48 protein-coding genes are annotated in these 57,671 nt (G+C 43.1%); 30 read left to right on the forward strand and 18 right to left on the reverse strand.

All coding sequences use genetic code 11. From position 1 onward, the window contains the following. The first annotated feature begins 1,132 nt into the window (after window positions 1–1,132). A complete protein-coding gene (locus tag LYNGBM3L_RS20430) occupies window positions 1,133–5,542 on the forward strand; it encodes an nSTAND1 domain-containing NTPase (RefSeq protein WP_008187324.1) in 4,410 nt (1,469 codons plus the stop codon). Between the two features lie 209 nt (window positions 5,543–5,751). On the opposite strand, the gene LYNGBM3L_RS20435 is transcribed toward LYNGBM3L_RS20430, so the two are convergent. From LYNGBM3L_RS20435 to LYNGBM3L_RS20445, 3 genes are all read right to left on the reverse strand, one after another. Then, window positions 5,752–6,588: an Rpn family recombination-promoting nuclease/putative transposase gene (locus tag LYNGBM3L_RS20435; protein ID WP_008187325.1), complete on the reverse strand. Its 837-nt coding sequence runs from the start codon at window positions 6,586–6,588 to the stop codon at window positions 5,752–5,754. Between the two features lie 126 nt (window positions 6,589–6,714). Next, window positions 6,715–7,692, reverse strand: a complete 978-nt coding sequence (locus LYNGBM3L_RS20440) for an ABC transporter ATP-binding protein (RefSeq protein ID WP_008187326.1) — start codon at window positions 7,690–7,692, stop codon at window positions 6,715–6,717. A gap of 138 nt (window positions 7,693–7,830) precedes the next feature. Then, window positions 7,831–10,209: a lytic transglycosylase domain-containing protein gene (locus tag LYNGBM3L_RS20445; protein ID WP_008187327.1), complete on the reverse strand. Its 2,379-nt coding sequence runs from the start codon at window positions 10,207–10,209 to the stop codon at window positions 7,831–7,833. 276 nt (window positions 10,210–10,485) lie between these two features. Between LYNGBM3L_RS20445 and LYNGBM3L_RS20450 the strand changes: the two genes are divergently transcribed. Then, window positions 10,486–10,677: a hypothetical protein gene (locus tag LYNGBM3L_RS20450; RefSeq protein ID WP_008187328.1), complete on the forward strand. Its 192-nt coding sequence runs from the start codon at window positions 10,486–10,488 to the stop codon at window positions 10,675–10,677. 125 nt (window positions 10,678–10,802) lie between these two features. Here LYNGBM3L_RS20450 and LYNGBM3L_RS20455 read toward each other — a convergent pair whose 3' ends face one another. Then, window positions 10,803–11,786, reverse strand: a complete 984-nt coding sequence (locus tag LYNGBM3L_RS20455; protein WP_008187336.1) for a 3'(2'),5'-bisphosphate nucleotidase — start codon at window positions 11,784–11,786, stop codon at window positions 10,803–10,805. 341 nt (window positions 11,787–12,127) lie between these two features. On the opposite strand from LYNGBM3L_RS20455, the gene LYNGBM3L_RS50475 reads away from it, so the two are divergent. The 14 genes from LYNGBM3L_RS50475 to LYNGBM3L_RS20525 all read left to right on the forward strand — a co-directional run bounded on the left by LYNGBM3L_RS50475 (window position 12,128) and on the right by LYNGBM3L_RS20525 (window position 24,914). After that, the gene (locus LYNGBM3L_RS50475) at window positions 12,128–12,334 is read left to right on the forward strand and encodes a YqaE/Pmp3 family membrane protein (RefSeq protein WP_008187337.1); all 207 of its coding nucleotides are present in this window, start codon (window positions 12,128–12,130) and stop codon (window positions 12,332–12,334) included. Between the two features lie 163 nt (window positions 12,335–12,497). Beyond that, window positions 12,498–12,656, forward strand: coding sequence for a YqaE/Pmp3 family membrane protein (locus LYNGBM3L_RS36860; protein WP_008187338.1), 159 nt, complete (start codon window positions 12,498–12,500; stop codon window positions 12,654–12,656). 24 nt (window positions 12,657–12,680) lie between these two features. Then, window positions 12,681–13,181: a hypothetical protein gene (locus LYNGBM3L_RS20470; protein ID WP_008187339.1), complete on the forward strand. Its 501-nt coding sequence runs from the start codon at window positions 12,681–12,683 to the stop codon at window positions 13,179–13,181. A gap of 768 nt (window positions 13,182–13,949) precedes the next feature. Then, a complete protein-coding gene (locus LYNGBM3L_RS20475) occupies window positions 13,950–14,522 on the forward strand; it encodes a DUF3727 domain-containing protein (protein ID WP_008187340.1) in 573 nt (190 codons plus the stop codon). A gap of 66 nt (window positions 14,523–14,588) precedes the next feature. Further along, the gene (gene mltG / locus LYNGBM3L_RS20480; RefSeq protein WP_008187341.1) at window positions 14,589–15,668 is read left to right on the forward strand and encodes an endolytic transglycosylase MltG; all 1,080 of its coding nucleotides are present in this window, start codon (window positions 14,589–14,591) and stop codon (window positions 15,666–15,668) included. 748 nt (window positions 15,669–16,416) lie between these two features. Beyond that, on the forward strand, window positions 16,417–16,968 hold the full coding sequence (locus tag LYNGBM3L_RS20485; RefSeq protein ID WP_008187348.1) for a YqeG family HAD IIIA-type phosphatase: 552 nt from the start codon (window positions 16,417–16,419) through the stop codon (window positions 16,966–16,968). Between the two features lie 304 nt (window positions 16,969–17,272). Next, window positions 17,273–17,536 carry a glutaredoxin 3 gene (gene grxC, locus LYNGBM3L_RS20490; RefSeq protein ID WP_008187349.1) on the forward strand — a complete coding sequence of 88 codons (264 nt, stop codon included), beginning with the start codon at window positions 17,273–17,275 and terminating at the stop codon, window positions 17,534–17,536. A gap of 155 nt (window positions 17,537–17,691) precedes the next feature. Further along, entirely contained in the window at window positions 17,692–18,666 is a 975-nt protein-coding gene (gshB, locus tag LYNGBM3L_RS20495; protein ID WP_008187351.1) for a glutathione synthase, read from the forward strand. Between the two features lie 69 nt (window positions 18,667–18,735). Then, complete coding sequence (locus LYNGBM3L_RS20500; protein WP_008187370.1) at window positions 18,736–19,203, forward strand: DUF4870 domain-containing protein; 468 nt, start codon at window positions 18,736–18,738, stop codon at window positions 19,201–19,203. Window positions 19,204–19,236: 33 nt separating this feature from the next. After that, on the forward strand, window positions 19,237–20,367 hold the full coding sequence (locus tag LYNGBM3L_RS20505; protein WP_008187371.1) for a Gfo/Idh/MocA family protein: 1,131 nt from the start codon (window positions 19,237–19,239) through the stop codon (window positions 20,365–20,367). Between the two features lie 308 nt (window positions 20,368–20,675). Next, entirely contained in the window at window positions 20,676–21,419 is a 744-nt protein-coding gene (locus LYNGBM3L_RS20510) for a DUF4230 domain-containing protein (protein WP_008187372.1), read from the forward strand. Window positions 21,420–21,668: 249 nt separating this feature from the next. After that, window positions 21,669–22,043 carry a DUF2237 family protein gene (locus tag LYNGBM3L_RS20515; protein WP_008187373.1) on the forward strand — a complete coding sequence of 125 codons (375 nt, stop codon included), beginning with the start codon at window positions 21,669–21,671 and terminating at the stop codon, window positions 22,041–22,043. A gap of 152 nt (window positions 22,044–22,195) precedes the next feature. Then, on the forward strand, window positions 22,196–23,074 hold the full coding sequence (locus LYNGBM3L_RS20520) for an SDR family oxidoreductase (RefSeq protein WP_008187375.1): 879 nt from the start codon (window positions 22,196–22,198) through the stop codon (window positions 23,072–23,074). A gap of 355 nt (window positions 23,075–23,429) precedes the next feature. After that, complete coding sequence (locus LYNGBM3L_RS20525) at window positions 23,430–24,914, forward strand: GMC family oxidoreductase (RefSeq protein WP_008187377.1); 1,485 nt, start codon at window positions 23,430–23,432, stop codon at window positions 24,912–24,914. Between the two features lie 145 nt (window positions 24,915–25,059). Here LYNGBM3L_RS20525 and LYNGBM3L_RS20530 read toward each other — a convergent pair whose 3' ends face one another. Next, window positions 25,060–25,530 carry a hypothetical protein gene (locus LYNGBM3L_RS20530; RefSeq protein WP_008187379.1) on the reverse strand — a complete coding sequence of 157 codons (471 nt, stop codon included), beginning with the start codon at window positions 25,528–25,530 and terminating at the stop codon, window positions 25,060–25,062. Between the two features lie 810 nt (window positions 25,531–26,340). On the opposite strand from LYNGBM3L_RS20530, the gene LYNGBM3L_RS20535 reads away from it, so the two are divergent. Beyond that, window positions 26,341–26,928, forward strand: a complete 588-nt coding sequence (locus LYNGBM3L_RS20535) for a hypothetical protein (RefSeq protein ID WP_044494106.1) — start codon at window positions 26,341–26,343, stop codon at window positions 26,926–26,928. A 153-nt stretch (window positions 26,929–27,081) separates the two neighbouring features. Here the strand turns inward: LYNGBM3L_RS20535 and LYNGBM3L_RS20540 are convergent, their stop codons facing one another. Next, a complete protein-coding gene (locus LYNGBM3L_RS20540) occupies window positions 27,082–27,285 on the reverse strand; it encodes an SPOR domain-containing protein (protein ID WP_008187382.1) in 204 nt (67 codons plus the stop codon). Window positions 27,286–27,759: 474 nt separating this feature from the next. Here LYNGBM3L_RS20540 and LYNGBM3L_RS20550 point away from each other — a divergent pair, with 474 nt between their 5' ends. The 5 genes from LYNGBM3L_RS20550 to LYNGBM3L_RS41300 all read left to right on the forward strand — a co-directional run bounded on the left by LYNGBM3L_RS20550 (window position 27,760) and on the right by LYNGBM3L_RS41300 (window position 31,564). After that, entirely contained in the window at window positions 27,760–28,212 is a 453-nt protein-coding gene (locus LYNGBM3L_RS20550; protein WP_008187390.1) for a MerR family transcriptional regulator, read from the forward strand. 780 nt (window positions 28,213–28,992) lie between these two features. After that, complete coding sequence (locus LYNGBM3L_RS20560) at window positions 28,993–29,691, forward strand: hypothetical protein (RefSeq protein ID WP_008187395.1); 699 nt, start codon at window positions 28,993–28,995, stop codon at window positions 29,689–29,691. Between the two features lie 14 nt (window positions 29,692–29,705). After that, a complete protein-coding gene (locus LYNGBM3L_RS20565; protein WP_008187397.1) occupies window positions 29,706–30,320 on the forward strand; it encodes a hypothetical protein in 615 nt (204 codons plus the stop codon). Beyond that, window positions 30,320–31,129, forward strand: a complete 810-nt coding sequence (locus LYNGBM3L_RS20570) for a hypothetical protein (RefSeq protein ID WP_008187399.1) — start codon at window positions 30,320–30,322, stop codon at window positions 31,127–31,129. Before LYNGBM3L_RS20565 ends, LYNGBM3L_RS20570 begins: the two co-directional genes overlap by 1 nt. A 237-nt stretch (window positions 31,130–31,366) precedes the next feature. Beyond that, window positions 31,367–31,564, forward strand: coding sequence for a hypothetical protein (locus tag LYNGBM3L_RS41300; RefSeq protein WP_131826929.1), 198 nt, complete (start codon window positions 31,367–31,369; stop codon window positions 31,562–31,564). A 12-nt stretch (window positions 31,565–31,576) separates the two neighbouring features. Here the strand turns inward: LYNGBM3L_RS41300 and LYNGBM3L_RS45965 are convergent, their stop codons facing one another. Next, on the reverse strand, window positions 31,577–31,723 hold the full coding sequence (locus tag LYNGBM3L_RS45965) for a hypothetical protein (protein WP_154659864.1): 147 nt from the start codon (window positions 31,721–31,723) through the stop codon (window positions 31,577–31,579). A 216-nt stretch (window positions 31,724–31,939) separates the two neighbouring features. Between LYNGBM3L_RS45965 and LYNGBM3L_RS20575 the strand changes: the two genes are divergently transcribed. From LYNGBM3L_RS20575 to psb32, 3 genes are all read left to right on the forward strand, one after another. Next, on the forward strand, window positions 31,940–32,392 hold the full coding sequence (locus tag LYNGBM3L_RS20575; protein WP_008187390.1) for a MerR family transcriptional regulator: 453 nt from the start codon (window positions 31,940–31,942) through the stop codon (window positions 32,390–32,392). 386 nt (window positions 32,393–32,778) lie between these two features. After that, entirely contained in the window at window positions 32,779–35,037 is a 2,259-nt protein-coding gene (locus LYNGBM3L_RS20580) for a PBP1A family penicillin-binding protein (protein ID WP_008187403.1), read from the forward strand. Window positions 35,038–35,791: 754 nt separating this feature from the next. After that, window positions 35,792–36,514 carry a photosystem II repair protein Psb32 gene (gene psb32 / locus LYNGBM3L_RS20585; RefSeq protein ID WP_008187405.1) on the forward strand — a complete coding sequence of 241 codons (723 nt, stop codon included), beginning with the start codon at window positions 35,792–35,794 and terminating at the stop codon, window positions 36,512–36,514. 11 nt (window positions 36,515–36,525) lie between these two features. Here psb32 and LYNGBM3L_RS36865 read toward each other — a convergent pair whose 3' ends face one another. The 8 genes from LYNGBM3L_RS36865 to LYNGBM3L_RS20625 all read right to left on the reverse strand — a co-directional run bounded on the left by LYNGBM3L_RS36865 (window position 36,526) and on the right by LYNGBM3L_RS20625 (window position 46,349). Next, a complete protein-coding gene (locus LYNGBM3L_RS36865) occupies window positions 36,526–37,017 on the reverse strand; it encodes an RNA-guided endonuclease InsQ/TnpB family protein (protein ID WP_075873599.1) in 492 nt (163 codons plus the stop codon). Continuing rightward, window positions 36,983–37,843 carry an RNA-guided endonuclease InsQ/TnpB family protein gene (locus LYNGBM3L_RS20595; protein ID WP_008187407.1) on the reverse strand — a complete coding sequence of 287 codons (861 nt, stop codon included), beginning with the start codon at window positions 37,841–37,843 and terminating at the stop codon, window positions 36,983–36,985. The genes LYNGBM3L_RS36865 and LYNGBM3L_RS20595 overlap by 35 nt, the downstream gene beginning before the upstream one ends. Before the next feature lie 347 nt (window positions 37,844–38,190). Then, entirely contained in the window at window positions 38,191–38,655 is a 465-nt protein-coding gene (locus LYNGBM3L_RS20600) for a GIY-YIG nuclease family protein (protein WP_008187408.1), read from the reverse strand. 442 nt (window positions 38,656–39,097) lie between these two features. Then, window positions 39,098–40,294, reverse strand: coding sequence for a GNAT family N-acetyltransferase (locus LYNGBM3L_RS20605; RefSeq protein ID WP_008187409.1), 1,197 nt, complete (start codon window positions 40,292–40,294; stop codon window positions 39,098–39,100). A gap of 587 nt (window positions 40,295–40,881) precedes the next feature. Continuing rightward, window positions 40,882–41,673, reverse strand: a complete 792-nt coding sequence (locus LYNGBM3L_RS20610) for a GAF domain-containing protein (protein WP_008187413.1) — start codon at window positions 41,671–41,673, stop codon at window positions 40,882–40,884. 277 nt (window positions 41,674–41,950) lie between these two features. Continuing rightward, window positions 41,951–44,134 (reverse strand): DUF7125 family protein, encoded by a 2,184-nt coding sequence (locus LYNGBM3L_RS20615; protein ID WP_008187414.1) that lies wholly within the window; start codon window positions 44,132–44,134, stop codon window positions 41,951–41,953. Window positions 44,135–44,193: 59 nt separating this feature from the next. After that, a complete protein-coding gene (locus LYNGBM3L_RS20620) occupies window positions 44,194–45,864 on the reverse strand; it encodes an ATPase domain-containing protein (RefSeq protein ID WP_008187417.1) in 1,671 nt (556 codons plus the stop codon). Further along, a complete protein-coding gene (locus LYNGBM3L_RS20625; protein ID WP_008187418.1) occupies window positions 45,861–46,349 on the reverse strand; it encodes a hypothetical protein in 489 nt (162 codons plus the stop codon). Before LYNGBM3L_RS20625 ends, LYNGBM3L_RS20620 begins: the two co-directional genes overlap by 4 nt. Window positions 46,350–47,539: 1,190 nt before the next feature. On the opposite strand from LYNGBM3L_RS20625, the gene LYNGBM3L_RS20630 reads away from it, so the two are divergent. Continuing rightward, entirely contained in the window at window positions 47,540–48,712 is a 1,173-nt protein-coding gene (locus tag LYNGBM3L_RS20630) for a pyridoxal phosphate-dependent aminotransferase (protein WP_008187419.1), read from the forward strand. Between the two features lie 872 nt (window positions 48,713–49,584). Here LYNGBM3L_RS20630 and LYNGBM3L_RS20640 read toward each other — a convergent pair. The 3 genes from LYNGBM3L_RS20640 to LYNGBM3L_RS20650 form a co-directional block, all read right to left on the reverse strand. Further along, window positions 49,585–50,406 carry a squalene/phytoene synthase family protein gene (locus LYNGBM3L_RS20640; protein ID WP_008187421.1) on the reverse strand — a complete coding sequence of 274 codons (822 nt, stop codon included), beginning with the start codon at window positions 50,404–50,406 and terminating at the stop codon, window positions 49,585–49,587. Between the two features lie 853 nt (window positions 50,407–51,259). After that, on the reverse strand, window positions 51,260–52,165 hold the full coding sequence (locus tag LYNGBM3L_RS20645; RefSeq protein WP_008187423.1) for a DUF3598 family protein: 906 nt from the start codon (window positions 52,163–52,165) through the stop codon (window positions 51,260–51,262). Between the two features lie 167 nt (window positions 52,166–52,332). Then, a complete protein-coding gene (locus tag LYNGBM3L_RS20650) occupies window positions 52,333–53,244 on the reverse strand; it encodes a cell division protein FtsX (protein ID WP_008187425.1) in 912 nt (303 codons plus the stop codon). Between the two features lie 426 nt (window positions 53,245–53,670). Here LYNGBM3L_RS20650 and def point away from each other — a divergent pair, with 426 nt between their 5' ends. The 4 genes from def (at window position 53,671) to LYNGBM3L_RS20670 (ending at window position 57,573) form a co-directional block, all read left to right on the forward strand. Further along, window positions 53,671–54,234, forward strand: coding sequence for a peptide deformylase (gene def / locus LYNGBM3L_RS20655; protein WP_008187427.1), 564 nt, complete (start codon window positions 53,671–53,673; stop codon window positions 54,232–54,234). 402 nt (window positions 54,235–54,636) lie between these two features. Next, the gene (locus LYNGBM3L_RS20660; RefSeq protein ID WP_008187430.1) at window positions 54,637–54,837 is read left to right on the forward strand and encodes a hypothetical protein; all 201 of its coding nucleotides are present in this window, start codon (window positions 54,637–54,639) and stop codon (window positions 54,835–54,837) included. A gap of 381 nt (window positions 54,838–55,218) precedes the next feature. Further along, window positions 55,219–56,589 (forward strand): PrsW family glutamic-type intramembrane protease, encoded by a 1,371-nt coding sequence (locus LYNGBM3L_RS20665; protein WP_008187441.1) that lies wholly within the window; start codon window positions 55,219–55,221, stop codon window positions 56,587–56,589. Between the two features lie 204 nt (window positions 56,590–56,793). Continuing rightward, window positions 56,794–57,573 (forward strand): pentapeptide repeat-containing protein, encoded by a 780-nt coding sequence (locus tag LYNGBM3L_RS20670; RefSeq protein ID WP_008187442.1) that lies wholly within the window; start codon window positions 56,794–56,796, stop codon window positions 57,571–57,573. Window positions 57,574–57,671: the final 98 nt, after the last annotated feature.

Consider the following 57,671-nt stretch of genomic DNA (forward strand, 5'->3'; position numbering starts at 1 on the left):
CGGGAAAAACTCCTGTATAGCTAGCTTTGGGTAGAAATTGTAATTTTAAGTAATGACAGTCCTAAAGCTTACAGTTCCAGGATTAAGAGTACCCACAAGGGTACTGTTAAAACCTAGAAAAAGCAACGAAACTAGAGGAAGTTGAAGAGTTCTAAACTACAGCAATTTCAGGATTCAGTCTAGGTCTAACGGGCTAGTTGAAAAGCTACCCTTGCCAGCTATCAGCTATCAGCTGTCAGCTATCAGCTATCAGCTAATGCGCTATAGGCATAAGCTGACGGCACCTCAAGTAGCGTAGCCTACGGCCAAAGGCTGACAGCTGACAGCTGAATGCTTACAGTCAATCACTAAGTCAATCACTAACTAATCTGAGGAAATTAGAAATGAAAGAGTTCAATACATTAAGCCTAATGCTAATTATTTATCTGGTTATTTTTGTTAGTATCAGTCCTAGAGAAGCCAATAATTTTATTCAATTTATCCATGAAGCTTGGTAATTGGTAATAGGCAGAAGTGTTGCCTAGGGAACAGAAGATTGTCGGGATAGGGGTAAGATGGGGACTTAAGAGTCTTGGTGGGTAAATCCTGTGGGAGAGCCACCATTGAAAATTTGCTGCATAATTCTTGGTGGTTAGCCAGATAAGTTTATAGGTAAGCATTCCGCTATCAGCCATTAGCCATCAGCATTCAGCTATCAGTTATTGGCCAAGGCCAAGGGTGAGCCTTGGCCGTTGGCCACGCTACGCGAACGGCTGACGGCTGACGGCTGACGGCTGACGGCTGAATGCTTACGTTTATAGATACTTAAAAATCGGCTATTAGCCCTCAGGATTCAGCAGGTATTGCCTTAGAGGATATCTCCCAAGTTTTTTGATACTGAATTTTGCCCCCCTAGCCCCCCAAGCGAGCAATCCCTCGCTTGGGGGGAACAAGAGTCAATTTGCTTCTAAAAGTCCCCCAAAATTGGGGGACCAACGGGGGCTTGGATGTAGCAAATGAGACTTCTCAGACAACCTCTTAGCTAAATGCTTACGAATTTTGAAACATATCTGCCCCTTAATAAGGGGTTATTCCTATTTCATAAAAAAAAACATAATTTGACACTTAACTTAATAAAATAGCCAACTGCTATATGTTCTCCCGCAACCTCGCATTTATCATCGGTATTAATAACTATACAAACGGCATTTCCACCCTGAACACCGCCGTCAACGATGCTAAACAACTAGCAGAAATTCTCCGCGAGAAGCATGATTACGAAGTCTGGGAATGCCTAGACGAAGTGGCAACTCTGTCTAAGTTTAACAAATTTTTATCCCATACCTTACCCGAACAAGTCACTGAAAATGACCGCTTATTATTTTACTTTGCTGGTCATGGAGTCGCTCTCAATGGGGATGATGGCCCGGCTGGTTACTTAATTCCTCAAGATGCCAAACTGGGGGATACTAATAGTTATCTGCCCATGACGAAGTTACACGATGCTTTAAGTCAATTACCCTGTCGTCATTTTTTGGGTATCCTCGACTGCTGTTTTGCTGGTGCTTTTAAATGGTCGAATACTAGGGATTTACTCACATCGCCAGAAGTAATTCACCAAGAACGATACGACCGTTTTATTAGTGACCCAGCCTGGCAAATTATTACTTCTTCAGCTTCTGACCAAAAGGCTTTAGATAACTTTAATTTAGATAGCGAACGCAGTCAAGTCGGCAATCATTCCCCTTTTGCGGCGGCATTATTAGAAGCCCTCGAAGGGGAAGCAGATATCTATCCTCCTGCTACGAATGGTAAACCAGCTGGAGATGGGGTAATTACAGCCACAGAATTATATTTACATTTACGGGATCGAGTAGAAATTCCCACAGAAAAATACCGTCTACGACAAACCCCTGGTATTTGGTGTTTAAATAAGCACGATAAGGGAGAATATATCTTTCTTTCTCCGGGACATGAACTTAACTTACCGCCAGCACCACCATTGGATGAGTCACAAAATCCCTATCAGGGTTTAAACTCCTTTGACGAGAAACATAGTTCACTGTTTTTCGGTAGAACATTACTAATAGAAAAGTTAGACTATTTTGTCAAAGCTAATCCCCTGACAGTGGTGTTGGGTGCTTCTGGTTCGGGTAAATCTAGCTTGGTCAAGGCCGGATTAATTCCCAAACTACGGCAAGATAATACCGAGAAATGGTGTATTTTGCCAACCATCCGTCCTGGTGAGACTCCCTTGGAAGCATTAAATAATGTGCTGACTGATGCTAAGTTACCAGGGGTAGAGCCACAAAACCCCCAGCATAACCTGGCAATGAGCATTGATGTTTGGGCGAAAAATAACCCCAACTCTAAGTTATTACTGTTTATTGACCAAAGCGAAGAAATTATTACACTCTGTCAAAACTTAGATGAGCGTAAGGAGTTTTTCCAACAGATACTCACAGCCATCAATGCCCATCGGGATAAATTACGGGTAGTATTAACCCTACGTTCTGATTTTGAACCCCAAGTCAGGGATGCTGGCTTAAAGTTGGCACCGGAAGTACTAAATCAATTGGGAACTAAGGTACTGATAAATCTTTGGCAAAGTGGACGATTTATTGTACCGGCGATGACACGAGGGGAACTAAGGGAAGCGATAGAAAAACCGGCTCAAGCACGGGTAATGTATGTTCAACCCCACGAATTAGTAGAACAATTGATTGATGAAGTGGCGGATATGCCCGGAGCATTGCCCCTGCTGTCTTTTGCCTTAAGTGAACTGTATCTCAAGTATTTAAGGCGGCAACGGCAGGCACAATACAGCGGTATTACTATTGACCGAGCGTTGACTCAAGCCGATTATATGGAATTGGGGGGAGTAATGCGATCGCTAACTCAAAGGGCTGATAAAGAGTATCATTTGCTAGTTCAAGAAAATCCCGCTTATGACCAAGTAATCCGTGATGTGATGCTGCGGATGGTGGCACTAGGTGGGGGTGAGTTAGCCCGTAGGCGGGTACCGTTATCGGAACTAGAATATCCACCACCGAAAAATGGTTTAGTGAAGGAAGTAATTGAGCGCTTTAGCAATGCACGGTTACTGGTTATTGGAGAAGATGCTGAGGGGAATCCCTATGTGGAACCTGCCCATGATGCTTTGGTGCGGGGTTGGCAAAGGTTGCTGGAGTGGAAGCTTGAGAATGAGGAAAATTTACTTCTACAACGGCGGTTGACTCCCGCAGCCCAGGAGTGGGAAAGCCAGCAACAGGCAAGGTTTCTTTGGAATGCTAACCCTCGTCTTGATTTGTTGAAAAAGGTATATTTATCCGATGATAACTGGCTTAACCAAGTAGAAGCTGAGTTTGTGCGGCGCAGTATTGGGCGAAAAAGCTTTAATACTCGTCGGAATTGGGGTGTTGCGATCGCAGTTATGCTAGGGTTAGGTACGGGTTTGGTCTTTTCTTTGATTGGACAGAGAGAGGTACTGATAGGTCAAGTCAGAACTAATATAAAATCTGCAGAATCGACCTTACCAAACCAAGAGTTGGATGCGTTGCTTAACAGTTTACGGGCAGGGAAAGTTCTTAAAGATTGGCCTGGATACTTATCCCTATTCAAGCCAGAAAGTGAGCTACCGTTTTTAATGGAGCCAGAAAGTGAGCTTCAACATCAATTGTTACGAACTTTGCAAAAGGTATTCTATTTAGCGAAAGAACGTAACCGCATAGAAGTGCCTCAAAACTTTAAGAAGATGTTTTTTAAGGATGGTGAGTTACTGATTGCTACAGCAGGATATGATGGTATTGTCCGCTTACAAGAGTTGATGGGACAACCACTAGCCCAAGTATTTTCAGGACATAAAGGTGAAGTCAATCTTGATATTAATAAGGATGGTCGCTTATTAGCAACCATTGACAAGCAATGTACTGTTCGCCTGTGGAACTTGGAAGAAAAACAGGAAGAGCCACCAAAGCTTATAGCTTCTATCTCACAGTCTAAAGATTGCGAAGTGAGCGGTGAGGTGAGCGGTGAGATCATTTTCAGTCCTGATGGCAAGAAGCTTGTAGCCTATAAAGACCGAACAAGCACTATCTACCTGTGGGACTTAACGGGAAATGAACCGAAGCTATTAAAAAAGGATCAAGACAATTTCAGTAGTATTAGCTTTAACTCCAAGAACCAGCTAGTTGTAGCTGTAGCTAACGAATCTGACTATACCCTCCGCTTGTCAGACTTTGTGTCTGGCAGTCAGTTAGCAGAGTTTAAAGATTTTTATGGGTGTTATTCGTGTGAGAGTCAACTCTTTGGGAACCTCGTTTTTAGCCCTGATGGTACATACTTGGCAGCCGCCTATGGCACTGATAACAGCATTGCCTATGTTGTTAGTTTAGATCATGAATCGTGGGAGAGTTTTAAACCCCTAAGCAGAGCTGCAAGCATCAGTTTTGATGCCAATAGTCGTCTGATTATCGGTCAACAGAATAATGGTATTATTAGTGTTCATGATTCATCTGGGTTTCATTCTTTACAATTTGAACTGAAAGGGCATCAAGGTAGTATTGGTGAGGTTATTTCTAGCTCGAATGGCAGAAAAATTGCTAGTATAGGTGATGACAAGACTATTCGCTTGTGGGAAACAGAGAACAAGCAAGTGGAAGAGTTAATCCCAATTGAGGGGAAGTTTAAAAGTCTCAGCATCAGCCCCGATAGCAAGCAACTAGCTGCTGTAAAAGAAGATGGGAGTGTCCATTTGTTAGATTTGAATGCTAATAATAATAAGTGGGAGCAATTTGCAGATATTCAAGGCATAAGTCAAATCATTTTTAGCCCTGATCGTAAGCAATTGGCTGCTGTAGACAAAGATAATACGATTAGCCTATTAGATCTAAATGGAAAGGAATTGTATCCACCCCGAAAATTCAAAAAACCAATTAGCCAGCTTATTTTTAGCCCTGATAGCAAGCGTCTGGCTGTTATAGAAAATGATGATGGTATAATCCATCTGTTGGATTTGAACAAAAAAAACTGGAAAACCTTGCCCTTCAAATTACCTCTTCGTATCGCTTTTAGCTCGGATGGCAGGCTGTTGGTGGTGGATTTACTAGATGACGAACATGTAGATAAACCCACTATCGTCTTAAAGGAATTGAAGCCTGGTAATGAATTGGATTCTGGGAAGGAATTAGTTCGGTTTAAGGGTGCTGAGAACCCCAGATTCAATAAGAATAGTATTGTTCTTAATACTCAGGGTAACTTATTAGCAGCTATTGCGGACAGCGATTATATCCATGTATGGGATATATCAGGAAAATTATTGACTGCTTTCAAAGGGCAGCAAAAAAACAAATTAACCAGTATAAGTCAAAGTGCTGATGGTAGCTTAATAGCTACCCTTGACCAGAATGGTACTGCAAAGTTGTGGCAGTTTGGAGGATTGGATGAACTCCTATCCAAGAGTTGTGATAGGGTGCGTGACTATCTTGAGAATAACCCCAATGTTGACAAGAGCGATCGCAATCTCTGCGAGAATGTACCAAAATTGGCGATCACCGAAGACTAATCGCACTCCAAAAACTCTTGGCACACAAGTGCGATCACTTGTAGGCAGATTTACTACGGTTGCTTGGGAAGTGCGATTGGCCGTAGGCCACGCTACGCGAGTCACGCTTCGCTTCCGCTAAAAGCGATCGCACTCTCGTTAATCTTGGTTGAGAAGTCGTGCGCTAAACGTAGCTATGCCTCTAGGGCTTATCCCACCGAAAGCATTACCTACGAGTTCGATTTGCTATCAGCAACAGATAGTGAACGCATCCATTCATCCAAATCGTCAGGTTTCGTAAAGTCCAACAACGCTTCCCCCAAAGCTTCAAGCTGAGGGAGGGATAAGGCTTGAACCTGCGCTCGTATTTCTGGGGACACTTCGCCAATGCGACGCAAGAGTTGGCGGAGTATAAGAGATTGTTCCCCTTCGTAACGGCCTTCATCCTTAATGTCTTGATAAATTACAGACTGCTCCATGATATCTCTGCGTAAAACCTGGTTAATGAAGTTCCTCTTTAATAATAGCCCTGCTAGAATCCCAGCGGACGCAGCCACATTGGTCTGTATCCTCATTTCTGGAATCGCCTCAACTCTTGCAGCCACCTGACGCAAGGTTTGAGCAGCGTCGGGGGTTTGTGTCAGCACAGCCAAGGGCAATAACCCCGTCGATTCCAGAAACGGCTGAGTTGGTTGTTCCCATAGCCGAATCACCTCAAATTCGTGACGAGTACCAGGAATCTCAAACGCTGTCTGATAAACGAGTGCAGAAGTTGAACGGGTTAAGTAAATGACCACTTGGCGCATCTGCTTATTGGGAAAACGGCGGAAAACTCTTAGGCGGTAATCTGCCATTCTGAAGGCCATAGTTGAGTCAGGTTTAGTCTGAAACTCGACGTGAAGGACAAAATCATCAGAATTCAGCAAAATCAAAGCATCCGCTCGAATGGGTTCAAGGGACAGTTCAGATGGACTGAGTTGGGTCATGGTGATGGGTTCACCAAGTAACCAGGAGGCAAAATCTTCCGAAAAGCTTTCAGCGAGGAACTTGCAGGTATTATCGAACATTAAACGATTATATCAGAGTGCCCGTCTCAGGGATTCTGCTGGATCCCGACTCCCGACTCCCTCGGTGCGCTTTCCGTAGGCGAATTAAATTCGCCACGGGTCGCACCGCTCCCGACTCCCGACTCCCTACTCCCTCAAACCCGGATTATTCAACTGCTTCATAAAAAACTCTTCCAAAGAAGGACGATTTAAAGTCATATTCATCAATTGGGCATCCATCAGCCGGAGGGAAGCCATAAACTCTTGGGGTTCCCCTCGCAATTGACCGTACCAGCAATCATCCTCAAATTCCAATTCCATCAACCACCGTTTGATAATCTCTATATTCCCACCTTTGCCTTTAACTCGGTAGGTGTTATCGGTACCCAAAAGTTCATCTAACGCTCCCATACAAATTAATTCCCCATTAGCGAGAATAGCGATGCGATCGCATATTTTCTCCACATCTGACAACACATGGCTGTTGAAGAAAATAGTCTTGCCTTGAGCTTTCAGAGACATAATAATTTCCCGGATTTGGTAGCGTCCCATGGGGTCAAGACCGGACATGGGTTCATCGAGAAATACTACTTCTGGGTTATTAATCAGTGCCTGGGCCATACCGATGCGCTGGAGCATCCCTTTAGAATACTGACGTAGTTGTTTCTTGCGTGCTGCTGATTGGGACAATCCTACTAGTTCTAACAGCCGAGGAATGCGTTTACGTTTTACCTCATGGGGAATTTCAAATAGTCCAGCCGTAAAGTGCAAAAATTCCCAGCCAGTGAGATAGTCATAGAAGTAGGGGTTTTCTGGTAAGTAACCAATGCGCTGCTTGACCTTTACATTACCAAGGGGATGTCCCAGTAACCATCCTTCTCCGCCAGTAGGACGGACAATTCCTAGTAAGGTTTTTAAGAGGGTAGTTTTCCCGGCTCCATTTGGACCGAGTAATCCAAAGGTTTCTCCCTGATAGACCGTTAGGGAGCAATTTTTCAGGGATTCAATTTTTTGATTGAGCCAGAAGCCAGTGCGGTAGACTTTGCGCAGTTGGGAGGTCTGAACCACTGGGATTGCTTCAGAGGTGGTGAGTTGGGGGGGGAAAGTGAGAGTAGATTGCTCCATCCTGTTGCTCAGAAATGAGGGATATAATCTATATTTATTTATTCCCTATTTTGGGGGTGTTTGTGTCTATTCTTAATAAAATTCCTGATAGCTGATCGGGTAAGGTCTGGCTGAATGTTTACGGTCAGTCTTGCTGGATTACTCTTGAGCGAAAAAGTCTACTAACTGCTGACCAACCTCAGGATTGTATAAGCGTAAGTAATTCCAGTAATTACCCAAAACTTGCTTGACATAGTTTCTGGTTTCACTAAAGGGTATAGTTTCCACAAATTCATCTAAATCAATGGGTTCATTTTCCTTTAGCCATTTCCCTACATTACCTTGACCAGCATTGTAACTAGCAATGGCGAATGCGGAGTTATCCTTATACACGCGATGGCTATGGGCAAGAAACCAGGTTCCTAGTTTAATATTATCGTTGGGATTATCGAGTTTATAGTCGTTAAAATTGATGGATTTCCCTACCCAAGCTGCAGTACTGGGCAACATTTGCATTAAGCCCATGGCACCAGCAACTGATGTAATGTTTGCCTCAAATCGGGACTCTTGACGAATTAAGGATATAACCAGTAGAGGATTAATGTTACGCTGTTTTGACTCGGTTTCGATTATCTCTAGATAGGGAAAGGGATAGAGGGCTTGCCAGTAAGCCGGTTTTTTCCTGATTTTCTGGTACTGCTCCTGTTCTTGGGAGGTTTCTCGGTCTTCGAGAGTCTCTACCTCGGAAATTCCTTTGAGGTATTCTCCCATCGCCAGCCTGAACAAGCCATCAGTAAACTGTTGTGGCACAGTCGGCTTGAGGCGAGTTTGAAATTCCCCTTGCCATAGGCTCCAAGCATCCTGGTCTTGACCAAGCTGATACAATTCCTTCAAAGCTGCTGAGCCCACAGGTAACTCGGGTCGCACCGTTGGCCAGTTTAACGTAAGGGATGACTGGCGCAGTGTGGTAAAGTCTCCCACATCCCAACCCAACTGTACCGCTGAGCGCCAAGCATAGTATGATTGAATATGATTGGTAATTACCTGCTTAAACGCTGCTTCGGCTTCCTGCTTCCGTCCTAGCTGAGTTGCCCATTTTCCCGACCAAAACCCTGCCCGACGGGCGATCAGACTGTGGGGATTATCCTTAAGGATCGGCTGAACGTTATGCCAAGCTGTCAGGATGTCTCCGTTTTGTGCCGCCTCTTGAGCCATCTGCCAGCGATAGTCCGCTGCTGCATCAGAATTGCTATAGTTGTCGATTAACAATTGATAGGCTTGCTCAGCAGCGTTGGGACTTTTGAGTTGCTCTAGAGTTTTGGCTTTGGCCAAAAGTGCCTCAGCAGCTCGGTCGGGAAAGCGATCGATAACTTGGTCTAAATACGGGATCTTGTCAATGGGTGGTTCTAGTTCAGCTAGTTGGAGATAAGCCAAGGCAGTTTCCTTGGCATCGGGAAATTCCTCGACCATCTTTTTATAAGCCAGTTTAGCTGCTCTGGGCTTTTGAGCATACTGAAGTGCTCTAGCCCCTAAGTAGCTATGCTTAGGTAATGGTTTAGCATTGCCATAAGCAGCACTGGCTTGAGCATATTTGCGGTCTTTCCAATAGGCTAATGCGATCGCTTCCCAATCTTTCGGCTGGATTATAGCACGATTTTTATCATCGACAGATTTTCCGTAATTACTAACTAGTTGATCTAGCACTAGGGTAACCCCTGGTTGGTCAAAGGTATACCTGGCTAATAACAGCATCAGTTCAGGTTGATTGGGCTGATCCTTAAGCTTTTGCTGGATTAATTCAATGATGCGAGGATGAGAAGGATAGTTTTTCAGTGCTCGTTCCCAGTATTTTGGCTCTTCCGCAGAAAAGTCATACATCTGCTGTATTTTTGCCAACCAGGGCTGCTCAAAACTCCAGATGGTGCTGGCATATTTCGGAGCAATAGATTCCTTTTCTGGTTTGCGGTAGGGTGAATCATCTGACAAGAAGGCATACAAGGCTTCAGCTGCCACTGGCTGATTACCATAGCGTTGGAGCAACTCCTGCCAAGCTTGTTGGGCTTGAGCTTTGTCCCCAGTGAATTGGTAAGCCTGTGCTCGTTTGAGCACAATATGTCCTGCTAATACTGGATATTCCCACTCTAATTTATCTAACCAACGCAGTGCCTCCCTTCCCTGCTGCCCAGCTATAGCATCAACGGCCAATAGGTAACGAGCACGACCACGATTGAGGGATTTTGGTCCAATTGCGATCGCTTCGAGTTGTGCCACCCGCTCCTCGGGGGATTGAGATGCTAGTTTTAGTACTGTAGTGTCCTTGGGATTTCTGCGCCCCATGATTTGCTGGGGGAGCAACACTACCCAACTGGTTAATCCTAGCGGGTTCTTGGGATCAATCAACACTAAGATGCTGATCGAGATCAGCAGTAGGCTCAATCCCACACTAGACGCTAGTAGGATTTGTCGTCTGGTACGCTGCCGCAATTGCTGGCGCAATAAAGGATAGTAGCGGGAGAATTTCAAACGTGACCGTTTCATAGAGCCTCCTTCTGATGCACGTCCATATTAGGATGAGATTTTGGGAATAGAAAGCTCTGTGACATCATCTCCGGCAGCATTGGTATTGTTAAGCTTGAGTAATTGGTGATTATGATCACTCAACGAGCCATTACCAATGCACCATTACTCTGACCCAAAAACACCTTTAACTATAAACACTACTGAAAGAACCGGACAGGATCTGACATTCCAACCTCTATTCCTTTAACCATATTTAGGAACCCCACAACCGTGCTGTGATTTGATAGAAGACTTATGGAACGCGGAAAAATAGTTGCTATTATAACTGGAGCTATATCGATATTGCTAGCGATCGCTTACTTAATTATTGTCCAGCTGCTGGATTTTCGAGGAGAGATGATCCCTGCTCCAGTCAGCCAATCATTAAACTGGGGATATTGGATTGGGTATTTCCCACCAATTGTTGCGCAATGGTTAATCCCTTAATAAAGCGATAAGTGTGAATGAAACTCCCCGCGCGTTTACGCGCGGGGATGCTTGGGCAAGAGAAATACTATTCCCTTGCCGGATCGTTGCCCTAGGTTCTGATCTGCCCTGTGCTTTAGCTGTTTCTAGTTAGCTGTATCCCGCAGTGCTGCCAACACCGTCTCATGAATCACACCATTGCTGACAACCACACCCTGATTTTCAACTAGCTTAGAACCGATCGAAAAGTTCAGGGGCTTGCCATGCATATCTGTAACAAGCCCACCAGCTTCCTCCACAACAATGGTGCCTGCAGCATGGTCCCAAATTTTCTCACGGTAGTTGGGATACTTCGATGACGGTAAACGTAGGTAAAGGGCTGCTTGACCAGAGGCAACCGCACCATACTTAGCCTGAGAATCCATCCGCAGGGAATCTGCAGTAATTCCCACCGCCTTAGCTACCAAATCTTGCCGAGAATGGTCACCATGACCAGACTCCACGCTTTCGACGAACCGGAGTTCTGCTGTATTGTCAGCATCAGTGACTTGAATCGATTCGGGTTCCCCACCACTAATCGGTACCATGGTTGCTCCCTGACCCCGTACTGCCACAAATAGCACACCCCGTTCACCATCTGGTTGTGCTAGGTTGACGGGTAAAGCTGGGCAAGCTAGCACTCCTACTTTCACTTCACCTTGTTCTACCAAAGCCAAGGCAACAGCATATTGATCATTACGCAGAAACCCTTTGGTGCCATCAATCGGGTCTAAGGTCCAGTAGCGAGGTCCAATCTCTCCATTGCCTAGATTAATCCAACTAACCACTGCCTCAGGAGTAGCATCATTAGTTACAGATTGCACATAACTGGTTACCTGTGCCAACTGATTCGCCATGGTTGGTTCCACCAAATCAGCAGCATCTTCTTCACCCACTACTGGATCATTAGGAAAGCCTTGGGCAAGTAAGCGGCAAATCACTGCCTGAGACCCATAATCGGCAACAGTGACAGGGCTTTTGTCACTTTTTTCCATAGCTTGAGTCACCCGTTCACTCCGGACTTGCTCACAAATTTTGGCAGCGGCTAAGGCTGCCTCAATCGCAACCTGTTTCTCTTGTTGATAAGACATTGTAAATAACTGCTCCTAAGGGCGAAAAGGTTTTTTGAAGTTTTTTTGGTCATGGGTAATAGGTATAGCTAATAGGTAATAGTCCCTTGAGTAATCACAAATCCCAATTAGGGATTACCTATTACTGACTACGAACTGCCTGGTTTTAAAGGCTTGTGGCCTAGCAGCATGTTTTTCCCTGACCTTAGGGACAGAGCTAGGAACTGGCAGTCATTCATAGGTGTCATAACCATTACAAAGGGGGAACTAATCTCCATTGCTGGCATCTTAGCTAGGAAATTCCGGATTAAGAGGAAATTACCAGGGAATTAACTAAGAGCAGTAATCGAGGTACAACAATAATGTATTTCATCCGGATCATCTGTGCCATTTTCCTGCCACCACTTGGTGTGTTCTTGCAAGTGAGTTTTGGCAAGTCATTTTGGCTTAATATTCTGTTAATGGTATTGGGTTTCATTGTAGGCACTCAACTTGGTTTTCCCAAATATGGTGTAGTGCCTGCCATACTCCATGCCGTATGGGTGACTGCTAATCAATATCAGGATTAAACTGTTTACTAGGGACTCTGCCCTAACCGAACACAGAACAGGGATTATAGGTCCGGTAACCCGGCTCTAAAACTAGAAGAATTTGGCACAATGGAAGTGAGTACGCAAACGCAGTGCTTAAGGCAATCAGCCTTGTCCTAACAAACACCAAAGGTATACCAGAATGGATTTAATTCGGATTTTATGTGCTATTTTCCTGCCACCACTGGGAGTATTTTTGCAAGTGGGTATTGGCTGGCCCTTTTGGATAAATATTCTTTTAACCCTATTGGGGTACATTCCAGGTATTATCCATGCCGTTTGGGTGATTGCCAAGAGATAAAATAAAGGATTAGACTGACTACAAATGTACAGTTCAAAACAATCATCCCAACCTGTGAAGTATAAGGCTTTGAACTATCAGGGAGTCTACCCCTGCCCAGTCTGTCGTGTGGGTCAGATTCAAAATTTATCGTTAATGGAAGCTTTTGCCTGTCACGAGTGCCGCCACATTTTCACTGCTGATCTCGAAAGGCAAATACTCAAAATAACCGATCGGCAGCCCCCAATGACCTGGCACTGGAATGGCAAAAAGTGGACAGGGGCCCATCTAGAGGGGGTTGAATGGGGATGGGTGAATTGGTTCTTAGCCTTGGCATTTGTAGTTTGTCCAACGACCTTAATTGGGGCAGCCGTTTATATGTTTCCCCCTGCCCCAGATAGTCCTGTATCTTGGCTTCCAGCTGCTTGGGTAGGGTTAACGTTTTTATGCCATCTGGCAATCGTTGTCTGGTTGGTGATGGAATTTTATCAATTTCCAGTTTGGGAGTACTTGAGAATTGGACGGCAGCGAATTATGGGTCGTTAGTTCTGTTAATTAACTTGAAAATAGTGCTGAGTATTGTTAAGAATAACACCCTTATATTTTCATCCTTTATAGTTTATAATTACTAATTCATACTTGCTCAGGCTCACAGCTCTAGCCGTTTACGTGTAAATTAAGTATAATTGGTTACAAAATTGAGTAATCCTGCTATAAGATAGGGGGTTGCTAAGCTGATGTGCATTTAAAGTTGGTTATTACCTGTTCCCAGATCCCCGCTATCCGAAGTTCCCTTCGAGTAATTTAGGTCTCCCAATCTAAATTCTGAACAGCTTAGTGCTAATTATGCTCGCGTAGCGGCTCGGAAAGAGCATCGCAACCCATGGCACTAAAACCTTTTGGCTGAGCTGATTTCCTAGAGCAACACATTCTTCTGCTCATGTTAAGTCCCACTGATTAGTTATACTTATAGGTTGCTAACAACACTTTTTTGCAACTGATTGACCGTAGGTCACGCTACGCGAACGCTATGATTGAAGAATGTGCAATTTTTAGCCATACCATAGTCAACTAATGCTTATGCTCACAGAAAGCCCATCATTGTATAAATAGTATAGACTAACCCATTCAAAGACAACTGCTGGAACTATCGTACTTGGTTTTGGTGCTATCCTGATGGGAAGCAGTCTACACTTGAGCGTACTGTCGCTTACTGTCAAAGCGTACTGTCGCGTACTGTCAAAGCGTACTGTCAAAAGGGAGGTTGGATTTCTTTCCACGACCACTTGACCACTAATAGACACATTAAGTGCCATGTTTTCATCTCAATCCCCCCAAGAAAATGGGGAATCTCCAAAAGGGGACATTACGCTGAAGGACGCTAACGGTAAAACTCTCGAATGTTACATTGAGCATTCCCTAGAGCTGGAGGGTTGTGAATACCTTCTGCTGTTACCTGTGGACTCACCCATAGAAATTGTTGCTTGGGATGATGATGAAGACTTAGCTGATGCCTCTCTAGTTGAAGATGAAGCTGAGCTTGACTTGATCTTCCCTGACGCCCAAGCTGTTCTGGCTGAGCAAAATCTTCAGCTCAAGCGCACCGCTTTTACCTTAACTGTTGCTGGTGAGTTGCCACCAGTGGACGAAGATGACATTCTCACCCTGGAAATTGAAGACGATAATGTTCCGATGGAAGCAGAGGAACTACAGGAGCTAGCGAGCTTTTATTACAAAGAACAAGAGTATGGCATTTATACGCCTGTAGAACCACTCCTGTTTTTTGCTCGCTCCAACCAATCTGGTCAACCCGAGTTACTGTCTACAGAGGAAATTAAACAAGTTCAGCCATTGCTCGAAGAACTGCTATTCGATGATCTTGATTAGGAGACAAGAACTCGGGTTGACCCCTTAAACGATTCAGGGGAAACTAGTGTTTTGGTGTATAAGAGTATGAAAACTCTCAAAAGCATCTCCAATAGGTTTTTTTATTTCGTTCTGTTGCCAACGACCCTTGGTCTTTGTGCATGGCAGGGCTGGGAGTGGTGGAGTTGGGTGGTATCCCCACCTGTTAAAGCACAATCTTCCGAAGATGTAGCTCCAACCCTCATAAAAATTGAGATTCCCCCAGGAACCCCAGGTCAGCAAATAGGCAGAGATCTTGAAGCTTCTGGTTTAATTCGCTCAGCCGATGCTTGGAAACTCTGGACTCATTGGCGTCAGCTGCTAGACCGAGATGGTGAGTTTAAAGCTGGAACTTACGAACTATCACCAACTCAACCCCTGCCAAAAATCGCCGAAACGATTTGGAAAGGGAAGGTGATGCAGCTGTCTTTCACCATACCGGAAGGGTGGTCGATTCAGCAAATGGCGGATTATTTTGAATCTCTAGGATTTTTCTCGGCTTATGACTTTATCGCTGCTAGTAGCAAAATCCCCTGGGATAAGTACCCTTGGTTGCCCAGTGAGCTCCCTCATCTAGAAGGTTATTTATACCCAGATACCTATAAGTTACCCAGTGATGGCATCTCGCCACAAGCAGTCATCCAACAAATGCTTAATCGATTTGAACAGGTAGCCTTACCAGTATACGAAAAAGGTCAGTACAAAACCCAGCTTAGTATCAATGATTGGGTAACATTAGGGAGCATTGTCGAGAAGGAAGCAGTAGTTGCTGAAGAACGCGATCGCATTGCTGGTGTCTTTACTGAACGGTTGCGGCGAGGGATGAGATTAGAAACCGATCCCACGGTTGAATATGGATTGGGGATTCGACAAACTGCTGATCAGCCCCTGACCTACAAGCAAGTGCGGCAACCCTCCCCTTACAATACCTATCTCAACCCAGGACTACCTCCGACCCCGATTGCCAGTCCTGGAATAGGGAGTTTGAAAGCAACCCTTGATCCCGAAGACACCGAATACCTGTTTTTCGTGGCTCGTTACGATGGCACTCATGTTTTTAGTAAAACCCTAACAGAACATGAAGCAGCTAAAAATGCTATCCGTAGAGAACGGCGAGCAAAGCAATAAACTACAACAACCACTGATCACAGAAGCTTTATCTACTGGGGAGGTTGAGAGAAAAGAATACCCCGTCCTCTTAGGTCTTAAAGTTACCGTAAGGAGAGGGTCGCATTAATCAATGGAGGCGCGCTTTCCGTTTGAAGAATTAAATTCTTCAAACGGAAAGCGCCTCAAGTTTTAACCTTTTTCTGCATTTGAAGTTACCTTAAGAATAAGGCAGCCTTAATCAAACAGTTTTAACCCTTTTTCCCATAGCCGACCAACCAGAAAGGCTGCCTTATTCTAAGGTTTCGTCTTTGAGCCTGCCTCAAAGTTACCGTAAGGATGGTGGAGCCTTAATCAACAAGTTTTAACCTTTTCCGCATAGCCGACTAACCATAAAGGCTCCACCATCCTAAGGTTTCGTCTTTAACCATAAAGGCGACCCTCACAATCAGGTTTCGTCTCCAGGGATGAATTTTCGACAATGTTAATATTAGGAGATAAGGGTGTCAAAAAACTGGGTATTGACCCTACTCAGCTACCGACCGTGCGGGGGAAAGTTACGCCAATGGAGATAACAGCCAATTAGGTTGTGCAAAGGATACCCCATTCCTGCGACGGATGGGGAAGTTCAAAGGTTCAATAGAACTGAATCACTTAACCGTTGCCCGCTGCCATCATCAGGCTGAGCGGGCTTAGTGTATTGACAATTGACGGGTAAGCATCAAAAATCAACAGAGTTACCAACCTTAAATTTATCAGTTAACTAAATATGTCTTGGGTCTCAAAGTTACAACCTGACTTAATCCTTGGTGGCTCCATCTTAGACCTGACACCAGAGATTCTCCAGCAATATCAGCTCTCAGGTCTAGTATTGGATGTTGACCAGACTTTAATACCAGTGACGAAATCCTGTGTTTCTGGAGAAATTGAACGGTGGGTAGAGCAAACTAGAGCGATGGTTTCCCTGTGGCTGGTTAGTAATAACCTCAGTGAACATCGCATTAGCCGTATTGCTTCCTCCCTCGATTTGCCTTACATATATGGAGCTCGCAAACCTTCGCGACGCAAGCTGAAAATAGCTGTAGATGCGATGAACCTACCTATAGACCAAGTGGCAATGGTAGGCGATCGCTTATTTACTGATGTCTTAGCTGGGAATCGACTGGGAATGTTCACCATTCTTGTAGAGCCCATAAGGGATCCGGCTATGAGTAAGTCTTTATACCCAATGCGTGATTTGGAAGTGTGGTTTTCTCAAGCCTTAGGGGTTTCGCTGACCACCATGCAACAAAACTTCAACAAACCTGACAAATCACAATAAACGGAAATATAAAGAAAATATTATAAAAATTACTAAACCAAGATTTGTCGGAAATAATAAGGGGGAGTTGGAAATTGGGTCAGCTTATATAAAGACCCTAGATATGACCAACCTTTTAAATGGGGTCAGCCTATATAAAGACCCTAGCTATAATAAGCGCCTATAACTAATAGACAGCCCAGCCTTGAGGTAATCAGGAGCTGGGCTGTCTATGATTTGGCATTACGTTACTGAGCTGGTGCGCCAAGCTAAACCACTAGTTAAAATTTAAGAAACATTACTTAACAACACGCTACCGCCAACTATGAGCCCAAACGTTGAAATCTACACCTGGAGCAGTTGCCCCTTCTGTATCCGTGCTAAAGGTCTACTAAACAAGAAGGGAGTTGAATTTACTGAATACTCTATTGATGGTGATAACCAGGCACGGGAGAAGATGGCTCAAAGGGCAAATGGAGCACGCTCTTTACCACAGATTTTTATTAATGACCAGCATATCGGTGGCTGTGATGAGCTTCACACTCTGGAATTTCAGGGTAAGTTAGACAACCTCCTCAAGGCAAGCTAACCACTAGGTGATTGAGCATCTAGTCTGTAGGATCGCTAATGGTTATCGGCAATATCCCTGTTACCCGTTCCCCGTTCAAGATCTTGACCAGTATATTCCCCAATCAAATAGTATTGCTGTAGCATAGGGGAATTGGCTGACAGGGGAATTCAACCGTGAAATTTGCGTTTATCATAGACCCTCTCCCGAAACTTGATCCCGGTCACGATACTAGTGTGGCACTGATGGAAGCCGCACAAGAATTAGGTCATGAGGTTTGGGTCACTCAGGCTCAACAATTGAGTGTTATTCAGGGTCAGGCTTGGGGGCTTCTAGAACCTGTGCAACTAACTCCAGCCAAACTCGATGACGGGCATTGGGTCGTCAGTGAGCAGTGGTACCAGACTGGTAAGGCTCTGTTGAAACCTCTAGAGGAGATGGATGCTGTCTGGATGCGGACAGACCCGCCCGTTACCATACCTTACCTCTATGCCACCTATATCTTGGATTACATCAATCCAGATAAAACCTTGGTGATTAATGCACCAACTGGCATCAGGACAGCTAACGAAAAAATGTATGCCCTCCAGTTTCAGGAAGTGATTCCACAGACCATTGTCAGTCAGGATAAATCGGTGATTCGGCAATTCGTTGAGGAAAAAGAGGCAGCAGTACTGAAACCTCTAGGAGGCAAAGCTGGTGAGGGGATTATATTTCTACAGGCAAGCGATCGCAATTTTAACTCCTTGGTGGAAATTAGCACTAAACAGGGTAGTGAGCCAGTGATGGTTCAGGCTTATCTGCCTGCGGCGAAAGATGGAGATAAGCGGATTATCCTCTTGAATGGTGAACCGATTGGAGCAGTAAATCGCATTCCCACAGGTAAGGAATTTCGGGGTAACATGGCTGTGGGTGGTCGAGTAGCGGCTACGGAAATTACTCCCCGAGAGGAAGAAATCTGTGCCCGGCTCTTGCCAAAACTGCAGCAAGATGGCTTATATTTTGTTGGCATAGACGTTATCGGCGGCTACCTCACCGAAGTTAATGTCACCAGTCCTACTGGCATCCGGGAAATTGACCGCTTAGACGGTACTCACCTGGCTAAAGAGGTAATTACCTGGGTTGAGGCAGTGAAAAACAACGGCGGTTAAACAATATAATGGCTTAACCAGACTCTTGAGCAAAGTCATGGGATGTAATGTCGGTTTTGGGTCAGTTTTATGGATCAAGTAACAGTGCCACGGAACGATAGGAAAGCTCGAATCTGGGGGATGCTGTGTCATCTATCCTCCCTGCTATGGATTCCCCTATTGATTATGGGTCTACCTATCCCTTTGGCTAACCTGGCAGGCCCGTTGATGATCTGGTTAAACAAGAGAAATAAATACCGCTTTGTCAAGGTTCACGGTCAAGAATCTATTAATTTTCAAATCTCGATTACCCTGTACGCTACCATTATCCTGACCATATTTACGGCCTTTGCCTGGGCGTTTTTCATCCTGATTGGTGCAATAAAGGGTTTTGACCGTAACTCTTGGTTGGAGCTGTTTAAGCTGATAGAATTCTGGCTATGGTGTCTAGCTAGTATCCTGGGAATCATTGATTCGCTGCTGGTGACTATGGCCTCAATCGCTGCTCAATATGGTAGGGTTTACCGTTACCCATTTACCCTGCGATTTTTAAGATAAGCACTAATAATATAAGTCACGAGATAGTCTAGAATGGCTGAGTTTTCTGCAACAGGTGCAACTGAACAGCTACCTACAATTGGTGTAGCGGTAGTGGGAACTGGATTTGGACAAAAAATCCACATCCCTGGCTTTAAAGCTCATTCCCGGACGGAAGTGGTGGCTGTCTATCACCGAGACCCGGATCAGGCAAATGCGATCGCAAACCAATATGATATTCCCCATGGATGCGATCGCTTAGAAGATATCCTAGCTTTACCGGAAGTAGAAGCAGTTAGCATCTGTACTCCCCCGTTTCTGCACTACGAAATGGCCAAAAGGGTTCTAGAAGCAGGGAAACATCTGCTACTAGAGAAACCGATGACTTTAAGGGCAACCGAAACCGAGGAGCTTTACCAACTCGCTACAGAAAAGGGTGTTGTCGCTATACCTGATTTTGAATTCCGCTTCATCCCCTCATGGCAGCTATTAGCGGAATATCTCGAAAAAGACTATGTCGGTAAAAAGCGTCTGATTAAAATTGACTGCTTATTCTCTAGCCGAGCCAATCCTGAACGCCCCTGGAACTGGTATGCTCAAAAGGATAAGGGTGGCGGAGTACTAGGCGCAATTGGTTCTCACGTTTTTGATTATATTCATTGGCTATTTGGACCAGTGCAGCGGTTGTGTGCTCAAGTGAGTACTGCAATTCCAGCACGACCAGACCCCAATGCTAGCAATTTACTTAAGCCAGTAGATGCTGATGACACCTGTCTGTTATTACTGGAATTGGCAGATGGTACCCCTTGTCAACTCAGTATTAGTTCCGTAACCTATGAAGGGCGAGGTCACTTTGTAGAGGTTTATGGCGATCGCGGCACCTTAGTTTTAGGCAGTAACAATCTCAAAGACTACGTTCATGGATTTCGTCTGTGGGCAGCTACCGCAGGTCAATCCTTGATGGAAGTAGAAATTCCCCAGCGACTAGCATTTCCTGAAACCTATCTCGATGGTCGTTTAGCCCCATTTATCCGGGTGGTTGACCATTGGGTGCAAGCCATTGACAATGGTAGCGTCACTACACTATCTCTCAAAGAAGGAGTGTACTCCCAGATGTTAATGGATTTAACCCATGAGTCCCATGAAACTAGAAGTTGGGTTGAGGTAGATAAGCACAAGTATTAAGCATCAAGTATGAAAGAATAGAGACGAGGTACTTTAGCCAATCGATAACTGCTATATAACAACATAGCAGTTGCTTACAAGCAATCGCTCCATAGAATTGTTAATCAGGCTATTCGGTACCTATTATGCTAGTCTTTTAACTTGAATCAATCGCCTAAAACTAGGTGTATAGGTTTGATATTTTTATAATAGATTTTTTACACTAAATATAATTTAGTTATTCTTATATAATAGCATAGATTGAGAATAACTAACTGTTAATAATTAAAGTTCATAATTCCTGACGATAATTTTTAAGGTAAACAAAAATGAAAAGTCAGCATCAAAAGCATCAGTTACTTAGCATTATCTCTAGTATACCTAGAGGTTTGATTTTGATGAGCACAGGGGGCATGATAATCACGACGCTAATTATAGGAGTGGTGATGTGGCGCACTAGCTCCCGCTTGTTTGAACAAGTTAATGGTCTATTCGACTTATCACAATTAAACTTATCACAGCCAGAACCAGATGTGGATGTCAGAAACGTTGTGGTTAATAAAGTTCGTGATGTTAGTGAATTGACCACTGCTGTGTTTAGCATGGAGGCGGTGGTCCCAACTCGTCAAGATAGAAACTTAGGACAATATCGCTTAGCGTCAACGACATTACTCTATATTGCTTATGGGGAAGTGCGAGCTGGGGTTGATTTAGGGAAATTAAGCGTCGATGATGTCAAAGTCAGCAATGACTCGATCCAAGTGCAGTTACCAGCGCCCCAATTACTGGATAGCAAGATTGATGTTACCCGTTCCCAGATTTACGACTACAACCGAGGATTTTTGGGTCTCGGACCTGATGTTGCTCCTCAATTACAGATGCTAGCTCAACAGCAAACCCTCCGGAAAATTCAGGCTACTGCTTGTCAGCAAGGTGTGCTAGAGCAAGCTAATCAAAGGGCGCAATTAGTGGTTACTAATTTATTGATGACAGCTGGTTACAAAACCGTAGATGTAAAGCTTCAACCTTCATCACCATCGATGTGTATGGCAGCTTCGTCTCTAGCATCTTAGTATAGTCTTTGGTAAGTATTCAGCAGTCAGCTCTCAGCAGTCAGCTCTCAGCAGTCAGCTCTCAGCTAAAAAAAAATTATTTACCGTAGCGTGGCACAGGCTTCGACTATTAAAAAGCTGATAACTGATAGCTGAATGCTGAACGCGCACGCGTGCGCGTAGCGCATTAGCTGAATGCTGACCACTGATAGCTAATAGCTTACAACAAAATACCAACATTATTGGCTTAAATAAAGTTTACTATTTATCATGAACAATGATGCCAAAAACGTCCTTGGCGGAACACTAAAAGTGTGCTGCACATTTCCGATGACGGGATTTTTTCGGAATGGAAAATGTGATACAGGACCATCTGACGTTGGTGTACATATCGTTTGTGCAGAAATGACTGCAGAGTTTCTCTCCTTTACTCAGTTAAGGGGCAATGATTTGAGTACACCATCCCCTATATATAATTTTCCTGGTCTTAAACCCGGAGATCAATGGTGTTTGTGTATCAGTCGTTGGAAGGAGGCGCTGGATGCTGGAGTTGCGCCACCGGTGATTTTGTCAGCAACCCATGAAGCAGCGCTTGATTACATTCCTTTAGAGGTATTTAAGGAACACGCTATTATTAACCGCTAACCGTCGATGGTTGACTGGAAAGGGTGCATATCATTAAAGCTGTTTGACTCTGTGGTGCGTTACGGGGCGGACTATCCCAGCGCTGGCTACGAGGCGAAAAATAAGGGCAAGTCCGCCCCTAACGCACCCTACGCACCTAACCCTAAATTTTGATGAGAAAAAAACTCTTAGTCACAGGAGCTAGCGGTTTTCTAGGATGGAACCTTTGTCAGCTCGCCAAAGAACAATGGGATATTTATGGAACGTATTTTTCCCAAACGATAGATATTCCGGGAATAACCTTGGTAAAGGCTGACTTGAGAGAATTTCAGGAGATAAAGCATCTGTTTGCTGAGATTCAACCAGCAGGAGTAATTCATACCGCAGCTCAATCTAAACCTAATTTTTGCCAGACCCATCGAGAGGAATCATACTCGATTAATGTTACAGCTTCTATCAATATTGCTCGACTAAGTGCAGATTATGATATCCCTTGCGTGTTTACCTCTACTGACTTGGTCTTCGATGGTTTAAATCCTCCTTATCTGGAAACTGATCCGGTATCGCCTATCAGCTATTACGGTGAGCAAAAAGTGATGGCAGAAGAAGGGATGCGATCGCATTATCCTAAAGTCGCGATTTGCCGCATGCCCTTAATGTTTGGTATAGTTCCCCCTACTGCTAGTAGCTTTATCCAACCCTTTCTCAAAATCATCAGAGAAGGGCGACCCTTGAGCTTATTTACCGATGAAATTAGAACCCCTGTCAGTGGCACAACAGCAGCCAAGGGATTGTTATTAGCTCTAGAGAAAGTCCAAGGTCTAGTTAATCTGGGCGGAAAAGAACGGATCTCCCGCTATGACTTTGGTTGCCTGATGGCTGAGGTGTTTGAACTTTCCCAAGATAACTTAGGACGCTGTCTACAAAAAGATGTACCGATGGCTGCTCCTAGATCTCCCGATACTTCATTGGATAGTTCATTAGGATTTAGTTTGGGATATCAACCGTTATCAGTGCGGGAGCAATTGGAAGGGTTAAGGGGGAAAGTGTAATTATGTAAGCGGTCAGCGGTCAGTGGTCAGCCATCAGTGGTTAGCAGTCAGCGGTCAGCTTTGTGGTAAAGGCTTCGACGCTATGACTTTCGTGAGTATTAAACTAATACTTACCTATTTTATTCAACAACTGATTACTGATAGCTAACCGTTGATAGCTGAATGCTTAGGGGGTGATTTCCCTACCCGTAGTTGCAGTAGCCTGCGCCAATGCGCAATGCAAAAACAGTAGAATCTAATATTGATAGATTAATGAGAATTGAAAGTCTTCATCAAAGTTCTTGGCCTTGGCCAATTGCTATCAGCTTAAGCTGATAGCAAAATTAATTAGCAGATTCTACTGGGAGCAGTCAATATGGCAGAAGCAAATTTCATGTATGACTACATTGTGATTGGTGGAGGTTCTGCGGGAAGCATAGTAGCTTCAAAGCTTGCTGCTTCTGACTCAAATTCACAAATTCTCCTGATCGAAGCTGGAAAGCTCCTACTCAATCCCAAGATGTACAACCCAAGTGATTGGTTTGAAGTCCTACAACAACATCCAGAGATTGATTGGGGTTATAAGTCAGTACCTCAAACAAATTTAAACAACCGTGTAATCATGCTGCCCCAAGCAAAAGCCCTAGGTGGGTGTGCATTACATAATGCCATGGTTTATGTCAGAGGTGGACGCTCTGACTTTGATGAGTGGGGTAAGGTAGCACCCGGTTGGTCATGGAATGATGTACTACCGCACTTTGAAAGTGTAGAGCAAATCATTAAGGTTTTGGTGGCTCAGACAGATAATTTGAATTTCATTAACGATTTATTCGCTGCTGCTAACCAGTACGGTTTACCTGAAAATCCTAATTATAATACCAGCGAGAGTCAATATGGATACGCTCCATTTCAGTTCAACAATATCAAAACACTTTCAAAGCTTTTTCGTGAAACCACATTTAACACTTTTTTACCAGCGGTTCATACAAATGTAACTATAATAGCTGAAGCTTTGGTAACCAAGATCCGATTTAATAATACCAAAGCAATTGGTGTTGAATATGTTCAGAAGAACGAAAAATACTTTGCAGGGGTGCGACATGAGGTTGTGCTGAGTGCTGGTGCGATTGCGAGTCCAAAAATCTTGATGCTTTCAGGCATTGGCGACGAAACTGAGTTGGCGAAATTTGATATTCCAGTAGTTGTGAATGTTCCAGAAGTAGGGAAGAATTTACATGATGATCTTTTTGTTAGTGCCGGATTTTCTATTCCCGAAGATAAAGATGTACCAGTGTATTCCTATAGCCTAGCTCCAGCTGTGATTTTCGGCTCTACGGAAAATAGTAGTTCAGTTGTTGATATAGAGTGTTCAGTGGGAGTGGGAACACTCAAAGGTTTCCCTGGCCCAAAAAATTCTTTTTGGTTATGGCCAAATGTCATGCACTTGAAGAGTAAGGGAACTATTACGCTGGGTTCAAGTTCTCCTGATCAAGCTCCTGTTGTTGATCCAAAGTATCTGACAGTGCCAGGAGATCTCCAGTCATGTATAACAGCGCTTCAGTTAGGTATCGATATTGGCAATCAATCCAGCTTGGGGCAATGGCGGGAAAAACAAATTGCTCCAGAACCGGGAACAGATTTCGAGAGTTACATCAGAGAAACAGCTAATACAACACAGCACTATTGCGGAACTTGCAGAATGGGGATTGATCAGAATTCTGTGGTGGATACAGAACTTAACGTTCGAGGAGTATCAGGTCTGCGTGTGATTGATGCTTCTGTCTTCCCATTACCGATAACTGCAAACACAGCAGCAGCAACAATGATGATTGCTGATAAGGGAGGTGACATTTTGACCTGACGGGGTGACAAGGAGCATTCCGCGCCTTACTGGGTGAAGAATGAAGAATGCAGAATGCAGAATGCAGAATGCAAAAAACTTCCAATTCTTAATTCTTAATTCTTAATTCTTCATTCCTTAAAGATGTCTTAGTGTAAGTCCTGAGTTATTTCTTTGTGATGCCCTGAATCTTGGAATACTCCTGAACCTTAGAGATGAACATTGTGCCGACATCCCCTTCACACTTGGACTCAGAAGTGTTGAAGTTGTAGACCACACTGATAGCATTGCGGTCCCTGGTTATCGCCCCCCAATTTTTAGCTATTGTGGTGTCCGGCTTTCCCTCAGGAGATATTTCCAATTCAATAAAGTTGTTAAACTTGCCTGACAATGTACCTTTGAAAAGTCGTTCAGGAGAACATTTTGTGTTGCCCACCACTGAGGTACCGAATACGTTATCCCCCTCTTGATTTATATACATCTCGATCACACCGTTATAGGTGGTAGCATTCAAACTAGTCCAAGTTCCTATCCACTCACCCTCGAGACTTCCTGGGTTTGAGACAGAAGCCTCCGCCGCGCTAACATTGGCGAAGAGCAGGAATATTGAAGCAACCAACATGATCACTATACGCATTATTATCTCCTTAATAGAAGGTTATGAAAGATCAGCTTACCTGTCAAAAGACCTAATATAACAACTATAGCATTATTGCCAACAATCTCGACTAAATTAACAAAACTTAATATTTTAAAAAAATCAAGGACATTGCTATTTAAGGTCACTTAAAATTAGTACTCATAACCTATAGCGCTTTCAAACTATTTTTCAATTCATAAATCATGGAAAAAGTCAAGAGGCAATAGTAGCAATAGAACCATATCTTTATAGTAAATTAAAAAAAATACTTTCTCAGTTTACATCTCAAATGAAAATACTATATAGCGTTTTCAAACTATCTATTTGTAAATTCATAAATTATCGAAAAAGTCAAGAGGCAATAGGCAAGAGCTCCAGAGTTTTTTCTTAAAATACAAGAAGACCTGATCGCTTTTAGCGGCTCCAAAGAAAGGAGCATCGCGAAGCGTGGCTCACGGCCTTTCAGTTTACATCTCAAATGAAAATGCTATAGCTGATAAGCAGGCACACAAAATTAATTGCACATTTTTTAAAATTCAAAGCCTTGCAGGGTAAGGGTCACAGAGATTTAGAGTAGGCAATTAATTCTGTGTAGGTGCTTAGCACCTCAAGTAGCGTGCGCGTAGCGCATAAGCTGACGGAGTGATTTCCCTACCGATAGTTCGGTAGTCAGCACGAAACAAAACAAATCTCCCAAAAGTCAATAGTCTTAAGTAAAGAGGCAAACACCAGCAATTGGTCTTGATACTGCTGGTAAGTTCTCTACCTTGGCCTATGGGTACACCTTCAACTAATCAAGGGAATCAGATGAAAAACTTGCGTGCAATCACTCCATCTTCTTATATTATTGCTGCCTGTGCATTAACCGGGATTGTATCCTTTAGTGCAGTAACTAGCCAAGCTGGTCAAATGAAGTTCTTACCATCAGGTAACTCTACCGCAAGCGCTCAGGTTGAATCAGTAGACAATCAAGACCTACTGGCAGCAGTACCGATTCCCAGCAGTGAATTACCACCAGCCCTAGAGAAGAATACCGTATTTCGTGCGATCGCAAGTGGTGGTTTCTTTGGTCAAACCGTTGAAACCCGTCTGCTCAAGAATGGACAAGTGATTCAGCAGTACATAAGGATCAATGGGAATAGCACTCCCACTGAGATTGCTCGCATTTCCCGTCAAGATGTCAAAGGCTTTAAGAAGTTTCTCAACAAAGAGGTAGACTTTGGTCAGTTTGATCAGTTGAGTTACCCTGCTGCTATTGGTGCTGCTGATTATATCAGTGTTACTCTGAGCAGCAATGCTGGTACCACACGTTATGCCGATATTGGTCATGACCAGCTCCCAGAAGCTTTGCAGCAAGTGATTCAGAATTGGGAGACTATCGTGAGTAGTAAGTGATGTGTCAGCGGTTAGTGGTCAGCGGTCAGTGGTCAGCAGTCAGTAGTCAGTAGTCAGTGGTTAGCTACAATAACACAGATTAAACCAATGCATACCAAAAACTTAATGCTGAAAGCTGATTGCTGAAAGCTGATTGCTGATAGCTTAAGCTCCCTACTCCATCTCCTCAGATTCTCCCTCTATATCCTGGCCAATATCAAAGATAATGATAAATTCAGCATCAGGCATTAACCGCTTCAGAGCCTGCATGTGACCTTCTGCATCCGAGCGATTGCGGAAACGACCAACAACCACTCTTTGCATCATGGGCAATAACCGAACTACCGCCCATGGATAGAGGCGCTGAGAGTACGTCATAATATTAAGTTATCTCCTTAACTGGGGGACGAGAGCCAGCCTGAGAGGGTGGAAAATCTGGGGCTGGCTCTTACCGTGGAACGTTTTAGCGCCCACGGTAATTTTATTATAGCATAAATAATCTTATATTATAACATATTTTGAAAAATTTTGTAACGAACAGGGAATAGGGAGCAGGGAGCAGGGAATAGGGAGTAGTGGAGTGGGGAAAAATCCTGTGTAATAAATTAATTAATGTGTTAGATAACTATGTATGATGCGACCTTAGAGCCGCTTCCGATTCCCAATTTCCTAACTATTCCGATATTGACGTAATCGCTAATAGTGGAAACCACAGCAGTTGACTTGCTACCCACCCTTTCCACGCTTAACACACTTTTATACCTATTACCTGCTCCCTGCTCCCTCACATGGCCAATTTTTATTTTTTCTATTAAACTAGTATTATAGGAAGAGTTAAAAGAGACCCCACTCATGAACAAGTGCGTTGGAACTACTGAAGCAGCATCTCTATTAGGAATTTCTTCTCGACGATTGCGCCAACTTCTAGAGAAGGGTCGGGTGCGGGGTGCCTATAAAACTGGGAAATTCTGGATTATTCCCCTGTTCAACCATTTGCCACAAATTACCAAAGGTACTCGTGGACCGAAGGGGAAATGGCGCACTAGTCGTCCTCCCGCTCTAGCTAAGATTAATGTTAATCGCAATCACATAGGATCTAATATCAAGAAAAGCCCTCAAGACCGCAAGCCAGTGATTTCAGTAAAACGCAGTGGTAGCAATATCTACGGCAACGAAGTGGAAATCCTTGGTCCATGTAAGATTGTCTATAACCCAGATAATCCACTCGATTGTGGTGCTCGTTTGTGGATTGAAACCTTTAGTGATATTCACTTTGTGGGTGGTAGTTTTCCTGCTACTCGCTGAGGGGGTTAAGGGCTTGGTGACTATTCAAAATTATCAATTTAATTATTGGGCGTTCCAGCAGTTGAAGATTGATGATTAGCCTGTTTTATTTGCTCTAGAAACTCGGGGTATCAGTTTGCCATGAGTAATAAGTTGCGCCAGAAATACCTCCAGCATGATATCCAATATGGTTTAATAAATAGTTTTTGATGGCTGTAATAATATAATTTACTCGTTATTGAGTGTATTTTGAGCAAGCCATTGATGTCAGTAATAAGGAATATGAATTTTTACCTGGTAACATTCCTAGGTTCAAGCATATAAACAAACCGGCTGCGATCGCAAAAACCCTCACTCTCCCCCGCCCATTTCTTCCCTCACTACCAACCCCCTATGCTCCTACAGATAACATCAGTCTAAATCTCAAGCAACCAACTATATAGTTGTCATTTAATCCCTCATCCCCACTAGTTTCAAACTATTATAAGCAGGTGCACAAAATTAATTGCACATTTTACAAAAATCAAAGCCTTACAATGTAAGGGTTACAGAGATTCAGAGTAGGTAATTTATTTTGTGTAGGTGCTTATAGTGGTTACATGTGATCGCATTCCCACATCAGTTCCAGCGTTCCCCTAGTGCTCCTATTGGATAATTGCAAAACTCCTCTACTCTATGACTGAGTAGCAGGCATCGGGCATGCTCACAAAATTTATTAAATTTTATTGCGATATGTCAGTTATGAACATTTATAAAAAAATATTGTTATAAAATTAAACTAAAGAAGCTTCAATTACTCTTATGAAATGGGAATGGGATACAGAAGAATTAAATTATTTCAATGGAACTATACCTTGGTTTTTTGGTAAAAAGCTTGGAATTCTTGGTGTTGATGATAGTGGTAAATCAACTTTACGTAAACTTATGCTAGATTGTGAGTTGGTAAAAGATGTCAAACCTACATCAAAACGTGAACGACACCGAAGAGTAGTAATCAAAGAAAATAGAGCTAACAAAAAAATTGCCTTTTCTTATATTGATGATATTGCTGGAGACAGGAATAACTATAATGTTAAAAAAGAGGTTTTTAAAAAAGTAGAATATATTATTTATGTTGTCAGAAGTGAATATATTTTGGTGGTTGATCAGTTTGATAATTTTGTTAATAAATCAAAAAAACAACGATATATAGCTGCTATTAAGCATGATTTTAAACATTTTGATGATTGGGGAAAAAAAAATAATTTTATTATAGTAGGTAATTATTTTGGTGTTTTACCAGGAAAAGATATGGTGAACGTTAATCCAATAGAATGCGGAGTACCTAGTTTCTCAGATAGTGACTTCAGCAATTCGTATTTGAGAAATTTTAAAGATAGACTAAACACAGTTATCAATAATGCTCAAATTGTCAAAAACGCGGATTGGATTGTGGGTAGTCTTGTTTCAGGGAAATTGGCTAATCAATTAATCATAGATATACTTCAGAAGTTAATGTAAACCAGTTAATCAATATGATATCACTCTACTACTTTGTACCTAACTACCAAAAAGATACTTCAGATTTACTTGTTAAAGATACTCCTGGTATACTTGTAACAAACTTAAGAGAAATTAAACTATTTGATACTGAAGGTAAATTAGTTATGAATCGTATTGATAAATTAAAATTGTCTAACTTTAAAGTATTTAACAAAGAGAGGATTGATTTTTTTTACAGTAATTTTGAGTTTTATATTGAAACTGTTACTCAAGAATTTGATATTACCAATCGTCCTGCAATTATTGGTATTTATGGAAAAATTCCTGTTTTTAAAAATGGATATACAGTTCAAGACTGGCTATTTTATATTTCTAATAGAGTTGAAGAATTTTCAAAAAACCTTGATCGTACAATTTATGATTTACAGCTTAACACCATAAAAAAACAACTACTTGGTATATACTTACAAACAAAATGGAAAAGATTTGTATTTCCCATAATTCAATCTATTATTTTTTTACTTAATCCAATATTTATTGCTTGGTTAATCAGCTCATTTTTGAATACAACTAATCTCATTTTACCAAGTTGTATTATTTCTATAAGCAATGGTATATTGATTATTTTAAACGAGGAAGATTGGTAATGCCAGTTGGATATGAACCATACCCAAAAAAAATTCCTTCCGCAAACGAACGGCGAGTTATTATTGTTTTACCTGGCGATAAAATCGAACAGATCAGGAATGATAAAAACTATGATAAATTCTACCAATCAATTCAAACAAATGATCAAACTTGGCTAATGGATAACTTAATAGAAAACTATCAAGATCCAGAAACAATTAGTTTTTTGAAAAAGCTAGATCATGAGAATATTCTTGATAATGGAAATATTCTTGTTCAAAGTTCTGAAGATCCGATGAAATACTTTTTGGCAGATAAAGTTGAAAATAAGGTAGTTCTTCCCAAGTGGTATCACTATATAACAATCTGTAATTATTTAGGTGCTACAAGTATTGATTTAAAGATTACTGATGTTACGAATTTTGCAGAAGAGACTAATGTTAAAGCAAAGATTTTGGGTCTTATTTATAATTTATATTTAAGTGCAAAAATTTCTAGAGACAAGAAAAAGGAATTAGAAAATCATGCTAAAATGGAGCTTAAAAAGGAACCTCCTAATCTAGATCTTGTTAAAGAATATGTCAAGAAATACTCTTTAGAAAAAGACGCAGATATTAGCTTTATAATCAATAATCGCCAGTTCAATAAAGACTTAAAATTTAAACAAAATATAAATTTGTTTAGTCAAGTAGAAACAAGCCTGAATGTAGCAGCAAGTTTAGTAATACCGGAAAGTTTTACGCAGCTCAAAGCATCTTTAAAAAAATCAATTAAAGAAACTAGGAAATATACTGTCACTATAGCTTTAGATTTTGGCTATAAAAGCTAAAGCGATCGCACTCCATCCGGAACCCCGCCTCATCCGATCCATCCCCGACGGTGAAAATCCCTAACCTGCCAATCTCATTTCTGCGATTGACCTTTGGTCACTCTATGGAACGCATTCATGATATCTCCAATATCAGCAGCAGCTCGCGAACAGAAAATTCCAACTAATCAATACAGTTACCGGAATAGTTTTACTTCAGGGATTCAAACAATTGTCAGGAGCAGGTCACACAATAAAATGGGAGCGCATTTATATGTGATCCCATACAAGATTGACTGTAGGCTAGACTCTTCCGCTTGTTCCAAAGTTAGGATATTTGCGATCGCATTCCCGATTCTCGATTTCCTAACTATTCCGATATTGACGCAGTCGCTAATACTCGAAACCACACCACTTAACTTGACCCCCACCCTCTCCACACTTACCACACTTTAGCTGCTTTCATCCCTATTCCCTGTTCCCTCGCTCCAAAGTTAGGTTATTTGCGATCGCATTCCCGATTCCCCATTTTCTAACTATTCCGATATTGACGCAGTCGCTAATACTCCAAACCACACCACTTGACTTGACACCCACCCTCTCCACACTTACCACACTTTAATCCCTACTCTCTTTCTGCCTGATTTCCTAACTATTCTGATATTGACGTAATCGCTAATAGTGGAAACCACAGCAGTTGACTTGCTACCCACCCTTTCCACGCTTAACACACTTTTATACCTATTACCTGCTCCCTGCTCCCTCACATGGCCAATTTTTATTTTTTCTATTAAACTAGTATTATAGGAAGAGTTAAAAGAGACCCCACTCATGAACAAGTGCGTTGGAACTACTGAAGCAGCATCTCTATTAGGAATTTCTTCTCGACGATTGCGCCAACTCCTAGAGAAGGGTCGGGTGCGGGGTGCCTATAAAACTGGGAAATTCTGGATTATTCCCCTGTTCAACCATTTGCCACAAATTACCAAAGGTACTCGTGGACCGAAGGGGAAATGGCGCACTAGTCGTCCTCCCGCTCTAGCTAAGATTAATGTTAATCGCAATCACATAGGATCTAATATCAAGAAAAGCCCTCAAGACCGCAAGCCAGTGATTTCAGTAAAACGCAGTGGTAGCAATATCTACGGCAACGAAGTGGAAATCCTTGGTCCATGTAAGATTGTCTATAACCCAGATAATCCACTCGATTGTGGTGCTCGTTTGTGGATTGAAACCTTTAGTGATATTCACTTTGTGGGTGGTAGTTTTCCTGCTACTCGCTGAATTGAAGTATGAATGCGCGATCCTCTGATTTTGGGCCAGCCCCCTAAATCCCCCAACTTTGCGGTGCGACCCAAGGGCGATTTACTCGCCCATTGGAAAGCGCACCGGGGGGGACTTTAAGAGTTTTGTTCCCCCCAAAATTGGGGGGCTAGGGGGGCTCAATGATCGAGTGGGGACTTTAAGAGTTTTGTTCCCCCCAAAATTGGGGGGCTAGGGGGGCTCAATGATCGAGTGGGGACTTTAAGAGTTTTGTTCCCCCCAAAATTGAGGGGCTAGGGGGGCTCAATGATCGAGTGGGGAACAGGGAACAGTGGACAAGAGCTGATTGCTAGAGCGATTAGAATGGTTCCAGAAGCACCCAAGCCAATCGCTTATCGCTGACAACCATGAGTTCTCAACCACCCTCCAAACCACCAAAGACCATACTTAGTCAGCTAACTCAGGTAGTACAGACCATTCATGCGAAGGTCAATCTTCAAGCAGTAGCACTAAAGCCTAATGCTAGAGTGCCGGAACTTTGGGTGCAAGACGCTAATACCAACAAATCCGATGTCTATCCCCTGGTTGGGGACCGTTACGTACTGGGGCGCAGTTCCAAATCCTGTGACATAATCGTTCGCAACCCAGTAGTCAGTCAAGTTCATCTCTCCCTAGAACGGTATGGTAGACGTGGCCGTAGGTTTATCATAAAAGACCAAAACTCTACCAATGGTATCTATCGTGGCAGACGCCGACTTTCTTCCTTGCTTCTGTATCACGGAGACACCCTGACCATCGGCCCACCAGAACTCGCTGCATCAGTTCAGCTACAGTACGTCTATCCTCCCCCCTGGTATATCCAAGGAATTCGTTACTTTCTCTATGGCATCGGTGGGATAATTGCCTTAGTGGTATTACTGATTGGATTTGAAACCCTGAAAGCACCATCAGTCAGACCATTGCCCGAGGGAGTCACAGGCCCTGTGATTGTTTACTCTCGTGACCAAATTCCCCTACGGCAACCCCGGACCGATGCTCACCGAGAACTTAGGAGGTTATCGGATTTTTCCCCATATTTGCCGAAAGCAGTGATTGCTTCAGAAGACAGCCGCTTTTACTGGCACTTCGGAGTAGACCCCTATGGGATTATGCGAGCTGTAGTGCGGAATCTTCAAGGGGGAGGTATTCGCGAAGGTGCTAGTACGATCACTCAGCAGGTAGCAAGAAGCCTATTTCCCGAGTATGTCGGTCGAGCCAATACCGCAGACCGGAAAGTGCGGGAAGCAATTATTGCCCTAAAGTTAGAGACAGTTTACAGTAAGGACGCGATCTTAAAGGCTTACTTAAACCGAGTTTACTTAGGTATAGAAGCATTTGGTTTTGAAGATGCTGCTCAGTTTTACTTCGACAAATCAGCAGCTAATGTGAATATCCAAGAAGCCGCTACTTTGGTAGCAAGTTTGCCAGCACCCAATAGCTATAACCCAATCCAAAATTATGATACCTCATTACAATTACGGAATCGGGTGATTGACCGCATGCACGCTTTGGGAATGATTGGTCGAGAGGAAGCCAATCGAGCTAGGCGATCGCGGATTGAAGTTAGCCCCAAAGCCCGAGAAATGCTTTCTAGCACCAAGGCACCCTATTTCTATAACTACGTTTTCCAGCAATTGAGGAGGTTACTGGGCAAAGAGTTGGCTAAGGAAGGTAATTTTATTGTAGAAACTACTGTAGATACTGAGTCTCAGGCCAAAGCTGAAGCTGCTCTACGGGACTATGTCAAGAACACTGGTAGCCGCTTAGGATTTTCCCAGGGAGCGATCGCAAGCCTGAATACCAGTAATGGCGAGATTCTAGCCATGGTTGGAGGAGCCGATTACCAAAAAAGCCAGTTTAATCGCGTTATCCAAGCCAAGCGTCAACCAGGCTCAACCTTTAAACTCTTTGCCTATGCTGCTGCCTTAGAAAAAGGGATTTCACCAACCGAAACCTACTCCTGCTCTGGGATTAAACGGATTAGACGTTGTGAGCGGTCTGGAGATGCTACTGAAATTGATATGTATGCTGGTTTGGCTCAATCGGAAAATGCGGTAGCGATCAGGGTAGCTCAAGATGCTGGTTTAGATAGAGTAGTACGGATGGCGCAACGGTTGGGTATTAGCTCAAAACTGGATCCTGTGTTTGGTTTAGCCTTAGGTCAAAGTGAAGTTAGTCTATTGGAAATGACTGGAGCCTATGGTGCGATCGCAAATCAAGGGATGTGGTATCGTCCCCATGGCATTATCAGAATTCTCGACAGTAGTGATTGCACGGATAACCAAGACTACCAAACCTGTCGAGTAATCTACAACTTCGCTGATCAGCCAAATATCAGCAAGCAAGCGGTTTCACCAGCCGTAGCCAACACCATGACAGAAATGCTTCAGGGTGTAGTAACCAGTGGCACCGGTCGCAGTGCCCGGATTGGTCAAGGAGAAGGGGGAAAAACCGGTACTACTGATAAAAATGTAGACTTGTGGTTTATCGGTTTTATTCCCAAGCATCAGATCGTTACAGGGATTTGGTTCGGCAATGATAATAATTCTCCTACTAGTGGCAGTAGTAGCCAAGCTGCCCAGTTGTGGGGTAAATATATGGCTCAGGTGGTACCGAAAGAGAGTTGATACCGATACTTTTTAGCTACCAAAGTCTACCAATATCGACCCCTTTTCGAGGTTGAAAGTTATCGCTATCTTGACACTCCCTGGTCATTAGACGCGGGGATTCCTAGATCGACGAACCACCGTAAACCGACGTGTCCTCGGGAAGAGGCAGTACTTAACCAAGAATCCGTAGTAACCTACCAAATTCCCAGTCAATTCACGACAGACCTAGAGGGCAGTTCTCCTTAGGCGTTTGGGTACTTACTTGAGAGTGCCTTAAAAACTGTTTTCCTCCCTTTTCCCATGTTCCGGTGTGCCCCACCGTACATTGAGGTACGACCCAAGGGAGATTTACTTGCCCTAGGAGGCGCGCACCGTGTTTTTTCAAAAGTGTTTTTTCTAGGTTCACACGCCAATTGTTGGTTGACGATTGGGTTTTTAAAGAGGACTTTCCCTACCCTCTGAGCATTACTACTTTATAGGCGGTCAGACATGGTTTCCTTCCAGCTGTCTATCACGGTTTTTCAGCCTGTACTCTATACTTAATTATACATGAATTGCGACGACGATACCGGAATTCCAGAAATATTTTTTCGCGGTGGCTAAAGCCACTATATAATAGTTAAATTTCCTAGACCTGACTGGTGACATGTTAGCAGTTTCACTAATTACCATTATCTTGCCGATAAATAAGATTAGGTTGATGGCCAGTTTCATAGTATTTTAGGGACAAGCCTATTTTGAGAGAGTCAACGTCTTTTTTGTCAGCTTTGTTATGAAACAGCTCCTCAACCAACTACAAAACCAACACAAATACATAAAATCCCTAATTATCCCTGTTTTAGCTATCCTGTTAGCAAGCGGAATAATTGCAGCACCAGCCAATGCCATCAATCTCTATCAAATGCCTAACATTAGCGCTGGAGAACCGACTTGGGTAATTGACAAGTCAGAAGTTCTCTCTCGCTTTACAGAAGGCAAGTTGACTCAATCCTTAGAGGATTTAGCGAAAGCAACGGGCAATCAAGTTAGACTTGTCACTGTCCATGGCCTAGATTATGGTGAAACAGCAGCAACCTTTGCCCAAGGGTTGTTTGAAAAATGGTATACTACTCCAGAGGAGCAAGCTAATCAAACCTTGATAGTGCTGAATACTGTGACCAATAACAGTGCTATCGTTACTGGCAATGCCGTTAAGGAAATTATGTCCGATGACATTGCTGAAAGTGTGGCTTCTGAAACCCTAAAGGTGCCGCTGCGGGATGGTAACAAGTATAATCAGGGTTTCTTAGATGTAAGCGATCGCATAGTAGCTGTTTTATCTGGCGAACCTGATCCTGGTCCTCCTGTAGTTGAAGAAGAAATCAACATTGCTGGCAACTTTAAGAGTGCAGAAGAAACTAAAAACAGCAATGCCACCCTTTGGGTTGTAGTTATTTTGGTTGTTGCTACAGTTGTGCCGATGGTTACCTACTTTTTCTACCAAGGTTTTTCTTGACACTCCCCGGTCTAAAGACGCGGGGATTCTTCACTCAACGATCCGACTTGCTGAACCTTGCCGGAGCCAAGAACAGTAGAGGCCAAATCTCCTGAAGCGTTGGGGTCTAAGACCCAGGTTCCGGTGTGCCCCACCGTACCTAAGGCTCTATTAAGAATGTTGATTGCGGCATTATGGTCTCTGTCTAATTTGCAACCACATTTGCACACGTGAGTTCTAGTTGACAGGGACTTTTTCACCGTTTCGCCGCATTCAGAGCAGTTCTGACTAGTATAGGCGGGATTCACTGCTACAGTGACTCGGCCAAACTTAGTTCCAAAATACTCCAACCATTTCCTGAATTGATACCAACCAGCATCATTAATAGACTTAGCTAGACAATGATTCTTGACCAAATTTTTGACTCTTAAGTCTTCGTAGGCGACCAGGTCGTTAGACCGGATTACGCAACGTGCCGGAGACGAAACCTTAGAAGAGTGCAGCCTTACAACAAAACCTGCCACCTTTGATGCATAGCCTATCAACTATAAAGGCTGCACTCTTCTTGCGGTAACTTCTAACCAGTCTCTTGGCGTGTTCTTCACGTTGCCTACTTATGTTAAGATGATGCCTGCCTAGTCTATTAATAGCTTTTCTGCGATTGGATGAGCCTTTCTTTTTGCGAGAAACTCGACGTTGATAAAACTTTAGACGCTTTTCTCCAGCCCTGTAAAATCTAGGATTAGGCTCAGCGTTTCCATCAGAGTCAGTATAGAACTCTTTTAGACCTACATCTAATCCTATGGTTCTTTTGGAGGGGGTTAATTCCTCTTTTACCTCAACTGCAACACAGAATTGTACATAGTAGCCATCAGCTCTTTTTACGATGCGAACCCGTTTAATTTGCTTCAAATCAAAGCGCCACAAGTCCCATGTCCCTTTGAGCTTCAGCTTACCTATGCCTTTTTTGTCCCTGAAAGTTATAGCTTTTTTGTTAGGTGAAAGCTTCCATCCAGATTGTTTGTACTCAACAGAGCGACAGTGCTTTTGGAATCTGGGGAAACCTTTCTTTCCTAGCACCTTCTTTTTGCAGTTGTCATAAAATCGGACAATCGATGACCATGCACGCTCAGACGCTGCTTGTCGTGCTGTTGAATTCAATTCATTAGCGAAAGGGAACTGTTTAGCTAGTATCTTGCAGTATTTACTAAGATCATATTTTCCAGTCCCTTTATTGTCCATCCACAATCTAATGCAAGAATTACGAATAAACTTGACCGTCCGAATAGCCTCGTCTATTGCAGTGTACTGACTATCTTTCCCGTACGCTTTGAATTCAAGTATGATCACCGGATATCGACCTCCTCCGTTACTATTTTAGTCTACACTATATGGCGACAAATACCCGGACAGATTCAAATATTCACGGCGACTAAAGTCGCTACTAGCTTTCATCCCGGAGACGAAACCTGATTAATAGTGCAGCCTTACAACAAAACCTGTCACCTTTAATGCATAGCCTACCAACTTGCTTTGGCTGCACTATTCTTGCGGTAACTTCTGACCCGGTTTAAAAACACGGGGCTTTCAGCTTTGGTTGTTCCGTAAATAACCAGCTATCAGCTGTCAGCTGATAGCACCTCAAGTAGCGTGCACGCAGCTGACAGCTGATAGCTGACAGCTGATAGATTACAAAGTCAAAGAGATGATATATATCTCATCACTTCTGGAGTCGCATCAAACCATTCCCCAGAAATCCTAAGATGTTGGAACTTTCTGTGAAATTCGGTTTCCATCTTAGCACTTCCTGGGATAATTTTTATTAGTTCTAAAGTCTTTACACTCTTAGTTTCAAGCCCTCTAATATTACCATTGGGGTTAGTAGTGTAACCGATCCGAATCGCATTGCGTCCCTTGTCTAAGATAAAGTAAAGCCTAGCTGGATTTTCTTCCTCAGGGCTGGAGAGGCAGCTTTGTACTAAAGTCCCTGTGGCTTTGTGCAACCGAATAAAGGTTTGAGCGTCACTAGCGTATTCTGGAAGCTTAGAACGCTCTACAGCCATGGTCATATAACGCAATGCGGCTGCGTGTCTTCCCTCCGACGCTTCATCGACAGCCAGGGCTAGCAGGTCATAGGGTGAGCATTGGCGAAAATTACTCATTATTGTTGTACTTGGGCTGAGCAATACCTGATTTGTATGCTAGGAATTGGTAATATTAGCACACCTAATGACCTTATGTAAAGACCTGATCTCAATTCAGATCCGGGAAATCTGATCTGTGCTTTGGTAAGCTATCAGCTATCACCTAATAGACATCTCCAAAAATTAACCTCAAACCCTTGCACTGCCTGGGTCAAAACCGAGTTTCTGGAGATGTCTAATGCGATCGCGCACCCTACTTGATGTGCTATCAGCTAATGTGCTAAGCGCACCCTACTTGATGTGCTTATGGGCTATTAGGAAGCTACGGAACTTTTGAATAAAATAAGTAAGCATTCTTTTAATATTAGTTATGGCAAGCTGACGGCTGACCGCTGACCGCTGAATGCTTACGTGCTTTGTGCAAAAGCCACGTTTATTCAAAATACTCCTCAACTGCTAATCAATCCGGAATCTGAAAGTTAATCTCGCGCTTAGTAAAGGGCAAATCTTGATTAATAGCCTCAATTTCCTCACGTTCCATTAAATTAACCTCATCGATATAGTTTTGAAAAATCCGGTCAAAGCGTTTATCGTAGAATCGATGAACACTATAGTTAGCAGTTGCTGGGAAACCACGACGCTTCTTGTGACGCCCACCAGCACCAGGGTCAAACATGGTGATTCCTTGGCCGATTGCCCACTCAATCGGTGCATAGTAACAGGCTTCAAAATGTAGGCAGTCAAATTCTTGAAAACAGCCCCAATAACGACCATACAAATGATTGCCCTTATTTATACAAAAGGACATTCCTACTGGTTTTTGGTCATCCTCCTCCCGATAAGCAGCAATTAGTACCACTCGCTGACGGTAGTTAGGATACAACTGTTTAAAAAACTGGCGCGTGAGATATTTGCTACCCCACATAAATTTATCGCAGGTGCTGCTGTAGAAGCTGTAGATTAAGGGAAACAAGGATTTTTGAATGTCATCCCCCGTTAAGATTTTCAGGGTCAGACCTGCTTTGGCTACAGCCTTACGTTCTCGTTTAATATTGCGGCGTTGATTGGCATTAAAGACCTTTAGGTAATCCTCAAAACTACTAAAGCCTTGGTTTTGCCAAATATAGCTGTGATGTAGCCAGCCCTTAAAACCATTGCGTTCAATTACTGGTCGCCAATCCGGGTCAACAAAGAGGAAGTGACAACCAGACAGATGATTGCGATCGCAAAAATTATCAATAGCACTTACCATGATTTGTGTCAACTGATCTTCATCTTCTCCCGGTGCGATCAAAAACCGATAGCCTACCGCTGGGGTAAATGGTGTCATACCCAACAACTTCGGATAATAGGAAATGCCCAAGCGATAGGATAAATCCGCCCACTGTTGGTCAAAGACAAACTCTCCGTAACTGTGACCTTTGACATACATAGGTGCAGCAGCGATCAGCTGTCTATCTCGCCACACCGTTAAGTGATTGGGCAACCAACCGGTTTTAGCAGTAGCACTGCCAGATGTTTCAATAGTATTCAACCACTCCCACTCCAGAAAAGGGGTTTTTAGGGGTTGGGCAAGGTGATCCCAAGGGGATTGGGGAATATCTGCCATGCGGTTGACCCAGATAACGGAATAGTCAAGCTTGGGTTGTTGAACCATTGGGGTAATCTAGGATTAGGGGAACTTGAGATTGGTCAAGTCAGCAAGTCTGTTCGCGTAGCGTGGCCATTCGCGTAGCGTGGCCAATAGGCCAAGGCCAAGTCTGAAACAATTCCTTCGATCAATTACTCAGAAACTGGCATGTTTGTTACCTTGAGCCTTAACGTTTTTACAGTTTACTTCAAGTATGTAACTTCAAGTTTTATTTTATCGATCGAGGGAGTTATCAGACGAGATATGACCAGATATCCTGTCTCTTAGTTTAAGTTAAATTAACTTGACACCATAGGCTGGCATTGTACCTGCACCAAACAAGACCCCATCAGCGAGAGCCACTTGTTTTTCCAGATGGGCTAGAAAGGTTAGTAAATCTTTTACATAACACATCTAGTCACAGACTTCAAACCCTGAAGGTCTTGATAGTCAAGGAAAATCCTTGGCAGATCTACTCGCATCCGATCAGGTCAACGGCAGTTTGCCCTGATCATCAAGTCAGCTCTGCTACAGACACCAGCCTCACAACGGCAGATATTGTCGAGCTATCCGGTAGTGATTAACCAACAAGGGAAAGTTTTGACTGATCACTATCAAGAGCCCAGTGAGCTGATAACCTTCAATTGTTTCTCACCAAAAGCGTCTGCTTCTGAACTAGCAATGGTAATTAGACCCTTGATTTTACGGTCATCAATCACTGGCACGCTCAGAAATGACCGCACTCCTGCCAAATCCAAACCCCCAGATACTATCCCCACTACCTGCCCATCATTTCCAATCACTGGTAAAGAAACCACGGCAACCCACAGGTTACTCTTCGCCCGAAAAACTGTTGATATATAGGTGCGTCCCTTGATAGCTTGTTGAAAATAGCGGCGATCGGAATAGTATTTATCAATTAAATCTAATTCCGGGGCTTCTGGGTAGCGATAAATCATCACCCCCTGACGATTGATTAGATTCCAGCCCGCCAATCCAGCCATCGCGTTTTGCATCAGGGTGCTCTCTCGTAGTGCTTGCCCTAAGGCAGCAACATTTAGCGATCGCGTTTCCGAACAAAATGCTAGAAAACTTAGAGTAACAAACAGTCGCTTCAGGTCATTTTGGGCTAAATAAGCCACGGTTTTTGGGGCATCAGTTTCCTGTGATGCCACTAACTCCATCTGAATTTGGTCTGGTTGGAGGTCTAGGTCAGTTAAGCTAGCCAAGGTAATCAGTGCCAAAGCTAGCAATTGCTCAGCCGCAGTAGTAGTTGACTGCTGACCTAGCACAATAAGCAACCGAGTCTTTTGCTCTTCTAGAAGAAGCATACCACAAATTGGTGGGTCAATAGTTGCCTTGATTTGGTCAAAGATTGTTTGCCACACCGCTTGGTTGCCTGTCATAATTTTTAAACATAAATGTTTTTATATTAAGGGGCAATGATAGTGTAAAGGCTATTTAGCATCAGAATCTAGACCGTATTTCTCAAACAAACTCATAAATATAAGACTAACGGCTGAGAATAGTTGATCAGTTCATAAATTTTGGTATTTTGCGCGCGTCTTTCTGGAGTGGTCGATAGCAAAAGTTTGTTCCGACACGCTGATTTCGCTAGATGTTATGGAAGCGTCGAGAGATTTTCTACTGTTTGGGAAATGAATCGTGATCGAGAATCGTTGATTAAGATGGGGTGCTCTCAATCACAATCCCGTTAGTGGGGGAGATACTGTAAGGGTAGGGACGCTGATCTGCCTTAGCGCCACGAATTTTACTAATTCGCAGCCAATTTTTGTAGCCAATGTCTGCTCCGTTATTCATTTCATCCCAGTCAGGTGAATAAAGGTCTATTACCAGATCATAAAGGTTCAGTAAATTGTAGCGATCGCTTTTTTCGATTCCGTCCTGAGCAAAAATATCTAACACTGCCACATCAGGCTGACGGAGTTGGCGATTTTTGCGGTAGACCAGCTTAATAAATTCTCTAGGGGTACAGCTGATTAGTAGAGGCGTGAGGGAGTCAAAGATTACTCGACAGGGTTTAGGCATTTGCTCGAGCTGTTGCGCAATCCTGAGCAAAAGCATCTCCGGGTCATTGAGATTCAGGTGTACAGAATTTGCTGGCAATGTCTCTACCATGGGACTAAAGGTATCGAGGATCACCAACTGCCCTGCTTCCAGGTAGGGGTCAGGGAGTAATCCCCAACTTGGGAGGGTTTGATAAACTTGCTGCCTAGGAATATCGGCACTAATATATAGCACTGATTCTTGGCGATGCAAGCCTGAGAGCAAAAACTGATAGGCTAGGGTACTCTTACCCAGTCCGGGAGCGCCCTCCACCAAGCAAGCGGTGTTATAGGGGATTTTGCCTGGGAGCAATTGTTGCAGTGACCCAAACACTAAATAGGTCGTATCCCCAAGAAATTTTAATGATTCGGTGGTTGAGGGGGGGGATATTTGGCTGGGACTGTAAAATATCTCAATACCGTTTTCTGTGATTGCCATGGGGTGAGAACCACAGACATGGTCAGATGCTCGCATTTTAAACACTTCTAGATAGCGATCGCGTCTACGACCAACCAGTTCTTTTGATAGCACAATCATGCCATCGACAATGGTTTCTTCCACACCAAAGCTGGATAGGTGTCCAGTTTCATGAGCAGGGATACCTGAGATCAAGATACCCACTCCACCGATTTGTTGCATCAGGGTTGCCAATTGGAAGGTCTTTTCTCGCTGGATGGCTCGGTTATTGACTTTGTAGAGCAAGACTGATATTGAATCCACCACAAAACGTTGAGGCTGGAAGGAGGCGATTTCCTGAGCAATTTGATCTAGGTGTTCTTCAACCCGGATGTTAGTTTGGGTAACAAAGACAATGCGCAGCATTTCCTGTTGAATCAGAAGTTCTAAGTCCCAACCAAAACCGGCTGCCATCTGGGACAGATGAGAGGGGGTTTCCTCAAAAGAAAAGAGCAAACCTTTTTCCCCTCGGTCAACTCCAGCCATGAGAAACTGTAGGCCAAAGGTAGTTTTACCAGTGCCAGCAACTCCCGAGAGGATGATTGAACGACCGTAGGGGATACCTCCCCGCAACAGTTTATCCAAACCCGGAATTCCCATCACCATAAGCCCTGCTGGCACTGACCAACTCACCGACTTTTGCCTGAGGGTTAGGGTAGGGCTGAGAATCCGCACCCCCACATTAGTGATCACAAACGGAAATGGTTCCATATAGGGTGCCAGACCCCGTAATTTATGAACCTGTAACCAACGGCGTTGCTCCCCTGCCTCCTCATGGGTCGAAAGGTAAATAATGCCATCAGCCAAAGCAAATTCTGCACTGTTGCTAATCTGGGAGCGATCGGATTCACTCACTAAAAAAGTAGTGCAACGAGCACTGGCGAGGCGAACCGATAGTTCGTAGCAAAAACGGCGGAATTCACCACTTTTTTCGGTCAGGTCAGCAATGGCCTTAAAAGAGTCAATAACTATAACTTCTGCTTGATGTTGATTGACCAAACCCACTATATGATCCGCCAACCTAGGCATCGGTTGTTCAATTAAGAATGAACCGAGATCACTATAGATCACCTGCTCACCAAATACTTGAGCATCGAAGAATTGGAAGTGCTGCATATAACGCACCACCTTGAGGGTTGGCTCGGAAAGGGTACTGAGATAAAGAGCTCTCTTATGGGGTTGGTTCTTGATAGTGTTAAACAGAATCTGCTGCACCAAAATGGTTTTGCCAGTGCCAGGAGCCCCTGCCAAGATATTCAATGAGTAGATGGGAAAGCCACCGCCCAAAACGGCATCCAGATTTGGCACTCCTGTGGACATTAATTTGATTGTGGGCTTAGTCATTAGCCATTAGTGATTAGTCATTAGTGGTAATTTAACTAATAATCAATCCAAATAATCAATCAAATCGTAGCTTTGTAATAGGTTGTATTCTGATGTTCCCAGGTAATTACCATACCCTGCTGCTTGAGATTCTCTAACTCATGGAGCAAGTCTTGAGGGCTGAATCCAGTGCGATTGGCTAATTCATTGATGTCCATCTCCTCCACCCCCTGCAAGATTTTCATGATATTACGACTCTGGTTAAGCAACTCCTTAAAGCCATTGTCATTCGAGTAAGTATTATTAAAGACAGGCATTCCAGTCAGCACACCAGTTTGAGCTTGAATCACCTCGTCGATGCGAATTCCATCTGAGGTAATTTCAAAAAACCGGATTTCTTTGCTGTGGGGCGCTCCCCTGACCTTCATAATGTTTATGGCTCGTCCAATGCGACCGGATAGTTCTACATAGCGCAAGAGGATAACATTATCCACCACAAAGGATACGCCATGTTCACTCAACTGAAACGGTCCGAATAGCTCCCCAATTTCGTTGGTTACTATGGTGGTCACACCTTGAAGTTTAAACTGGTTCACTAAGGAGTAAATATAGTCTTTGTAGCGAACCTTATTTGGGGTGGCAATCTCAATATCCTTGAGAGAATCAAGCATAATCCGGCGAGCCTTAACCCTTTCTACAACAGCTTTAACTTTAGCAGCATGGATATCCGGCTGTAGTTCTACGGGAGAATCATACAGATGCACTAGCATTCGCTGCTTTTCCATGGCCTCTAAATCCCAACCTAAGGACAGGGCAATGGCTTTGAGCTGTTGGGGATTTTCTTGAAAGGTAACAATTACTCCAGGCTCCCCTTGGAGAATTCCAGCCACAATGAAGTGAAGTCCCATCAAGGTTTTACCAGTGCCTGCGCCTCCAGCAACCATAGTTGCCGTGCTATGCTGCAATCCCCCATCTAACATCCTATCCAGTTCAGGGATGCCAGTGGAAAGTTTTTGTTGGCTGGTCTTCTGCTTCGATGATAAGTTTTTCAGCATCTTAATCCGGGGATAGACTTCTATGCCAGTCTGACTGATTTCAAAGGGATGCAAGCCGGTAAAATAATTTTCCCCTCTGAGTTTGAGCACATCTAAATAACGCTGGTAGTGTAACCCCAGAGGCTGATTTTGCAGACGAATAATCCCATCGGCGATGGCAAAGATGGGTTGATGTTTAATTTCTTCGTCAGTGTATTCCCCTACTAAAAAAGCTGTTACTCCCCAAGTAGTCAGACGCACTGAGAGGTCGTAGCCAAACTTACGTACTTCTACGGGATCCGTTGCCAAATCATGAATAGCTTTAAAGCTATCAATGCCGATCAGCCCAGGTCGGTACTCCTTTACGTAATTAATAATGGCAGCGATCGCTTCTGTTAGACCCTGCTCTCGGATAATCTCGCCGATGTCGAGATAAATTACCGCAGTACCTACCTTACTGGGGTCAAAAAAATCAAACTTTTGTAGGTAGTGCAGTAATTTTACTGAAGGTTCCGATAGGGTAACGAGATAAAGGGCTTTGTGCTGTGTACTAGCATTGGTGTATAGTATTTGCTGGGTAAAGATTGTCTTACCAGATCCGGGTGGCCCAGTGATGATGTTAATGGACAATTCCGGAATACCACCAGCCAGAATCGAGTCTAGACCAGGAATACTAGTAGGCAGTTTACCTAAGGGCTTTGTCCGAGGCCTGATCATATAAGTTTTTTCCCTTCAATTTCCTTGAGTAATTGTCTGACTAGAATGTCGCCCGTCAAGATGGCTAGAATATCGATTAACGTTGTGACTAACTCTTTGAGGGCCTCAGGAATTAGTAACCGTTGTTCTGGTGAAACCTTTTGGCGAAACACCTCAAACGAAATTCCCTCGGCACTCGATTCTAAATAGCCAATCAGGGGATATTTTTCCGTTGTCAAAGCTAGAGCTCTTTCCATAATCGACACTACTGTCACTCTACCTAAGGTCGGCATAATCCGGCTCCAGATCGTGGTGAGCAAATCTTCGTAAATGTCGATAACTTCTTCTTTACGGGCCTCGGTCTTCGCCTGGTCAACTTGCTCCTGGACTTGCTGTTGAAGTAGTTGTGGCGATCGCATCTCCATTTCTCTATCAGGATCGCTCATAGCATTATCCTCAAATTTTCGTTCCCACTTAAGGTTAAGAAAACTATTAGTTGTAGTCATGGGTATCTATGGATAATTCCCAATGTATCCCATCAATTTACAAAGCTTATTCTACTTTTTAATTTAATGGATTTGGTTATATATTTTTTTAAATTTTGTTAATTTTATTTTTAATTTTGAATTAAAAATAACGAAACTTATTTTATTAAAATAAGTTTTATTAACAAATAATAGGGTTTATCATAGCTATGAGGTACACATAATTTTTTACCTTTTCCCTCTTACCTGCTAGTTGCTAACAAGTTGCTGCCCCCTAAAACTCAGGAATCTGTACCTCATCTAAATAAGAATTGCTATAAACACAGGCTTTAAAGACAGGGCAAACGCATCTCACTTAGATTGACAAATAAGCAAGAGTGTGATATAATAACCAGGTTAAGTTGATCAACAAATATAAAATAATGAATTCATGACTAATTTTTAAGAACTCGTTGGCGTGTCTGACAAATGAAAAACGGCGTGTTGATGCAATAGCCACTCGCTATTTCATCAACACGCTGATTATATTTTGGTTGTAAAAGCTAATCAAAAACTTCTTTATTAAGAAGTAAAAAATTGGTTTAATTCAGCAATATAATATGAATTGATATTAAACTAATATAGTTATGATAATCAAATATAATAACTAAAACTAAAAATATATATAATTAATGTCAATGTGTATAGTTAACTGTATGCTAACACCCAATAATTCTAGTAAATTGATTTTACTTATTTAAAAATTTCAACTATTCGATTTATAATCGAATAGTCTGCTCAATGCAATACCAGGGTAAGCGCAAGAAAAAATTGCCCATAATGTGCATTGGCTGGATATCGGTTGATCGTGGCTCGAAACCCCTATAATCTCGTAGAACTGTACTCGCAATAGAGTTAAGTTGTTGAGAATGACGCGGTCTTTTTCGAGGGTAAGCCACGGTTTATTGATTCTTGCGCTTACCCTGAATGCAATACCAATCAAATTAAGTCATAATCAGGACTATCTTTGGGAATATCCTGTAATAGTTAAAATTCAAAAATATATATTTTATAAAACTTGCTTAAGTTAGATGCGTTTACCCTGCCTTTAAGGATAGCAATACAATACTGAACTAAACCAATCAAAAAATTCAGTTGTTTTTATCTCGATTAACTGCTGAGATTAGCTAGTATAAACCACGGGTGCGTTCACTCAAAAACAAAAAGAAACTATGAAAAACCTAAGCTCCCGCATGCAGGCGGTGCAGTTGCCAGTCATTCCGATGGTTGCGGAACTGATCCGTAAATATCCTGAGACCATATCCTTAGGACAGGGGGTGGTCTATTATGATCCCCCCCCAGAGGCAATGGCAATGTTGCGTGAATTCTACAGCTTACCAGACAATCATAAGTACAAACCCGTACATGGAATTGCGGCCTTGCGAGAGGCAATTGAGGCAAAACTGCAAAGTGATAACGACATTGAGATCAACTCCGCCAACCGCATCGTTGTCACCGCAGGAAGCAACATGGCGTTCATGAACGCGATTCTAGCAATTACCACTCCTGGGGACGAGATTATTCTTCAAACGCCTTACTATTTCAACCACGAAATGGCGATTCAGATGGCTAGCTGTCATCCAGTGCTGGTGGCAACCGATGAAAATTACCAGCTACGTCCGTCCGCGATCGCACAGGCTATTACCGACAGAACCAAGGCAGTAGTTACCATATCACCTAATAATCCTACTGGGGCGGTATATTCCGAAGAGGCATTGCGTCAGGTAAATCAACTCTGTGGGGATCACGGAATTTACCACATCAGTGATGAAGCTTATGAGTACTTTACTTACAACGGGGTGAAACACTTTTCCCCTGGTGCCTTTCCCGAAAGTAGTCAACACACTATTTCTCTCTACAGCCTCTCCAAAGCCTACGGTTTTGCCAGTTGGCGGATTGGCTACATGATTATTCCAGAACACTTGTTTGAAGCAATTCAAAAGGTTCAGGATACAATCCTAATTTGTCCCCCAGTCATTTCTCAGTATGCGGCTTTAGGGGCATTGAATACTCGAAAAGATTACTGTCAACCTCATATTAATGCGATCGCGTCTGTACGACAGGTGGTATTGAACTCCCTGAAACGTCTAGAGGGTTTGTGTACCATTGGTTCTGCGGATGGAGCGTTCTATGTTTTCCTAAAAGTGGATACTCAGTTGGATGCTTTTGAGTTGGTAGAGAGACTGATTCGGGAACATCGGGCAGCTGTGATGCCAGGTAGCGCCTTTGGTATTGAGGACGGGTGTTACCTCAGGCTTGCTTATGGTGCTTTGCAAAAAGAAACTGTAGCAGAGGGTATTGAAAGATTCGTTGCGGGTCTTAACGAAATTTTACAAAAAGTTTGACCCAAGGGCAGGAGATGCAAAAAATATTTTGTATAAAAATTGACTCACAAATTGCCTACAAGGGGTGAGGTATCAGACCAGTTTTTTTTCTAGTGAACCCACCAAGCAGGGGTGGGTTCATAATACATGCTATTGAGACTGATGTCATCTAAACCTGCTTACTGGCTTGGTTTTGGCAAAGTCTGGTTAGGCGTTATTGATGCTTCTGTCTGGCAGAATCCACCATAACACCGGAGACAAAATCATACAGGAAATAGAAAAAATCAACACCAGTAATAGAACTTGGCTCAGTTCGCTATCCATAGGTCTTACCTCTTTACTATCGACTCAGGCTTTTTAAAGCCTCTAGATTTATACTTCAATCTGAGTTAAGTGTATTCCGGATAACAAATTCTGGGTAGTTCTTATGGTAAAGATTTGTCTACTCTGGTGATACTTATAGTTAACTTATAATAAGTTTTATTGCAAAGTCGCTGAAAGTAAAGAAATATCATCCCAAATACAGTTGACTAATTATCATTACCTTCTCAGGTAATCGGTAATTGGTCATGGGTAATTGACGGTTACCAACTCAACAAATTAGTGTTGAACATCTAATTACTAGAGTCAAACTCTTTAGAGTAATTTAATAAAGTCAACCTTTCTTAAATTAATAGATACAAAGCTGTAATTTTGGAGGTTTATCAACAGTAAATAACTCAACACCATATCTTTCCTTAGATACGATCGACTTTTCACCGATTGGCTTATTCTTGCTCAAAGCAATTTTCAATAGTGTTTTAGCACTTTCCTCCAGATGTCTATTGAAGAAGTTTGGTATTTTGTGCATCACAACAATGCAATGCTTTCGTCCTGAACATTACGATTTAGCACTACCTCGCACTCAACTTATCAACAATACCAATCACTGCCTCACGACTCAGTTTAGCTTGTCCGAGAGCTAAAACATCAAGTGTTGCATGAGCCAAAGCAAGAGGAATTTGACAAAAATTTCTAGCTGGACCTTTGGGAAGATCGTTAGTATAGGCATCAGCTAAAGAAAGATTTATACGGGCATACCTTTGCATAGTTTCTGAACTCCATCCCTGAGGAAAGAAATCCACGTGACGTGTCAAATCATCAGTTCGATTACGTAGAATGTTAACTGCCTGTAAGCCTCGACCAAAACCAATTGCCTGGTGACGATTTGTTTGGGTTCCATCATACCAAGCCCACAAATCAGAAAGTAATAATCCTACAGAACCAGCAACGCTGAAAGTATAGCCATTCAAATCACCCTCTGTACGAATCTTCCAACCGCACTCAACCCAGTAAGCCATTCTATCTGCCATTGCTGAAGTTGCTTCCCAAATTCGAGGTGCAATGGTTTCTGGTGCTAGAATTGCCCATTCACCAATACGAGTTGTTACCTCTGGAAGTGTTTCGTATTTACTTAAAACTGCAAGAAGTTCATCAGTAGTAGAACTAGCAGTATAGCTGTCGCCCATTGTTTGTAGGTTTAAGCTAATTGTTCTTAACAGCGCTGCTTTGGTAGACTTACCAAGTTGAGGATGATCTTCAATTTCATCAATTGCACGCATGCATAAGTAGGCAGAAGCGACAGCTTCTTGAAGGTCTTTGGGGAGAGTACTAATTGGAATATAAAAAGTCCGACTAGTCTCTTTGAGAATCTCTAAGCTACCTTTATAGGTCATCTTTACCAATCCATATTCGATATGGGGCAAATTTGAACAAGTTTTTTGGATGTGACTGAAATTTCAAGATATTATACCACTGTTATTTTGGATTTTATCCAGAATGTTGAATTTTGATACAAAATTTTACAAATTTAACGTAAGTTGCTAGTTACCGCTGTGGAATAGAAACGATAAAAATGCGCAACCTTATGCCAGTTAACTGGTTAAAAAGCTATAGCGCTGGTTCAGGTGGAATAGGGAATAGCGCTATAGCTTTTTTAGATTAATCCACCCTGCGCGCCTCCTAGGGCGAGTAAATCCCCCTTGGGAGCATGTCACAAATGCCTAACATTTGTACGCTTATCTGGGTAATGGGTAATAGGTAATGGGTAATAGGTAATGGGTAATAGGTAATAGGGGGAGCATGTCAGAAATGCCGAATATTTTTACCATTACTATAGCCCCCGGGTAAAAGCCAAGCTCTAATGGTACATAGTTGATCTGTTCTGCAACTAAGACCGGCTCAATAACAGAATTTTTGGTGTTTTGTCAAGTAGTTCATTTGTTCGGCAAATTTGACCTGCTCCCATCCCCCTTGGGTCGCACCGCTATGTTTACATCTAAAATCAAAATGCTACATAGCATTTCCAAATAGAACATGAAACCAAATTTTGATTGCTCATAACATCAAAAAATACTTGTATTTCTTTCCTACTGATCCGAAGTTACCTTTATCCATCAATCGTAATTTCACATATCGTTTAAAAACGCTATAGATAATATCTCTTCAGGTTGACTGGGTTGTCAAAAAGCCCACCTACTTCATGCTTGATACTTTATCCTTGATACTTCATGCTTGATACTTCATCTTTTATTCTTTTATATAATGCCCAGAAGATACTTTGTGCTCTCTTACCAAAGTAAGACTAACCCATTGCCCTTTATCGTTAAAAGAGCGAATCAGCCGCTGACGTTGGTTAGTTTGCCACAACCAACCTACTTCTAGGAAGAAAGAATGACCTGGCTTAACCGTTATTGGACAAGTAGATGATGCCCCATCGGGCAATAATAAAACTTGAGTAGAAACAGCACCCTTCTCTTGGTGCGCGTTCCCTAGGTCGGGAAACCCGACCGGGGTCGCACCGCCGTCAAAATACAGAATTGACCCATCAATCTTAGCGCTAGAGGTGATGGTACGTAATGATTCTCCTGTGCCAAATGTGAGTTGTTGTACTAAGCGGTTACTTTCATGATGCTGAAGTTTAAGGTGAGTAGGATAGATGTTAGGCGATCGCAAATCAGAATAAAGGGTTACTGCCTCTCCACGCCACTCTCCGAGCAACTGTTCCAAGGTTAATGCTGGACGTTCTGGTGTATCCGTACCCGCCAGTTTTTCTCGAATTAAGGTCAACTGCTTCAGCTGACTCTCCCTGTTATACAGTTGCACCATCCGCAGACGACGGTTACCCTCAATCAAGCCAAATTCTGCCCCAAATTCGGGATAAGGAGCCCACTGTAGTGCGCCTTGGGAAAATGCACCAGTGTCAAAGAACATAAGATAGCGATCTACATGGGTGTATTCCAGAACTCGGTTGAATATAGCTTGTTCAGGTGGCAGATAGCGAAGAGTCAAACGAATTTTGTGGTTATCGTCGAGTCCTTCTATAGTGAGCACAGAGGGAATATCTTTTAACTGTTGCCCTTTTGGTGAGAATGTGGTAAAGGAACCATGCCAACTCCCTTGATTTTGCAAAAAACATTCCCATTGCGATCGCATAAGTAGTCCTTAGTGATTAGCTCTTAGTCATTAGTATCATTAGTTGTTAGTCGTGGGTCATGAGTCTGTCTACCAACCTCCATTCCATCATTGCTCTGTTGGTCTAACCACTTGCCATGACACTAACCACTGACAAAATACCAGAATTAGACCAAATTTTGGTAACCTCATTTTCCGATAGCGATGCTTTCGAGACTAACAGCTAAGCAGCTACCGAGCAAACCCACTGAACCCCCGAGAATCAACAGCAGTAAGGGTAACACCACAATTTTAAGTGGGTCAGGTGGCACCACTGTAGCGATAAATTCGATAAAATCAGGTCCAGTCGCGAGCAGATTAGTCAGAAATTGCCGCAGACCGATCAACAAAACCCAGGCTAGGGCTGCCCCAGCTACACCAAAAGTAATTCCTTGCAACATGAATGGCAGATAAATCCAGGATCTGGTTGCCCCAACTAGCTGCATAATCTCAATTTCCTGGCGTCTTGCGATCACAATCAGGCGCATTGTGGTGGTAACAACTGCCACTGCCGTCAGACTGAGAATGGTAGTAATGATCAGACTCACCCAGCCTAAACCATGATGAAGCTGTCGCATTTGTTTGAGAGTCTGATCCATATACTGCACCTGATCTATTCCTGGCAACTGTGACAACTGCTGGGCAAGAATTAGCACATCCTTTGGTTTGCTTACCTTTACCTTCAGTTCATCCACTAGGGGATTCCCTTCCAACTGTTCCGTAGCAGCAGCAATGTCCGAAATTCCCAGTTCCTCAACCAAGGATGCCCAAGCTTTTTCTTTGGAAATAGTTTGAACCGCCATCACCTTGGGCAATTTCTCAACTGCTGGTAAGACCATTTCTGCCTCAGCCCCTGGTTCGAGATAAACAGCCACTTCTAGTTGACTCCCCAACTGATTGAGTAGCCCACCTAACTGCCAGGAGGCTTGCCAGCTTATACCAAACAGAAACAATAGGACAGTGACTGTGCTAACTGCCGCCCAGTTGCTCCAGCCGCCACGTTGTAGACCTAAGAAAGTTTCCCGCAGCAGGTAGTCCAGTTGAGTGAGAAATTTAAACATCCGTCCCTGACTTGGTGTTACTGTTGGGTTCTAACCGATAGAGCTGCTAGTTTCCAGGAAAATCAAAAGCTGTAAAAGAATTTTGGGATAGCAATAAATCACAACAAACGTACGATTTTGACATAATACCCACCTATGGGCGACCAGGGATAATCAATGAAATCATTGGGGCGCAGTCCCCATCCCCTCTCTTGGTGCGCGTTCCCTTGAGGAGGTTCAGGCAGCGCCTTGTCGCACCGCAGCGCGAAGGCTCTTGGGGCGTGGGGCATGATAAACTAAGAAAGCGAGGCAAGACTATAATAATAGACCAACTTAGGCACTCTGTCTTAGGCACTCTGTTGAAGAATGTGTATGTTGAGTGTTCTAATCCTTTAGCAGCTAAGCGTCTAACCCTAAGCATACCCTGACTCACAAGTCGATAACCCCATGACTGCTGAACTTATCGTTGAAAAGAAAAAATTAGAGAATCCACCATTAACAATTCATTATCTAGGCGATCGCGTCCTGCGTCAGCCTGCTAAGCGGGTTGCTAAAGTAGACCAGAACATCCGGAAATTAGCTGAGCAAATGCTGCAAACCATGTACAGTGCAGATGGTATCGGTTTGGCAGCCCCTCAGGTCGGGATTAATAAGCAAATGATTGTGGTTGACTGTGAACCTAATAACCAAGATAACCAACCACTGGTGTTAATTAACCCAGAAATCAAGAGTTTTGGTAGCACCCCGTGTGATGGCCAGGAAGGTTGTTTGAGCATTCCCGGTGTATATTTAGATGTCACCCGTCCAGACGAAATTGAAGTAGCTTACAAGGATCAAAACGGACGCCCTAGAACCTTAAAGGCGAATGGATTACTATCTCGCGTCATTCAGCATGAGATAGACCACCTTAAAGGAGTGATGTTTGTTGATCGGGTGCAAAATGGTCTAGCCTTGACTGAAGAATTGAATAAGCACGGGTTCTCACCCCAAGCGGTGAAACCAATTAAATAACTATACCAATCTGAGTTTATTTGTGAAACCTCTGGTGAGGTGGTGATGGGGTGATGGGAAAGACTATAACGACCTGTTCTTGTTAACTTTTCAATTACGATGGCTATAGTCACAGTAATCTTTCTACTCCCTTAACCTTCTACAACTTACTGAACTGTGACTGCTCTTATAAATTTGATCTGAAGTGCGGTTAATCACTTATAATAGGGTTTATCTAATGGGTATAAATTAAAAATTGGGAATTGTTAATATTGAATTTTAAATTAACTAACACCCAAGCATCATAAATAGTAAAACGGGCTAGATATGACCTATTACTTAGCGGTTAGGTTTAATTGATTGCCCCACAGCTAATTTCAATCTTATGATTTCTGATAATAATATTTCACAAAAAAGCTTATGATGACCCCAAAAAGTGCTCTGTTTTTGATGATTGCCTGTGTTGCTGGGATTGCGGCTGTGGGTTCAATTTTTGAACTTTCCTATGGTGACCCCGAGTTAGGGAATTTGGTGACTGGAATTATCCTCGCTGCTAGTATTCCTATCGGTGGTCTCTCTTTCTACCTAGCGGTGCTTGATGCCAGAGCGAATATAAAGGGCTAAGGACATTATTAAAATATAGTAGTGCAATTCGTTTGGTGGTGCAATTCCTTTGCTAGAAACCATTGAAAACGGTGGATGATTAGGATCCAAGGATATACAAAAACGTTGGACAACTGATTACTATGCTGGTGATGTTAATGCAGCCAAAGTAATCCAAAGCCTCTGCTAAGGGGACTGTTGGGCATTTGGGAAGTATGCGAGCGATGCAGCGCGGTCTTGGGGAAAACCCCCACTCGCGCTCTCCATCAAGACAGGAGGGTCGATGTTTCTTCTATCTGTGTTGATCGAGAGATCTGCAAACCAAAGAAACGTTCTTGAAACTAGAATCCCCTGCCGGATTAGCATGGGGAGTATGAATAACCAATAACGACCAAAGTAGCAATGACTGGTCAAGTTTACAGTGGATTTCTGCGCCAGCTTTCCACTAGCGATAACAAAGAGATACTCGCCCTACTACCCCTTTCTGAATTAGAGGATAACGTCATTGGACGTGACCCTAACTGTAAAATTTCCTTAGATCCCTATCGCTACGTCAGCGTATCGCGCCGTCATGCGGTAATTAGCCCTCTGACCCCTCTAAAAAATGGCTGTCCCCGCTGGGAAATTTGTGACCTTGATAGTGTGAATGGTACCTATGTGAATGGCGAATATTTGCAGGGTTGTCAGCAATTGCACTCCGGGGATCGGATTGAGTTGGGTCACGATGGTCCAAAATTCATCTTTGAGTGCGAGGTAACGACATCCCTTAATTTACCATCTATCCCATCCCAAACTATTGCCATAGAAAAACCCCTAAAACCGATTAGCAAGATACCAAAGCCTCAGACCGATTATGTCACCTTTACCCAACTGTTTCCCATCTTTTCAACAGGACGGGATTTAAATCAAAAAGCTTTTTTGGCTCCTGGTATCGTGACTGTACTCTTTGTGGTATCAATGTTTGCTGCAGTTGGTCAACCAGTAGTTTTTAATCTTTTGCTAGCTGCCTACTTGGCAGGATTAGCCTATTACTTTGTTTACCAACTTTGTGGCAAACCTAAACCTTGGTGGGTTCTGCTGGGTAGTACTCTATCCACCAGTTTAATTTTGGTCAGCCCGCTGCTGCCCCTATTTATCAAAATTTTTCGGGGAATTTTACCTGGCGACATACCACAACTAGGTGAAGTTGTCAACTTGACTACTTTATTCATCCGGATGTTTTTTGGTGCTGGGTTAATGGAAGAGTTGCTCAAGGCTATACCTATGCTGGGACTATATGCTTTGGGACATTTCCTGCGTACCCCTTGGCGAGAAAGAATTGGTGTCTGGGAACCCCTCGATGGAATTTTATTGGGGACAGCATCGGGGGTGGGATTTACCTTGGTAGAAACCTTAGGGCAATATGTGCCGAATATTATAGAGGGTGTGATACTGCCAACTACTGAATTGGAGGGTGACCTGTTAGGATTGCAGTTGCTGATTCCTCGGGTTCTTGGCTCAGTGGCAGGACACATGGCTTATAGTGGATACTTCGGGTATTTTGTTGGGTTAAGCGTCCTCAAACCCCGTAAGCGTTGGCAGATCATAGGCATTGGCTATCTGAATGCTTCTGCTCTGCATGCCTTGTGGAATGCGATGGGATATGTTAATAGTATACTCTTGGCAATAGTTGGGGTTGTGTCCTACGTCTTTTTAACAGCGGCAATTCTCAAAGCAAGGGCACTATCACCAACGCGATCGCAAAACTTCGCTACCCAATTTTTTAAAAATTAGGGATACTTATGAAAGTTTAAGGTTTAAAGTTTAAGGTTTAAAGTTTAAACTTTAAAGGGGTTTAGAAGTTTAGCCTATCACATTAACTAAAAACTTTAACCACAACTAGGATTTACACTTCATAATTCATAATTGCTAATTTACACTTCATAATTCATAATTACTAATTCATAATTAGCAGCTGTTTTAAAAACAATGAATTCTATGAACATCAAACTCACCATTTTAACCACTGCGGCTTTACTAACCACGACCAGCCTCAGCACCATTGCTAAAGCTGAAAATCTAGCTCATACTCAACAGTTACTGTCAACCAAACAGTGTCAAGGGTGTGATTTAACTAGGGTAGGTTTGATTATGGCTGACTTAGTGGGTGCTAATCTCGCTGGGGCTGACTTGAGTCGTGCTAATCTCAGCCGTGCTAATTTGACAGGAGCTGACCTGAGTGGTGCCAATCTCAGTGGTGCTTCTCTCAATGGTGCTAATCTTGCTGGTGCTAATCTTGCTGGTGCTAACTTATTCAGTACTGACCTGAGGGAAGCGTTTTTAGTTAATGCCCAATTGTATGGTGTGAGCTTGAGTAATGCTTATATACAAGGAACCATCGGTATTCCAGATTATGCAGGTACCGCAGAAGATTTCTATGCGTGGGGAGTAGTAGAAGCCAAAAGAGGTAACTACAAAACTGCCATTGAGTATTACGACAAAACCTTGAGCATGAAGCCTGACTTTGCTCCAGCTTTTTTGGCTCGTGGTATGGCTCGTTTCAGACTGGGAGAGGAAGTAGCAGCGACCCAAGATGGTACTATCGCTAGTGAACTCTTTAAAGAACAAGGAAATATTCCTGGATACCAGGCGTCACAGAGTTTAGTTAAAGGCATAGAAATTGCCCAAAATTCTGCAACCTCTAAAGGAGGTTCTAATTTAGGCAACGCCCTGGCATCGGTTGGTAGCATACTCTTGAGATTTCTTTCTCCCTTTTAAGTGGCTATTTTAAGTGGCTAAATTTTAGGTGTGGCCTGATGGGGAAGTACAATTATCCCTAAAACCAAAACCTCCTCAGGTCAAGGTTACCTAAGGAG

Source organism: Moorena producens 3L, assembly GCF_000211815.1.
Lineage (GTDB): Bacteria > Cyanobacteriota > Cyanobacteriia > Cyanobacteriales > Coleofasciculaceae > Moorena > Moorena producens.

Excerpts from the sequence above, each read along its gene's own strand:
- LYNGBM3L_RS20430 (WP_008187324.1), top strand. The coding sequence starts at position 1,133 with ATGTTCTCCCGCAACCTCGCATTTATCATCGGTATTAATAACTATACA.
- LYNGBM3L_RS20435 (WP_008187325.1), bottom strand. The coding sequence starts at position 6,588 with ATGTTCGATAATACCTGCAAGTTCCTCGCTGAAAGCTTTTCGGAAGAT.
- LYNGBM3L_RS20440 (WP_008187326.1), bottom strand. The coding sequence starts at position 7,692 with ATGGAGCAATCTACTCTCACTTTCCCCCCCCAACTCACCACCTCTGAA.
- LYNGBM3L_RS20445 (WP_008187327.1), bottom strand. The coding sequence starts at position 10,209 with ATGAAACGGTCACGTTTGAAATTCTCCCGCTACTATCCTTTATTGCGC.
- LYNGBM3L_RS20450 (WP_008187328.1), top strand. The coding sequence starts at position 10,486 with ATGGAACGCGGAAAAATAGTTGCTATTATAACTGGAGCTATATCGATA.
- LYNGBM3L_RS20455 (WP_008187336.1), bottom strand. The coding sequence starts at position 11,786 with ATGTCTTATCAACAAGAGAAACAGGTTGCGATTGAGGCAGCCTTAGCC.
- LYNGBM3L_RS50475 (WP_008187337.1), top strand. The coding sequence starts at position 12,128 with ATGTATTTCATCCGGATCATCTGTGCCATTTTCCTGCCACCACTTGGT.
- LYNGBM3L_RS36860 (WP_008187338.1), top strand. The coding sequence starts at position 12,498 with ATGGATTTAATTCGGATTTTATGTGCTATTTTCCTGCCACCACTGGGA.
- LYNGBM3L_RS20470 (WP_008187339.1), top strand. The coding sequence starts at position 12,681 with ATGTACAGTTCAAAACAATCATCCCAACCTGTGAAGTATAAGGCTTTG.
- LYNGBM3L_RS20475 (WP_008187340.1), top strand. The coding sequence starts at position 13,950 with ATGTTTTCATCTCAATCCCCCCAAGAAAATGGGGAATCTCCAAAAGGG.
- mltG (WP_008187341.1), top strand. The coding sequence starts at position 14,589 with ATGAAAACTCTCAAAAGCATCTCCAATAGGTTTTTTTATTTCGTTCTG.
- LYNGBM3L_RS20485 (WP_008187348.1), top strand. The coding sequence starts at position 16,417 with ATGTCTTGGGTCTCAAAGTTACAACCTGACTTAATCCTTGGTGGCTCC.
- grxC (WP_008187349.1), top strand. The coding sequence starts at position 17,273 with ATGAGCCCAAACGTTGAAATCTACACCTGGAGCAGTTGCCCCTTCTGT.
- LYNGBM3L_RS20500 (WP_008187370.1), top strand. The coding sequence starts at position 18,736 with ATGGATCAAGTAACAGTGCCACGGAACGATAGGAAAGCTCGAATCTGG.
- LYNGBM3L_RS20505 (WP_008187371.1), top strand. The coding sequence starts at position 19,237 with ATGGCTGAGTTTTCTGCAACAGGTGCAACTGAACAGCTACCTACAATT.
- LYNGBM3L_RS20510 (WP_008187372.1), top strand. The coding sequence starts at position 20,676 with ATGAAAAGTCAGCATCAAAAGCATCAGTTACTTAGCATTATCTCTAGT.
- LYNGBM3L_RS20515 (WP_008187373.1), top strand. The coding sequence starts at position 21,669 with ATGAACAATGATGCCAAAAACGTCCTTGGCGGAACACTAAAAGTGTGC.
- LYNGBM3L_RS20520 (WP_008187375.1), top strand. The coding sequence starts at position 22,196 with ATGAGAAAAAAACTCTTAGTCACAGGAGCTAGCGGTTTTCTAGGATGG.
- LYNGBM3L_RS20525 (WP_008187377.1), top strand. The coding sequence starts at position 23,430 with ATGGCAGAAGCAAATTTCATGTATGACTACATTGTGATTGGTGGAGGT.
- LYNGBM3L_RS20530 (WP_008187379.1), bottom strand. The coding sequence starts at position 25,530 with ATGCGTATAGTGATCATGTTGGTTGCTTCAATATTCCTGCTCTTCGCC.
- LYNGBM3L_RS20535 (WP_044494106.1), top strand. The coding sequence starts at position 26,341 with ATGAAAAACTTGCGTGCAATCACTCCATCTTCTTATATTATTGCTGCC.
- LYNGBM3L_RS20540 (WP_008187382.1), bottom strand. The coding sequence starts at position 27,285 with ATGACGTACTCTCAGCGCCTCTATCCATGGGCGGTAGTTCGGTTATTG.
- LYNGBM3L_RS20550 (WP_008187390.1), top strand. The coding sequence starts at position 27,760 with ATGAACAAGTGCGTTGGAACTACTGAAGCAGCATCTCTATTAGGAATT.
- LYNGBM3L_RS20560 (WP_008187395.1), top strand. The coding sequence starts at position 28,993 with ATGAAATGGGAATGGGATACAGAAGAATTAAATTATTTCAATGGAACT.
- LYNGBM3L_RS20565 (WP_008187397.1), top strand. The coding sequence starts at position 29,706 with ATGATATCACTCTACTACTTTGTACCTAACTACCAAAAAGATACTTCA.
- LYNGBM3L_RS20570 (WP_008187399.1), top strand. The coding sequence starts at position 30,320 with ATGCCAGTTGGATATGAACCATACCCAAAAAAAATTCCTTCCGCAAAC.
- LYNGBM3L_RS41300 (WP_131826929.1), top strand. The coding sequence starts at position 31,367 with ATGGGAGCGCATTTATATGTGATCCCATACAAGATTGACTGTAGGCTA.
- LYNGBM3L_RS20575 (WP_008187390.1), top strand. The coding sequence starts at position 31,940 with ATGAACAAGTGCGTTGGAACTACTGAAGCAGCATCTCTATTAGGAATT.
- LYNGBM3L_RS20580 (WP_008187403.1), top strand. The coding sequence starts at position 32,779 with ATGAGTTCTCAACCACCCTCCAAACCACCAAAGACCATACTTAGTCAG.
- psb32 (WP_008187405.1), top strand. The coding sequence starts at position 35,792 with ATGAAACAGCTCCTCAACCAACTACAAAACCAACACAAATACATAAAA.
- LYNGBM3L_RS20600 (WP_008187408.1), bottom strand. The coding sequence starts at position 38,655 with ATGAGTAATTTTCGCCAATGCTCACCCTATGACCTGCTAGCCCTGGCT.
- LYNGBM3L_RS20605 (WP_008187409.1), bottom strand. The coding sequence starts at position 40,294 with ATGGTTCAACAACCCAAGCTTGACTATTCCGTTATCTGGGTCAACCGC.
- LYNGBM3L_RS20610 (WP_008187413.1), bottom strand. The coding sequence starts at position 41,673 with ATGACAGGCAACCAAGCGGTGTGGCAAACAATCTTTGACCAAATCAAG.
- LYNGBM3L_RS20615 (WP_008187414.1), bottom strand. The coding sequence starts at position 44,134 with ATGACTAAGCCCACAATCAAATTAATGTCCACAGGAGTGCCAAATCTG.
- LYNGBM3L_RS20620 (WP_008187417.1), bottom strand. The coding sequence starts at position 45,864 with ATGATCAGGCCTCGGACAAAGCCCTTAGGTAAACTGCCTACTAGTATT.
- LYNGBM3L_RS20625 (WP_008187418.1), bottom strand. The coding sequence starts at position 46,349 with ATGACTACAACTAATAGTTTTCTTAACCTTAAGTGGGAACGAAAATTT.
- LYNGBM3L_RS20630 (WP_008187419.1), top strand. The coding sequence starts at position 47,540 with ATGAAAAACCTAAGCTCCCGCATGCAGGCGGTGCAGTTGCCAGTCATT.
- LYNGBM3L_RS20640 (WP_008187421.1), bottom strand. The coding sequence starts at position 50,406 with ATGACCTATAAAGGTAGCTTAGAGATTCTCAAAGAGACTAGTCGGACT.
- LYNGBM3L_RS20645 (WP_008187423.1), bottom strand. The coding sequence starts at position 52,165 with ATGCGATCGCAATGGGAATGTTTTTTGCAAAATCAAGGGAGTTGGCAT.
- LYNGBM3L_RS20650 (WP_008187425.1), bottom strand. The coding sequence starts at position 53,244 with ATGTTTAAATTTCTCACTCAACTGGACTACCTGCTGCGGGAAACTTTC.
- def (WP_008187427.1), top strand. The coding sequence starts at position 53,671 with ATGACTGCTGAACTTATCGTTGAAAAGAAAAAATTAGAGAATCCACCA.
- LYNGBM3L_RS20660 (WP_008187430.1), top strand. The coding sequence starts at position 54,637 with ATGACCCCAAAAAGTGCTCTGTTTTTGATGATTGCCTGTGTTGCTGGG.
- LYNGBM3L_RS20665 (WP_008187441.1), top strand. The coding sequence starts at position 55,219 with ATGACTGGTCAAGTTTACAGTGGATTTCTGCGCCAGCTTTCCACTAGC.
- LYNGBM3L_RS20670 (WP_008187442.1), top strand. The coding sequence starts at position 56,794 with ATGAACATCAAACTCACCATTTTAACCACTGCGGCTTTACTAACCACG.